Source organism: Pantoea sp. JK (genome assembly GCF_026130245.1).
GTDB classification, from domain to species: domain Bacteria; phylum Pseudomonadota; class Gammaproteobacteria; order Enterobacterales; family Enterobacteriaceae; genus Pantoea; species Pantoea trifolii.
In genome coordinates, this window is sequence record NZ_JAINFN010000007.1 from 228,701 (window position 1) to 286,371 (window position 57,671).

A 57,671-nucleotide genomic window follows, 5' to 3' on the forward strand; every position below is an offset into this window, starting at 1 on the left:
ACCACGCGCAGCATACGCACCGGATCTTCGCGATAGCGGGTTTCCGGGTCGCCAATCATGCGAATGATGCCTTCGTGCAGATCGTGCAAGCCACCGACGTAATCACGTACGGTGAAATCGGCCACGCTGTAATAGAGGCTGTTAATGGTGAGATCGCGGCGCTGGGCATCGTCTTCAATGCTGCCGAAAATGTTGTCACGCAGCAGCATGCCGTTTTGGCCGCGCTGCGAGCTGTTGCGATCTTCTTCGCTCTCTTCATGATGATGGCCACGGAAGGTGGCGACTTCGATCACTTCCGGACCGAACATCACATGCGCCAGACGAAAACGACGACCGACCAAACGGCAGTTGCGGAACAGCTTACGCATCTGTTCAGGCGTGGCGTTGGTGGTGATATCAAAGTCTTTCGGCTTGCTGCCGAGCAGCAAATCGCGCACGCCGCCGCCCACCAGGTAGGCTTCGAATCCGGCTTTGTTCAGGCGATAGAGCACTTTGAGGGCGTTTTCGCTGATATCTTTGCGTGAGATGTTGTGGCTTTCTCGTGGAATGACAGTCATCTGACCAGGACTTTCAGCTTCCACCTCTTCAGGCGCCTCCTCATCACGCTTGAGGACTCTCCGGCAAAAATTAGCGACTCGGGTAAAAATGGGACACCTCGACAGTGAGAAAAAGGGTGTTAATAAAATCAGCGGCTAATCATAGCCTGTTGAGAACCATTTAGGAATGGTGATGTCGTTTCATCCTCTTTGAGACCGTTCTGCAACGGAATCAGGCGGATATTCCACTGTGCCACCGCCTGTTTCAACAGGCTTTCCAGCGATTCATCCTGCCAGCCTGGTGAAACCGGCTGGCCAAGAAAGCGCAAGGCTTGCACCAATAGCGGCCGCGCATCACCATCGGGCAGCGCCGGCGCATGATTCTGCTTGGAAAGCTTATGGCCATCGCGATTGACCGCCAGCGGCAAATGCAGATAATCCGGCACTGGCCAGGCAAACTGCTGATACAAGGCAATCTGGCGTACCGTTGGCTCAATCAAATCCGCGCCGCGCACGATCTCCGTCACGCCCTGAAAATGGTCATCGACCACCACCGCGAGGTTGTAGGCAAACAGCCCATCACGGCGATGGATAATAAAATCTTCCTGCGCCAGCTGCGGTTCGGCCTGCAAATGGCCGCGCAGGCGATCGTTAAAGCCGTTAACCGGCGCATGTTGACGCAGGCGCAGCGCGGCGTTGTCAGGCGGCAACTGCAAATCGCGGCAGTGACCATCATAAAAGCCGCCCAGCTGCTGAATACGGCTGCGCGTGCAGGTGCAGAAGTAACTTTGACGATGCGTTTGCAACCAGCTCAGCGCGGCGCGATAGGCGTCGTGGCGCTGTGACTGCCACAAAACCTCGCCATCCCAATGCAGACCATAATGTTCCAGCTGCTGCAAAATACGCGTTGCGGCACCGGGAACTTCACGTGGGGGATCGGTATCTTCAATGCGCACCAGCCAGCGTCCCTGTTGCGCGCGCGCGCTCAGGTAACTGCCTAATGCAGCAATCAGCGAACCAAAATGGAGGTCACCCGAAGGAGAGGGAGCGAAACGCCCAATGCAGAGTGAAGGATTCATAACGAAGTGTACCGCACGTCGGGAAAACAGGGATTTCCCCGGCTGTGCGGTAGCAATTTGCTCACGGCCATTAGCCAGCCATCTGCTTCTCGCGGATTTCTGCCAGCGTTTTGCAGTCAATGCAGAGATCGGCAGTCGGACGCGCTTCAAGGCGGCGAATACCAATTTCTACACCGCAGGAGTCGCAGTAACCGAAATCGTCGTCATCCACTTTCTTGAGCGTTTTCTCAATCTTTTTAATGAGTTTGCGCTCACGATCGCGGTTACGCAATTCCAGGCTGAACTCTTCTTCCTGCGCGGCACGGTCGACCGGATCCGGGAAGTTAGCAGCTTCGTCCTGCATATGTGACACAGTGCGATCTACTTCATCCCGAAGTTGGTTGCGCCAGGCTTCCAGAATTTTACGGAAATGGCCTAGCTGGGCGTCGTTCATATACTCTTCGCCCGGTTTCACCTGATAAGGCTCAACTCCAGCGATGGCGAGGATACTCAGGGACGATGTTTTACGGTTTTGCCCTTCTTGCATGTTGTTTCTCCTGGATAACACGCACTTCCCTAAATACGTCAAGTTGCATGTGCGTTGACTGTGTGCCTACAACCCGAACGATTTAGGGCTTATCGATTCCCATAAAGGGAAAAAAACAGGCCGCTATAAATAGCAGAAGCAATCAAGGTTGGCAATTATTCCTGACCACTACTTGACAAGCCTCTGAACAATCGCGTATTCAGCGCCTCGCCCAGAACATTCCTATCACACCAAATTGCTATAAATATTACAACGCTACGTTAATCGGATGCGTCAGTAATATCTTTAACGGTGAAATTTGAGCTTGATACGCCAAAACTTCCACACCACAACGCTGCGCCTGTTCCAGTAGTTCTGCGTAGTGCACGTCGATATGGCGTGCCGGGGAAACGTCCTCAATCCCCGTATGCAAAACTGCGAACAACAAAACGGCTCGATGACCTTCTGCCACGATAGAGCTCAATTCGCGCAGATGTTTCTGTCCACGAGCCGTCACCGCATCCGGAAAATAGCCTTTACCTGCTTGTAAAAGGGTGACGGACTTGACTTCAATATAGCAGTTCGATCGGCCACCCGCTTGCAGCAGGAAATCAATTCGGCTTTTTTCCGTGCCGTATTTCACTTCAGGCTGGCAGCGGCTGTAAGCGGATAATTCCGGAATGGTATCGAGCGTCAGCGCTTCGCGCACCAGCTGATTAGCGCGCAGCGTATTGACGCAGATCCAGTGGCCTTGCTGGGTCTCGGTGAGCTCCCAGCTGTGCGGATATTTTCGCGTGGCACTGTTGGACGTCGAATACCACACGGTATCGCCTGGCGTGGCGCAGCCGGTCATCGCGCCGGTATTGGCGCAGTGAATGGTCAGCGTTTCACCTTCTGGCGTAACCACATCGGCTAAAAAGCGTTTGTAACGGGCGATCAAGCGGGCGGGTTTGAGTGGCGGATCGAACTCCATTTACTCTCCTGTGGATGATAGTAGCGGCCAGCGGGCCAGCGCCTGATAACGCGTGCGGCCGCGCGTGACGTTCGAAGCGAACAGCGCAAAATGGCGGATATCGGCGCGCCAGTGAAAGCCGCGCGGCGGTAACGCGATCTGTGGTGCCGCGTGGCGCAACAGCGTGACGTGCGGATGAAACGGTTGCGGGCTCTGCACGCAGCCATGACGCGCCGCTTGCGCACGCAGCAGGCTGGCGAGTTGCAGTAATCCGCGCGGTGCACGCTGGCAGCCGAGCCACACCACGCCGGGACGCGGCCAGTGACCGGCGTCATTCAAATCAAGGGAAAAACCCGGCTGTTCGATGCGTGAGGCCAGCAGCTGCAGCTTACGTGAGGTCTCATCGCTAACCTCGCCGAGAAACGCCAGCGTCAGATGCAGGTTGGCCGCCGCCACCGGTTTCCCGGCTTCGGCAGAAAAATTATCCGCGCGCCACTGTACCAGCTGTTGCTGGAGCGGAGCGGGCAGTTCAAGAGCAAAAAACAGACGTTGCGTTGCCAGGTTGGCCTCCGGTAATCCGCGCCTCAGAGTGCTACAATGCGCGCCATCTTAGCACAGGCATTTTGGGAGTTGAGTTTGAGTGAGTTACCGGTAAGCGAGGTGCTGCCTGCGTTGCTGGCCGCGCTGGTGCAGTCGCCGCAGGTGTTGCTGGCGGCGCCGACCGGCGCAGGTAAATCCACCTGGCTGCCGTTACAGCTGCTAAAACACGCCCAATTGTCCGGCCGCATCATCATGCTGGAGCCGCGTCGGCTGGCGGCACGCAACGTGGCGCAGCGTCTGGCGGAACTGCTTGGCGAGCAGCCGGGCGGCACCGTTGGCTATCGCATGCGCGGTGAAAACTGCTGCGGTGCCAACACGCGCCTCGAAGTGGTCACCGAAGGCATTTTGACGCGCATGTTGCAGCGCGATCCGATGTTGGAAGGCGTTTCGCTGGTGATCCTTGATGAATTCCACGAGCGCAGCCTGCAGGCCGACCTCGCGCTGGCGCTGCTGCTCGATGTGCAGCAAGGATTGCGCGACGATCTGAAAATCCTGCTAATGTCGGCAACGCTCGACAATCAACGTTTGCGTCAATTGCTGCCGGATGCGCCTTTTGTTGTCTCGGAAGGCCGCAGCTTCCCGGTCACGCGACGCTATGTCTCACTCAACACTCAACAACGTTTTGAGGAAGCGGTGGCGCGCGAGGTGGCACAACTGCTGCGCGACGAGTCAGGATCGCTGCTGCTGTTCCTGCCCGGCGTGGCAGAAATTGAAAGAGTGAAGCGCGAACTGGAAGCGCGGGTCGGTGACGAGGTGGATCTCTCTCCTTTATATGGCGCGCTGTCGCTGGAGGCGCAACGCCGCGCCATCCTGCCGTCTCCGGCGGGCCGGCGCAAAGTGGTGCTGGCGACCAACATCGCTGAAACCAGTTTGACCATCGAAGGTATCCGATTAGTGGTCGATAGTGCGCTGGAGCGCTCGGCGCAGTTTGACGTGCGCAGCGGCGTGACGCGGCTGCAAACGCAGCGCATCAGCCAGGCATCAATGACGCAGCGTGCCGGACGTGCCGGGCGATTAGAACCGGGCATCTGCCTGCATTTGCTGCCGCAAGAGCAGGCGCTGCGCGCAGCAGCGCAGAGCGAACCGGAAATTCTCCAGAGCGATTTGACCTCGCTGCAGATCGATCTGCTGCAATGGGGTTGTCAGGATGCGACGCAGCTGACCTGGCTTGATGCGCCGCCGCCGCGCAACTTGCGTGCGGCGTGCGAGCGGTTAACGCAGCTCGGCGCGCTGGAGAATCACCAACTTAACGCACGCGGTCGCAAGATGGCGGCGCTGGGCAGCGATCCGCGCCTGAGCGCGATTCTGGTGGCCGCCGGGCAAAACAACGATGCCATCGCCAGCGCCGCGCTGTTGGTGGCGATTCTGGAAGATCCTCCACGCAGTGGCAGCGTTGATTTGCGTGATGCGCTTAATCATCCGCAGTCGCACTGGCAGCGCCGTGCGCGTCAGTGGCAGAAACGCCTCAACGCCAGTGGCGGCAGCATTAATCCCGACTTGTTCCCGCAGCTGCTGGCCGCCGGTTTTGCCGATCGTCTGGCGCAGCGTCGTGGCGACAGTGCGCGTTATCAGCTGGCGAATGGCATTGGCGCGATGCTCAACGAACAAGATGGTTTGAGCCGCTATGAGTGGCTGATTGCGCCGACGCTGCTGCAGGGCGCCAGCGCCGCTGATGCGCGCATGTTGCTGGCGCTGCCGGTGGATATCGACGCGTTACGCCGAGCGTCTCCAACCTTAGTTGAGCAGCGCACCGACGTGGAGTGGGACGAGGAGAAAGGCACCATGCGCGCGTGGAAGCGCGAACTCATTGGTGCGCTGGTCCTGAAAGCACAGCCGCAGGCGCGTCCGGAAGCGGAAATATTGCATCCGGCGATGCTGCGCTGGATCCGTGAAAAAGGATTGTCGGTGCTGGGCTGGAAAGAAGACGCTGAGCAGCTACGCTTGCGGGTGCATTGTGCCACGCAGTGGTTGCCGGAAGAGGCGTGGCCGCCGCTGGACGATGAGAGCCTGCTCGATACGCTTGAAAGCTGGCTGTTGCCGGAGATGATTGCGGTGCGCGATCTGAAAGGATTGCAGAGCATCAATCTTGTCAGCGCATTATTACATTTGCTGACATGGTCACAACGTCAGCGGCTGGATACTGTGCTGCCAACTCATTACACTGTGCCGACCGGAAGCCGCCTGCCGATCCGCTACGATGCCGAGAAGCCACCCGCGCTGGCGGTGCGGATTCAGGAGATGTTTGGCGAAGCACAGAATCCGGCGGTGGCCGATGGCCGCGTACCGCTGGTATTAGAGCTGCTCTCGCCCGCGCACCGTCCGTTGCAGATCACCCGCGACCTCGCGGCGTTCTGGCGCGGTGCCTATCCCGAAGTGCAGAAAGAGATGAAAGGGCGCTATCCAAAGCATCCGTGGCCGGACGATCCGGCCAACGCCTTACCCACAAGGCGGACCAAGAAATTTTCATCGTGAAACGCTGTGGATCGAATTCAGAGGGTTCTGCCATGCGCAGCACGAGAAAGCAGTTAGAGTAACGGCCGCCGCCGTAGTAATGCCTGGAGAATAAAAGCATGTCTGGGAACGATCGCGAACCTATTGGGCGCAAAGGAAAAGCGCCAAAGCCGCCGCGCAGCACTGCGCGTCGGGGTCGCCGCAGGGAACTTGATGATGATATCGATCAGGACGATTTTGATGAAGAAGATGAGGAGAGTGGACCGGTGCCACCAAAAAGTAAAAAACGTCCGCCACGCGGCAAACGTCGCTGGTTAGGCTGGTTGATTAAACTCTTCCTGGTCTTTGTGGTAGTGATGGCCGCCTGGGGCGTCTATCTCGACTCGGAAATCCGCAGCCGCATCGACGGTAAAGTGTGGCAACTGCCGGCCGCCGTTTATGGCCGCATGGTTAACCTCGAACCGGGCATGTCGTACGACAAAAAAGAGATGATTGCGCTGCTGGAAGGCACGCAGTATCGCGAAGTGTCGCGCATCACCCGTCCGGGCGAGTTTAGCGTCAAAGGCAACACCATTGACCTGCTGCGTCGTCCGTTTGATTTCCCGGACAGCAAAGAAGGGCAGATCAACGCGCGTCTGACGTTTAGCAACGATGAGCTGAGCGAGATTAAAAACCTCGATACCGGCCGTGATTTTGGCTTCTTCCGCCTCGATCCGCGCCTGATCACCATGTTGCAGTCGCCGAACGGTGAACAGCGTCTGTTCGTGCCGCGCGCCGGTTTCCCGGATCTGCTGGTTAGCACCTTGATCGCCACCGAAGACCGTCACTTCTACGAGCACGACGGCATTAGCCCGTATTCGATTGGTCGAGCGTTCCTCGCCAACATCACCGCCGGTAAAGCGGTGCAGGGCGGCAGTACGCTGACGCAGCAGCTGGTGAAAAACCTGTTCCTCACCAACGAGCGTTCGCTGTGGCGTAAAGCACGTGAAGCCTATATGGCGGTGATCATGGATGCGCGCTACAGCAAAGATCGCATCCTCGAGCTGTATCTCAATGAGGTGTATCTCGGCCAGACCGGTAACGATCAGATCCGCGGCTTCCCGCTGGCGAGTCTGTATTACTTTGGTCGTCCGGTGGATGAGCTGAGCCTCGATCAGCAGGCGATGCTGGTTGGCATGGTGAAAGGCGCGTCGCTGTACAATCCGTGGCGTAATCCGAAACTGGCGCTGGAGCGACGTAACCTGGTGCTGCGTTTGTTGCAGCAGCAGAACGTCATCGATCAGGAACTGTATGACATGTTGTCGGCGCGTCCGCTGGGCGTGCAGCCTAAAGGCGGCGTGATCACGCCACAGCCGGCGTTTATGCAGATGGTGCGTAACGAGCTGCAGGCTAAGCTCGGCGACAAAATGAAAGATCTCTCTGGCGTGAAGATTTTCACCACGCTGGATGCGATCTCGCAGGATGCCGCTGAGAAAGCGGTGGTGGAAGGCATTCCTACGCTGAAAAAACAGCGGGGACTGAAAGATCTGGAAACCGCGATGGTGGTGGTTGACCGCTTCAGTGGTGAAGTGCGCGCCATGGTTGGCGGTGCCGATCCGCAGTTTGCCGGTTACAACCGCGCATTGCAGGCGCGTCGTTCGATTGGCTCGCTGGCAAAACCGGCGACCTATCTCACCGCGCTGAGTCAGCCGAACAGCTATCGCCTCAACAGCTGGATCGCCGATGAGCCGATTGCGCTGAAACAGCCGAATGGCACCATCTGGAAACCGATGAATGACGATCGTCGTTTCAGCGGCAAAGTGATGCTGGTGGATGCGTTGACCAACTCGATGAACGTGCCAACCGTCAACCTCGGTATGACGCTGGGACTGGATGCGGTGGTCGATACCTGGAACAAACTCGGCGTGCCGAAAGATCAGCTGCATCCGGTACCATCCATGCTGCTGGGTGCACTGAACCTAACGCCGATTGAGGTGGCGCAGGCGTTCCAGTCGATTGCCAGCGGCGGTAACCGCGCTGAGCTGTCGGCGGTGCGTTCAGTGATTGCCGAGGATGGCACGGTGCTGTATCAGAGCTATCCGCAGGCGCAGCGCGTCGAACCAGCGCAGGCCGCGTATCTCACGCTCTACACCATGCAGCAGGTCGCCGATCACGGTACCGCGCGTGCGCTGGGTGCACGATATCCGAAAGCGCATCTGGCGGGCAAAACCGGTACCACCAATGACCTGATCGACAGCTGGTTCGCCGGTGTCGATGGCAAAGAAGTGGCGATTACCTGGGTTGGTCGTGATAACAACCAAACCTCGAAACTGTACGGTGCCAGCGGTGCGATGCAGCTTTATCGTCGTTATCTCGACAACCAGGCGCCGATGCCGCTGGTGCTGACGCCGCCGGAAGATATCACGCAGATGAACGTCGATTCTGCCGGTAACTTCGTTTGCGGTAGCGGCAGCAGCACATGGCGTTCGCTGCCGGTGTGGTCGCTGGATCCGAATGCGCTGTGTCAGCAGCAGCAACAGCAGGTTCAGCAGCAGCAGTTGCAGCAGCAACAAGAGCAGCAGCAACAGCAGCAACAGCCACAGAATGAGCAGAAAGATTCTGACGGCGTCGCGGGTTGGATTAAGGATATGTTCGGCAGCAAATAACTTGCCGAAAAATACAAAGGGCGCTGCGGCGCCCTTTTTCATTGGGATAGGTGGTCAGCGGGGCTGGTTCTTGCAGTTACTTTTACGAATATCAATAACCATACCAGTGCTTTGCGTCACCAGAACTTCCAGGCTTTTTACTGCAACGTCTCGCGCATGTAACAGTGATTCTGCCGGTTCCTCGCCAAAATTAACGGTTCTCATTGGCGTTGCGGTACGCTCAGGATTAATGCAGTTCACTTTGACCTTATCCTCAATCCACTCTTCCGCCAGCGCCTGAGTCAAATTGACTACCGCAGCTTTTGCAGAGGAGTAAAGGGCATAAAAGGCCCGTCCGCGCGTATAGGAACTGGATGTAAAATTCAATAACATGCCGGAATTACTGGTTAAGCGCTCTTTTGCCGCAATCGCCACGTTTACGGCCCCGAGATAATTAATGTTAATCAGCGCCATAACTTCATGCTGAGTCAGCGTGGAGAGCGGTTTCTTAATTAATACACCTGCAGTGTTGACGATATAATCAATATTGCCATGCTCGGCAATGATGTTATTTAAATAGTTTTTAATGCTGTCGAGCTGAGTGATATCGATATCATTATGTGAACGGCTGGCAATATGCACTTTGGCCCCGCATAGCGTGGCAACTTTCATCATCTCCAGACCAATTCCACTACCGCCACCAAAAATAACCATATGCTTATCGCGCAGGAAATCGAGACTGGCAGTATTCAATGAATGTGAGCTTTTCTCCTGCAGCAATTTCTCTGCGATATAGAGGTCAAGTGGATGGGTGATTTTGATATTGTTTTCATCTCCCTCAACGGTAATAACACGCGTTTCAGGCAGCATATTACGCAGCACGCCGCAGTCGCAGGTAAACGTAAACTTACCTATGGCCGCCGCTTTCTCATAAGCCTGGCGAATTTTCTCCAGACGAAATGCTTGAGGTGTCTGGCCACGACGCATGCTGGCACGATGAGGAATATGGGCAATGCAGCCATCATCGTGTACTTCTACTAAGGTATCTGCTGAGGGGATCACCACATCTACGGCGTCAAAGGATTCCAGGGCATCTACGCATTTGCGAATGATTGCGTCGCTAATTAATGGCCGCACGGCATCATGCAGTAAGATTTTGCATTGACCGTCATAGTCGCTAAGGGTTTTCAGTGCGGAATATGTCGAGTCAAAACGTTCTTTACCGCCGTTCACCACTTTACTCACTTTATGCCACTGATTTTTAGCCACCAGTTCCCACATAAAATCGATGTGCTCATTTTGCGAGACAATAATAATCTCATCAATGTCGACCGACGTTTCAAAACGCTCGATGGTATATTCAATCACCGCACGACCCGCCAACTTAGCAAATTGTTTCGGCTTGTCGCTGCCAAAGCGGGTGCCTGTACCGCCAGAAAGTATTATGGCTACATTTTTCATTTTTTATTCCGCCGCTTGCGGTCTGAGTGATGAACAAATAATTTCAGCGATCTTCTCGCCCGCCGTTTTCTTTTCTATCTGCAGTTCCTCTTGCAGCACCTGTTCCCGGCGCATTTTCATTGCATCGCGCCCCGCGACAATGTTGTCAACAAAGGTGAAAATATCCTCTTCGCACCAGGCAACGTCGTAGGCGTCATAAATGAAATCTGCAGTGCGGTTTAAACCGTGGCAGGTTTCGTGGGTGAGATAGAGGATGGGTTTTTTCGACGGCAGATATTCCAGCAGGAAAGAGCCGGCGTCTGCGATGAGTGCATCGGAACGCGCAAAAGTATGGGTGTAATCATGCCCGTGATCCCACTCCAGATTGGCGTGCTGCTGCGCCGTGCTAAGTAATTGCTGATAAAGGCTACGTGCCGATGAGTTGGCTTCATTTATCCACTGGCTTAGCAGCGGATGAGGGCGAATGATCAGATGAATATTCTGACGCTCAATCAGCTTCAGGATCGCGCTGCCGTAAAGGTTGAAAGTGGTGTACATCTTCTGATCGCCCGGCAGCACGAAATGCGGTGTCCACAGGAAAGTGGTTACTGTGCGTGGCTGCGGCTTATCTGAAAGAGGGAAACGACGTTGATAGTGGTCAAATTTAGGATGGCCAGTAACGTGTACATGGCGATTTCCTGCCTGACATTGCAGTGCAAACTCAGCTTTATGTTTTTCTGAACGGGCAAATATCCACGTCGCCAGATTCTGACAGAGCAAATTATACTGATACACCATACTTTCAGCGCCAATTCCGGTGTCGAGCGCGTAAGGGATATAAGCGATCTTCACGCCGCGCTCATGCAAGTAGTCGCTGCGGAAGGCTTCGGGTCGCGCTTCGTCGTAAGGGTTTTGCAGGAACACCACATCCGGCTGACGCGCCTCCAACTGATAATCTTCAAACCCGATATAGTCGAGCCCTCTTTCACGCAGAATTTCACGCTGAATATCGCCATTAACATCGCTGGCCTTCCAGTTCAGGTAAGGCACCACCACGATGCGGCAATCGAAGACGGGATTGGCCTGCATCGCCTCAATTACCGATTCAAAATTTGTCCAACCCGGCGGCCACTGGAAGTAAAAATCGACCTTAATTGGACCGGTAGTGGAGGGCGTGAATTTGGCGGGCGCAACAATTTGACTCAACGGCTTTCTGAAGAGTGCGCGGTAATCTACCGTTCTATTTTCGATATCGCTTTTGTCGAGCCGTTGTGCGCCGGCGTTGGGGAACACGCCCAGCCACAGATCCTGCTGCATCAGGCTATTCCAGTGCACATCAAGGGCATATTGCGCCTGCGCGCCACCTTGCAATTGTGCCTGCAGCGCTGCGCGATAGTTTTCAATCAGCGTGGCGTAATAGCGGAGATTGGCGATATACGCGCAGGCGCACCACGCGAAGTTGGCGCGTACGATATAGTCCACGCTTTTCAACGGCGTGACGCGGCGATAATTGGCCGCCAGAAAAGCCACTTGCCAGTTGATTTGCGGCAGGGCGGCAAAGTAGCGGTTGAGATTGTCATAATTCGCCTGGTTTTCATCAAAGCTGAAGTCATCTTCCAGAATCAGCACCCGCTCCCAGCCGTTATCGCGTGCCATCTCCAGCGCGGCAATATGCGATTGCGTGCAGCCGATGTAGCCCTTTTCATGCTTGATCGCATTCAGACGAACGATTTTTTCAGCGGTTAGACCTAACTTTTTAAGCTGTTTAGTGATGCGGGTTAATCGGTCTTTGCGTTTCTTCAAATTGATGAAGATAACGCGATCAACAATGTTCCAGTTTATAGCGGCCATGACGATGTCTTTAGAAAGAGAATGCATGACATAAGCAATTAGCGGGCCAATTCTTAAATAAATGATTTTATTGATTATTTTTAATTAATGGCTCAATCGGGATGAAATGAATTTCCGCTTTGCGGCAGTGTAATTTCCCGATTGGTGGCCTGCGCTCGCTTCATCGCTAATTTATTATTCGCGATCATGAATATGCGCGATCTGGCTGTAAACGCCGCGCTAACGGCCATTAGACGTTGCGAATGTGGAGATATTTCGCCTAAAATCCGTGCGTCATAATAATCATTCTCGTTTGTATTCGCCTGCATCGACTTTTTTCGAGAGACCTCACTTATGAATACGCGAAACACCAATCCTTGTTTTTTCCGCCCGCGTTCGCTGGCTTGGCTTATTTCACTGACTCTGGGTACGTTCAGCGTGCAGGCGTTGGCAGAAGATACCGTGGTTGTCAGCGCCGATGGTGGCAGCGGCGTGGCGCAAGAGAATGCATGGGGCCCTTCGCCAACCATCGCGGCCAAACGCAGCGCCACCGGCACCAAAACCGATACGCCGATTGAGAAGAACCCGCAGTCGATCTCTGTGGTCACGCAGGAAGAGATGGCGATGAAAAACGTCACCAGCGTGAAAGGGGCTTTCAACTATACGCCTGGCGTATTGACCGGCAACCGCGGTAGCTCCAATGTCATCGATGCGCTTTCTATTCGCGGCTTCAGCGAAACCAACACCAATCAATATCTTGATGGCCTGAAACTGCAGGGCGATAACTACTCTGAGTTTGCTATCGATCCCTATTTCCTCGAGCGCGCCGAGCTGCTGCGCGGTCCGGTTTCAGTGCTGTACGGCAAGAGCAATCCGGGCGGCGTGGTGTCGCTGGTGAGTAAGCGTCCTACGCAGGAGACGCTGCGTGAAGTGCAGTTCCAGATGGGCACCAATAATCAGTTCTCCACCGGTTTCGACTTCGGCGGCTCGCTGGATGATGACGGCGTTTACAGCTATCGCCTGACCGGCCTCGCGCGCAGCGCTGATGCGCAGCAGGAGATGAACAAAGAGAAGCGTTACACCATTGCGCCATCGTTCAGCTGGCGTCCGGATGAGAATACGCGTTTTGATCTGCTGACCTATTTCCAGAACGAACCGGAAACCGGCTATTACGGCTGGTTGCCGCGTCAGGGCACCGTGGTGGGCATCACGCGTCCTGACGGCAGCAGTTACAAGCTGCCGACCAACTTTGATGAAGGCGAAGACAGCAACAAGATTTCGCGCAACACCAAGATGGTGGGTTACAACTTCGAGCACAGCTTCAACGATACCTGGACGGTGCGACAGAATCTGCGCTATGCGGATCTGAGAACGGATTATCGCAGTATTTATGGCAATGGTTTCATTCCCGCTACACAGCAAATCACCCGCGGTTCAGCGGTTTCTAATGAAAAGCTGAATCAGTTTGCGTTGGATAACCAGGTTCAAGCTAAATTTGCCACCGGTGCCGTGGATCATACTTTGCTGATGGGCGTGGATTATCAGCGTACCCGCAATGATATTGATGCTGCCTTTGGTAGCGCCGCACCGATCAGTGCAATCAATCCGCAATATGGCAATGACGCGGTTATCGGTACGCCATTCCCGTATCAATATCTAAACCGTCAGGAACAAACTGGCCTCTACTCCCAGGATCAAATGGAGTGGAACCGTTGGGTGCTGACATTAGGCGGTCGCTATGATTACGCGATGACCTCGGCATTGAACCGTAACGGTAATACAGAAGAGAAAAACCACGATCAGGCCTTCACCTGGCGCGGTGGTTTGAATTACGTATTTGATAACGGCATCGCGCCGTATTTCAGCTATAGCGAATCGTTTATTCCTACAGCGGGTACCACATCCAGCGGCCAAACATTCGATCCTTCACGCGCTAAGCAGTACGAAGCCGGTGTGAAATATGTGCCAAAAGATCGTCCGATTGTTATCACGGGTGCGGTCTATCAGCTCACGAAAACGAAGAACCTCACAGCCGATCCCAATAGTCTGCAATTCAGCGTGCAAGGTGGTGAAATTCGTTCACGCGGCGTGGAGTTAGAAGCCAAAGCGGCGATAAATGCCAATATCAACCTGACAGCCGCTTACTCTTATACCGATGCCGAATATACGCATGACACCTTACTGAAAGGCAAAACGCCGGTGCAGGTGCCGAAGCATATGGCATCGATATGGAGTGATTACACCTTCCACGAAACTGCGCTTTCAGGCGTAACGCTGGGTGCAGGTGTACGTTATGTCGGCGAAAGCAAAGGTATCTACAGCGCCAATGACCCGGCGAACGAGAACCAAAACTTTGACGTCGCCGGTTACACCACCGTTGATGCCGCGCTGAAATACGATCTCGCACGCTTTGGCATGCCGGGCTCCACCATCGGCGTTAACGTCAATAATCTGTTCGATCGTGAATATGTCGCCAGCTGCTACCGCGACTACGCCTGCTACTGGGGCGCTGAGCGTCAGATTGTCGGTACTGCGACTTTCCGCTTCTGATCACGTTACGTAGGTCGCCATTAATGGCGACCCTACCGATTAACCAGGGATTATCATGCAGCATCCGCACCACGCAGAAACCACCTTCAGGCTGGATAACGTCAGTTTTCGTGTGCCAGGCCGCACGCTGCTGCATCCGCTGTCTCTTACTTTTGCACCGGGCAAAGTCACCGCGCTGATTGGTCATAATGGTTCCGGCAAATCCACGCTGCTGAAAATGCTCGGTCGTCACCATGCGGCGAGTGAAGGGCGCGTGTTGCTGAATGAGGACGCGGTAGATAACTGGGGCAGCAAAGATTTTGCGCGTCAGGTGGCGTATTTGCCGCAGCAACTGCCCGCGGCGGAAGGCATGACGGTGCGCGAGCTGGTGGCGATTGGCCGCTATCCGTGGCACGGCGCGCTGGGCCGCTATGGTCAGGAAGATCGCGATCGGGTAGAAGAGGCGATTACGCTGGTGGGATTAAAGCCTTTTGCCGGGCGTCTGGTGGATAGCCTTTCTGGCGGCGAGCGCCAGCGTGCCTGGCTGGCGATGCTGGTGGCGCAGAACAGTCGCTGTCTGCTGCTGGACGAACCGACGTCGGCGCTGGATATCGCCCATCAGGTTGATGTGCTGGCGCTGATTCAGCGTCTCAGCCGCGAACGTGGGCTGACGGTGATTGCGGTGCTGCACGATCTCAACATGGCGGCGCGCTATTGCGATCGTTTGGTGGCGCTGCGCGGTGGCGAAGTGATTGCCGAAGGCGGCCCTGAGGTGATCATGCAGGCCGATGTGCTGGGCAACATTTACGGTATTCCGATGGGCATTTTGCCGCATCCGCTGGGCGGCGCGCCCGTCAGTTTCGTTTATTAAGGCCTCGCCATGTTCGACATTTCTCGCCGCCGCCTGCTGACGGCGCTGGCGCTTTCCCCCTTGATGTCCGCGTTGCCGCTGCGTGCCGCCGTGCCGGATGCGCAGCGCATTCTGGCGCTGGAGTGGCTGCCAGTGGAGCTGCTGATGGCGCTCGGCGTGACGCCACTCGGCGTGGCCGACATGCACAACTACAACATTTGGGTCGGCGATCCGCAGCTGCCGTCCGGCGTTATCGATCTCGGTCTGCGCACCGAACCCAATCTGGAGCTGATGACGCAGCTCGAACCTTCGCTCATTCTGCACTCCAATGGTTACGGCCCGGCGCTGGATAAGCTGCAGCGCATCGCGCCGACCATGGGTTTTGACCTTAATAGCGGCGACGGCAAACCGCTCAGCACCGCGCGTCACTCGCTGCAGGCGCTCGGCGCGCGTCTTGGCCGTGAAGCGCAGGCCGTGCAGCATCTGCAGTATGTGGATGAGCAGCTGGCGGCGGCGCGTGAACGCCTCAAGCCGTGGGCCGATCGTCCGGTGCTGCTGATGTCACTGATGGATAGCCGCCATGCGATTACCTTCGGTAAAAACAGCCTGTTTCTCGAGGTGATGGAGATCCTTGGCTTGAGCAATGCCTGGCAGGGTGAAACCAACTTCTGGGGCAGCGCGGTTGTTGGGCTGGAGCGGCTGGCGGAAGTAGGTGATGTGCAGGTGATCTGCTTCGATCACGATAACGATCGCGATATGCAGCAAGTGATGGCTACCGCGCTGTGGCAGGCGCTGCCGTTTGTGCGCGCGCAGCGTTTCCAGCGCGTGCCGGCGGTGTGGTATTACGGCGCGACCTATTCGGCGCTGAAATTTGTCCGCGTGCTGGAACACGCGCTGGAGTCGCACTGATGCGCAATCGTCTTTTTCCCGTCGCGCTGCTGAGTGCAGTCTTTCTGCTGGCGCTGGCCTTAACTTTTATCAATTTGCGTCAGGCGCTGCCAGGCGATCAGTGGTCTCAGGCGTTTTTCGCGCCTGACATCAACAACATCCAGCAAGTGGTGTTTCATCACAGCTTGCTGTCGCGTCTGGCGCTGTCGCTGCTGGTTGGCGCGGGCCTTGCCCTCGCCGGTTTGCTGTTTCAACAGGTGCTGCGTAATCCGCTGGCGGAACCCACCACGCTGGGCGTGTCGTCCGGCGCTCAGCTGGGGATTACCGTCGCGACGTTATGGCATTTGCCGGGCGGCGAGCTCACGCAGCAGTTTGCGGCGATGGGCGGCGCGGTGCTGGTCGGCATTCTGGTATTCGGCGTGGCCTGGGGCAAACGTTTGTCGCCAGTGACGCTGATTCTGGCTGGGCTGGTATTGAGTTTGTACGCCGGTTCGGTGAATCAAATCTTCGCTATCTTCAATCACGATCAGCTGCAAAACATGTTCCTGTGGAGCACCGGCGCACTCAATCAGCTGGATGGACACAACGTGGCCCAGCTGTGGCCGCGTCTGCTGCTGGCGTTTGTGGTGGCGCTGGCGCTGCTGCGCCCGCTGACGTTGATGGGGCTCGATGATGGCGTAGCGAAAAATCTCGGTCTGGCGCTGTCGGCGGCGCGTATTGCCGCGCTGGCGCTGGCGATTTTGCTTAGCGCGCAGTTGGTCAATGTTGCGGGCATCATCGGCTTTATCGGCCTGTTTGCGCCGCTGCTGGCGAAGATGCTCGGTGGACGTCGCCTGATTAGCCGCATGATGCTGGCCCCGTTGATTGGTGCGCTGCTGCTGTGGCTGGCCGATCAGTGCGTGCTGTGGCTCACCAGCCACTGGCGCGAAGTCTCGACCGGCACGGCGACCGCGCTGATCGGCGTGCCGATTCTGCTGTGGCTGTTGCCGCGCTTGCGTACCGGATCGGTGCCACCGGCGCTCAATCAGGGCGATAGCGTGCCGGCTGAGCGGCAGAACGTCTTGCGCTGGTGTCTGATTGGATTACTGGTTCTGGGCATATTCAGCTGGGTTGGCATTACCTTTGGTCGTGATGCGCAGGGCTTTACGTGGGTGGGCGGCGATATGCTGCATCAACTGCTGCCGTGGCGCGCACCGCGCGTATTGGCCGCGCTGATTGTCGGCATGATGCTCGGCGTGGCAGGTGCGCTGATCCAGCGTCTCACCGGCAATCCGATGGCGAGCCCTGAAGTGCTGGGCATCAGCTCGGGTGCGGCGTGTGGCGTGGTGGTGATGATGTTCTTTGTGCCGGGGGATGCGGTAGCCTGGCTGTTGCCTGCCGGTGCGCTGGGTGCGGCATTGACGCTGATGATTATTATGCTGGTGGCGAGTCGCGGCGGCTTCTCGCCAGAACGCATGTTGCTGGCGGGCATGGCGCTCAACAGCGCGTTCGTCACTATTTTGATGGTGCTGCTGGCCAGCGGCGATCCGCGCATGGGCGGCTTGCTGAGCTGGATTTCCGGTTCAACCTACAACATCAATATGCAGCAAGCGGTGCAAAGCGCGGTGGTGGGTTTGGTGCTGATTGCGCTGGCACCGCTGGCGAGTCGCTGGCTAACGTTGTTGCCACTCGGCAGCGCCACTGCGCGTTCAGCGGGTATGGCGTTGACCACCTCGCGCCTTAGCTTGCTGTTGCTGGCTGCGGCATTGACCGCCACGGCCACGTTAACTATTGGGCCGCTGAGCTTTATTGGGCTGATGGCGCCGCATATCGTGCGCATGCTTGGGTTCCGCCGTGCGTTACCGCAGGTGTTGATGGCCGGTTTGTTGGGCGGCGGTTTGATGATTTTCGCCGACTGGTGCGGCAGGATGCTGGCGTTCCCGGATCAAATTCCAGCCGGGTTGATGGCGACCTTCTTTGGTGCGCCGTATTTTATTTGGCTGTTGCGGCGGGCATAGCAGAAGGGCGCCATGTGGCGCCCTTCTTATTTTACAGTTTCGCGAAGCTGCGTCGTGCGGCATCGATGGTGCGCTGAATATCTTCTTTACTGTGCGCCAGCGACATAAAGCCGGCTTCGAAAGCGGATGGCGCGAGGTAAACGCCTTCTTCCAGCATCAGGTGGAAGAAACGCTTGAAGCGTTCCACATCACACTGAGTCACGTCCTGATAGCCGGTGACTTCATCGGCGTCGGTGAAGAAAATCCCGAACATGCCGCCAACGTGGTTGATCACCAGCGGAATGTTTTCGGCCTTCGCCGCGTCCAGCAAGCCTTGCGCTAACTGCGTGGTCAAATCGGTCAGCGTGCTATGCGTACCCGGCTGCGCAATCTGCGACAGACATGCAAAGCCCGCCGCCATGGCAATCGGGTTACCGGACAAGGTACCGGCCTGATAAACCGGACCGGTTGGCGCCAGCGCATCCATCACCTCGCGACGACCACCAAAAGCACCAACCGGCATGCCGCCACCGATGATTTTACCGAGGCAGGTCAGGTCTGGCGTCACGTCGTAATAGGCCTGAGCACCGCCCAGCGCGACACGGAAGCCGGTCATTACTTCGTCGATGATCAGCAGCGCGCCGAATTCGTCACACAGCGCACGCAGGCCCGGCAGGAAGTCTGGCTGCGGTGGAATGCAGTTCATGTTGCCCGCCACCGGCTCAACGATGATGCAGGCGATATCCTCAGGATATTGCTCGAAAGCCGCACGCACGGTGCTGAGATCGTTGTAGGTGCAGGTCAGCGTGTGTTTAGCGAAATCGGCCGGTACGCCCGGCGAGTTTGGCTGTCCCAGCGTCAGCGCGCCGGAACCGGCTTTTACCAGCAGGCAATCGGCATGGCCGTGATAGCAGCCCTCGAACTTGATGATTTTGTCGCGATGGGTGAAGCCGCGCGCCAGGCGAATGGCGCTCATGGTGGCTTCGGTGCCGGAGTTAACCATGCGCACCATGTCCATGCTTGGCACCAGCTCGCACACCAGCTCGGCCATTTTCACTTCCATCTCGGTCGGCGCGCCGAAGCTCAGACCGCGCGCGGCGGCTTCAATTACCGCGTTACGGATGTTGGCGTTGTTGTGACCCAGCACCATCGGGCCCCACGAACCGACATAATCGATATAGCCTTTGCCGTCGGCGTCATACAGATACGCACCGTCAGCGCGTTCGATGAACAGCGGCACACCGCCCACACCGGTAAATGCACGTACCGGGGAGTTCACACCGCCGGGGATCAGGCGTTGCGCTGCGGCATACAGGTTTTCTGACTTACTCATTGTTCTGCTCCTGCTGTTCGGGAAAAAATCTGGCGCCATTCTACGGGAATAACGGCTTGCGCTAAAGTTTAGGGTATATACTTTCCTGCGCAGGCGGCGGCACGCAGTGTCAAGCTTGAGACTTGATTGCACTGGACGGCTGGCAGATAATAGCGAAATTAAGGTCGTTTTCTGACCTCGACGTTTACCCGGAGTAAAAGATGAGTGACGACTTAGCAGCGCTGCCTTTGCAATTCACTGATGCAGCAGCAAAAAAAGTGAAAAACCTGATTTCTGATGAAGAGAACCCCGCGCTGAAATTGCGCGTCTATATTACCGGCGGCGGTTGCAGCGGTTTCCAGTATGGCTTCACCTTTGACGATCAAATGAATGACGGCGACATGACCATCGAGAAACAAGGTGTGGCGCTGGTGGTGGATCCGATGAGCCTGCAATATCTGGTGGGCGGTTCCGTGGATTACACCGAAGGCCTGGAAGGTTCACGTTTTATCGTGACCAACCCGAATGCCAAAACCACCTGCGGTTGTGGTTCTTCCTTCAGCATCTAATACTGCTCTGGCTGCCGTTCTGGTAGCCAGATTCTTACCACTCTATTGTCACTAAACGCGCGGATTCACGGCGCGTGGCATCGCGTTTTAACACACGTTCGGTAATGCGCGGCTGCGCGCTGAAGTGGCGTCCACAATCCACGGTGGGCAGAGTGTGTTCATTCTGGCGTGAGATATCGCAACGCGAGAATAACGTTAAGGTGACGGCGATAGAGCCGGTCGACGTGGCCGCACTCAGTGGTGCAGCGATCACGAGCCCTATGGCCAGCAGCAGTGCTCTGGTCATGAATAGTTCCTGGTGAAGACAAAATTGCGCTAAGCGCTAAAAATGGGCACAGAGCATACGTGGCCGCTGCGCCTTGTATTATGATTTACGACAATTTCTGCCGGATCTTTAATCTTTAATGGTGCTTTTTTTCGACGGATGTAAATCTGCACACAGCTGTTTCGCTGCCAGCAGCATGCGAGGCCCCGGACGGCTCAGCCAGTCGTCATTAATGGCGATCACCGGCACATCCAGCTGCGGCTGCCAGAATTTGGTAATGCTGGCGGCGTGTGCGGCGTTACCGCCAATCACAATCGCCTGCGGATGCCGCATCAATACCTGTTCGCGGCTCACCTGCGGCCAACTGACGCTGCTATCGGCAAAAATATTCCTGCCGCCGCACAGCTCAATCATTTGGTTTTGCATGGTGTTACGCGCAGCAGTAAACAGCGGTTGCTGACCAAACTGCAAAAACAGCGCGATCGGCGTACTTTGCTGATACTGCTTGCGCAGCGCCGCTTCCTGCGCGCGTAATGCCTGCGCCGCATCAACCGCTTGCTGCGGCTGCGGACTCCAGCGCTGTAACGCCGCCAGCGCATCGATCATTTGATCAATGGTTTGCGGATCGATCCACTCAACCTTTATCCCGAAACGCTGCAGCTGTTCGATTTGCCGCTGCGGATTACCGCCACGCCACGCCAGCACCACATCCGGTTTGAGCTGCAGAATGCGTTCCACTTTGATGCCTTGCCAGTTCGCCACCTGCTCCAGCGCGTTGGCCTGCGCGGGATAATCAGAGAAGGCGCTGACGGCCAGCGGCGTAATGCCCGCGGCGAAGGCCAGTTCGGTCAGATGGGGCGAAAGCGTAATAACGCGCGGCGCGGCGGCGAACAGGCTGTTGCACAGCAGCAACAGCCCGAGCAGCAGGATTTTAGCCACGCGCCAGCTGAACCAGCAGGTTTTCTACCATCAGCGAAGACTGTTTTGCCGCAACGCTGAGGAACTCGTCGAAGCTGATGTGTGATTCCTGATCGGCGACGTCAGAAATCGCGCGCACCACCACAAACGGCACCTTGAATTGATGGCAAACGTGACCAATCGCGGTCGCTTCCATCTCCACCGCGATCGCCTGCGGGAAGGTGGTGCGGATGCGCGTCAGCGGTGCCGCGCCGTTGATAAACGCATCGCCGCTCACGACCAAACCGCGTACCGCGTTGAGGTCGAGCTGCTTGATAACCCGCTCAGCGGCGACAATCAGCTTGTCATCTGCCACGAAAGCTGCGGGGCAACCGGCCATCTGGCCGGGCTCGTAGCCGAAGGCGGTGACGTCGGCGTCGTGATAGCGCACTTCATCGGACACCACGATATCGCCCACTTTCAGCGTTGACGCTAATCCGCCAGCGGAACCGGTGTTGATCACCACATCCGGTTTGCACAGCTCGAGCAACAAGGTGGTGCCGAGCGCGGCAGCCACTTTACCGATGCCTGATTTCAGCAGCGCCACTTCAACACCGTTCAGCGTGCCGGTGTAAATTTCGCAGCCGGCCAGCGTCAGTGTCTGGCGGTTTTCGATTTTGTCACGCAGCAGAGTAACTTCCTGCTCCATCGCGCCAATAATGCCTACTTTCATAAGAATCTCGCTAATTTAATGGATGTAACCCGCAAAAGTGAGGCATAGTCTAACATGGCTGATTGAGGAAGAATTCACGAAAAAATAAGGGGTAATTATGGCGGCGATTAATTTCAGGAAGAAGATCAGTTTCACCCGCCCTTATACCAGCCGCAAAGATCCCGAAGGGGAATACTTTATTACCCGCCACTTTGAAAGCGATCGCGGACGTATTATTAACTCCGCCGCTATTCGTCGTCTGCAACAGAAAACCCAGGTATTCCCGCTAGAGCGCAACGCGGCGGTGCGTTCGCGTTTGACGCACTCGCTGGAAGTGCAGCAAACCGGGCGATATATCACTAAAGAGATCCTGCAAGCGCTGAAAACGCAAGGCGGCGGGCTGGCGAATTATGGACTGGATGAGTTCGAAGGTGCCTTCGAAAGCCTGATAGAGATGGCCTGTTTGCTGCACGATGTTGGCAATCCGCCGTTTGGTCACTTTGGTGAGGCGGCGATCAATGACTGGTTCGATGATAATCTGCCTGCCGAGCTGGTCGATCCGCTGGTGGCGGGTGTTGCCGATGAATCAGAGCGTTCTGCTTTTGACCAGTTAAATGCAATGATTCGTCAAGATTTATGCCATTTCGAGGGCAACGCTCAGGCTATTCGCCTGGTGCATACGCTGCTACAACTCAATCTCAGCTATGCGCAGGTCGCCTGTATTTTGAAATATACCGCGCCCGCATGGTGGCAAGGCGATAAACCGGCTGAATTTAGCGTATTAATGAAAAAACCGGGTTTCTATTTATCTGAGCGTGAATATGTGGCTGAGTTACGCGAGGCAACGAATATAAAAGAGCACCATCGTTTTCCGCTCACCTGGATAATGGAAGCCGCCGACGATATCTCATATTGCATTGCCGATTTGGATGATGCTGTAGAAAAAGATATCTTCCATGTTGAAACGCTGTATAAGCATTTACTCGAAGCCTGGGGTACGGTAAAAACCGGCGATGTTTTCAGCCGCACCATCGGCGATGCCTGGAAAGAGGCTAATCAGAAAAAACGCCGCAGTATCAGCGATCAATTCTTTATGTCGCTGCGGGTTAACGTGCAAAACGTGCTGGTTAGCCATGCGGTTAAGCGTTTCATCGACAACTTGCCGGCTATTTTCGAAGGCGATTTTAATCACGCCTTACTGGAAGATGATGGCGAAGAAGGGCGCTTGCTGAAACTGTTTAAAACGGTGGCGCGTCAGCAGGTGTTTAATCATCCGGAAGTTGAACAACTGGAATTGCAGGGTTATCGGGTGATTAAAGGTCTGCTCGAAATATATCAGTCATTGCTGCTGCTGGATTACGAGCAATTTACCACCTTGATGAAGGAGGATTTTCTGGCAAAGCATCCGATTGAAACCCGGCTGTTTCATAAGCTTTCCGGTAAACATCGCAAAGCCTATCAGCAACACATGCGTTCATTAATTGTTGAGCATAAATATCAGCGCTTGTTGTGGGAACGTTATTATCGTGCGCGTTTAATTCAGGACTACATTAGCGGGATGACGGACAATTATGCCTGGGACGAATATCGTCGTTTAATGGCGGTTGAATAAACGCAGAATTGTAAAGACGAAGAACAATTTTTTACCTTTGCCTAAAACTTTATTAGGAACTTCGCGCTAAAAACTTAATCTCATCATCACGACCACAGCAATGGTCTGGCCGTAATTCTTAGAGAGACACAGATAAATGAAAAAAAACACAATTATGCTGGCGTTGGCGCTGAGTTTCGGCGCGACGGCGTTGAGCCCTGTGAGTGTATTTGCCGCAGAGACCGCTTCTTCTTCCAGCCAGCAGTTGCCAAGCCTGGCGCCGATGCTGGAAAAAGTCATGCCGTCCGTGGTGAGTATCAGCGTGGAAGGCACGACGACGGTTAAAACACCGCGCATGCCACAGCAGTTCCAGCAGTTCTTTGGTGATAATTCTCCGTTCTGTCAGGACGGTTCACCGTTCCAGAGTTCGCCAATGTGCCAAAACGGCGCGGGCGGTGACGGCGGCGGCGCAGATGGCGGTGCTAACGCGCAGAAACAGCAGTTCCGTGCGCTCGGTTCTGGCGTGGTGATTAACGCGGATAAAGGCTATGTGGTGACCAACAACCACGTGGTGGATAACGCGACCAAAATTCAGGTTCAGCTCAGCGATGGCCGTCGTTACGACGCCAAAGTCATCGGTAAAGATCCGCAGTCAGATATCGCGCTGATTCAGCTGCAGGATGCGAAAAACCTCACTGCAATCAAAATTGCCGATTCTGACAACCTGCGCGTCGGTGATTACACCGTGGCGATCGGTAACCCGTACGGCCTCGGCGAAACCGTGACCTCGGGGATTGTTTCAGCGCTGGGCCGTAGCGGTCTAAACGTTGAAAACTATGAAAACTTCATCCAGACAGATGCGGCGATCAACCGGGGTAACTCCGGCGGCGCGTTGGTTAACCTTAACGGTGAGCTGATCGGGATTAACACCGCGATTCTGGCACCGGACGGCGGTAACATCGGTATCGGCTTTGCGATCCCAAGTTCAATGGTGAAAAACCTGACCGCGCAGATGGTTGAATACGGCCAGGTGAAACGCGGCGAGCTGGGTATTATGGGCACCGAGCTTAACTCTGAGCTGGCGAAAGCGATGAAAGTCGATGCGCAGCGCGGCGCCTTTGTTAGCCAGGTGCTGCCGAACTCCGCCGCGGCGAAAGCCGGTGTGAAAGCCGGCGACGTGGTGGTTTCAATGAACGGTAAAGCGCTGACCAGCTTCGCGGCGCTGCGTGCCGAAGTCGGCTCGCTGCCGGTCGGCACCAAGCTGCAGCTGGGTCTGCTGCGCGAAGGTAAACCGGTGAATGTCACGGTTGAACTGCAACAGAGCTCGCAGGATAAAGTGCAGTCCGCCACTATTTACACCGGCATTGAAGGTGCCGATCTCAGCAATATCGATACAAATGGCCAGAAAGGCGTGCGTGTCGATAGCGTGAAGCCGGGCAGCGCAGCGGCGCGTATCGGTCTGAAGAAAGGTGACGTGATTCTCGGCGTGAACCAGCAAGCCGTGGCTAACCTTGGCGAGCTGCGTAAAGTGCTTGATACCAAACCTTCGGTGCTGGCACTGAACGTACAGCGCGGTGACAGCAGCCTGTACTTGCTGATGCAGTAAGTTTCCGATTATTGATAACAGGCGAGCTTCGGCTCGCCTTTTTTGTGTCTGTGCAAATGTCCGGTACTGAATGTGACGCTTACCGCAAATCCCGCATAATCCCCACGGCTATGTGCAACTGCACAATGTCAGCGCCGTAACGTATGCGTATTCTGTCTGTTCGTCCTTATCTCCGGAGTGTTTGATGGCCACCTATCATCTCGATGCGCGACTGGCTCAGGATATTGTTGCCCGCACCATGCAAATTATTGATAGCAATGTCAACGTGATGGATGCGCGCGGTCGCATCATCGGCAGTGGCGATCGTGAACGTATTGGCGAATTGCACGAAGGCGCGCTGCTGGTGCTGTCACAAGGCCGCGTGGTGGACATCGACGAAGCGGTGGCAAAACATCTGCACGGCGTGCGTCCCGGCATCAATTTGCCGCTGCGTATTGATGGCGACATCGTCGGCGTGATCGGTTTGACCGGCCAACCTGCAACGCTGCGTCATTACGGTGAGTTGGTGTGTATGACCGCTGAAATGATGCTGGAGCAGGCGCGTTTGCTGCATATGCTGGCGCAGGACAGCCGCTTGCGTGAAGAGCTGGTACTGAATCTGGTGCGCAGCGAAACTTTATCGCCAGCGCTGAGCGAATGGGCGCAGCGGCTCGGCATCGATCTCAATCAACCGCGCGTGGTAGCGGTGGTGGAAGTGGACAGCGGCCAGCTTGGCGTCGATAGTGCCATGTCCGAGCTGCAGCAGTTGCAAACACTGCTGACCACGCCGGAGCGTGACAACCTGATTGCGATTGTTTCACTCACCGAAATGGTGGTGCTGAAACCGGCACTGAATGCGCATGGCCGCTACGATCAGGACGATCATCGCCGCCGCGTGGATCAACTGCTGCAACGCATGAAAGAGAGCGGACAGGTGCGGATGCGTATCGCGCTCGGCAACTACTTTACCGGTCCCGGCAGCATCGCACGTTCGTACCGTACCGCGCGCACCACCATGATGGTGGGCAAACAGCGCATGCCGGAACAGCGCAGCTATTTTTATCAGGATCTGGTGCTGCCGGTGCTGCTCGACAGTTTACGCGGCGGCTGGCAGGCCAACGAACTGGCGCGCCCGCTGGCGAAGCTGAAAAGTATGGATAACAATGGCTTGCTGCGACGCACGTTGGTGGCGTGGTTCAGTCATAACGTACAACCGAGCGCTACGGCGCGCGCGCTGTTTATTCACCGCAACACGCTGGAGTATCGCCTCAATCGTATTTCCGAGCTTACCGGGCTCGATTTGGGCAACTTTGACGATCGTTTGCTGCTGTATGTGGCGCTCCAACTGGATGAGCAAAGCTAATGAGGAACCTGTGGATTACGCTGTTGTGGCTGTATAGCGCGCTAAGTGTGGCTAGCGATCCGGCTTTCCTCTCTTTAAACGATCTTCAACGGGTTAAGCAGCAGTTGGCACAACATCAGGCGGCGCCGCCCACGCTCGATGCCTGGCATCAGTTAAAGCAGCAGGCGGATAACGCGCTGAAGCACCCCAATCCCAGTGTCACTGACAAAGGAATGCTGCCACCGAGCGGCTCGAAGCAGGATTATTTAAGCCTGAGCGCCTATTGGTGGCCGGATGCCAGCAGCGCCGACGGCTTGCCGTGGCAGCGTCGCGACGGCGAAGTGAATCCCGCCAGTAAGAATGATCAAAGTGATGGCGTGCGGCTGGCGCGCTTTACCGCTGATTTTCAGGCACTGACGTTGGCCTGGTATGTCTCTGGCGATCAACGTTATGCCGATAAAGCGCTGGCGATGATGCGCCACTGGTTTATCGATCCTACCAGCCGCATGCATCCGAATCTAAACTTTGCGCAGGGTATTCCGGGCCGATCTGCAGGTCGCCATGATGGCGTGCTGGATGGACGCTACTTTGCCACGCGCGTGGTGGATGCGCTAACTTTGCTGCGTAATGCGCCCGGTTGGCAGCCAGCCGATCAGCAGGCGATGCAGTTATGGTTTAGCGAGTATCTGCACTGGCTACGGCACAATCCGTTAGCGCTGCAAGAAGCGGCGGCGGCGAATAATCATGGCAGTTGGTACTGCACGCAGGTGGCGGGAATTGCGTGGTATCTGGGCGATCCTGAGACGGTTAAAGCGATGGTGGAATTGGCGCGCAGTAAAATTGCGCTGCAAATCCGTGCCGATGGCAGCCAGCCCGCAGAGTTAGCGCGCACGCGATCCTTCCATTACAGCAACTTCAATCTGCAGGCGCTGACGGCATTGGCGCAGTTGGCCGGTAAAGCAGGATTGGGTGATTTGTGGCATAGCAGGCAACAGCAAAGCGGTTCGTTGCTGGATGCGCTGGACATGATGGCGCCGTACAGCGATGCCAGTAAAGTCTGGCCGTGGAAAAACCGCGATCGGGTGAGCCAACGCATCATTCCCTTGCTTTCAATGGCCGACAACAGTTTGCAGCAGCCGCGTTATCAGCAGTGGATCAGGCAGACGCAATGGAAAGATCAAAACAGCGGGGCGGTGATGCAGGCACAGCGTGATACCTGGCTGCTTTCGTTGCCTTATCAGTAGACATAAAAAAGGCCAGCATTCGCTGGCCTGTTTTCAAAAGCGAACCATTATTTATTGCGGGTCAGCTGATCGAGGTCTGATTCGATCTCGGCGATCTTGTTAGAGACCACGCTTTCCAGATGGCGCAGATCCGCCAGAATTTTACGCTTCAGATCCACTTCAACCTGGTCGCGCTGGCAAATCTGGTCCAGCTCATCGATCACGTAACGCAGGTTCGGGCTGATTTCCTGCACTTCTTTGTAACCCTGGCTGGTGTGATCGGCGACGACGGTTTTGCGCTGGCGTGGGTATTTGAATTTCACGCTTTTCGCGAAGAATTCACCTTTGTCTTTGCGGAAGTAGATTTTAAGAATATCGTTGTTAGCTTCCTGACGCAGGCTGTAACGGTCGATGTCTTCAGGAGAGCTGATACCTAAGCTTTTCAGGTTGTCGTACATAGCGTTTATATTCCATCTAAGAGTGGGTGAGCGCGCAGGACTATCATCATCATTCGGGATGCAGCAGAAACGCGGCAACCGGAACGCTTACGGCATACTTAATCAACTGTAGACACAAAAACCGGGATGAAAAGTGCGCGACCGGAGTTAACTTGGCGCGGATTATGAACTGTTTGAAAAATAAACGCACGTGTTAATTCGCGGCGCGAAACAGGTAATTCAGGCGGGAGTGTAAACAAATAATTACGGGCCTGTAGCCAGGCCCGTCGGGAAGATTTACAGGCAGGAAAAGCTTAGTCGATGCTGCGCAGCAATTCGTTAATGCCTGTTTTGCTAAGGGTTTTAGCGTCAACTTTCTTCACGATCACCGCGCAATACAGGCTGTAGCTACCGTCTTTTGATGGCAGGTTGCCTGAAACCACTACCGAACCCGCCGGTACGCGGCCGTAATGCACTTCGCCGGTCTCGCGGTCAAAGATTTTGGTGCTCTGGCCGATGTAAACGCCCATTGAGATCACTGAACCTTCTTCAACAATCACGCCTTCAACGATTTCTGAGCGCGCGCCGATGAAGCAGTTATCTTCGATGATGGTTGGATTGGCCTGCAGCGGCTCCAGCACGCCACCGATGCCCACGCCGCCTGACAGGTGTACGTTTTTGCCGATCTGCGCGCAAGAACCTACGGTCGCCCAGGTATCAACCATGGTGCCTTCATCAACGTAAGCGCCGATGTTGACGTAAGAAGGCATCAGCACGGTGTTACGTGCGATGAATGCGCCCTGACGCACAGCAGCCGGTGGCACTACGCGGAAACCGGCGTTTTTGAAACGTGCTTCATCCCAGCCCGCAAACTTCATTGGCACTTTGTCGTAGAAGCGGGTTTCAGAACCTTCCATGACCTGGTTGTCGTTGATGCGGAATGACAACAGCACCGCTTTCTTCAGCCACTGATGCGTTACCCACTCACCGTTGATCTTTTCAGACACGCGCAGTTCACCGCTATCCAGCAGGCCGATAACCTGGGTGATAGCATCGCGGGTCGCGCTGTCTACGCCAGATGGCGTGATGTCGGCGCGGCGCTCAAAGGCAGATTCGATAACGCTCTGTAACTGTTGCATATTTATTTCCTGATTCTGTCATAACGGATGTCCGTAAATTCGGACATGATTAATATGTCTACCCTAAATCATTCAAGCTGCAGGAAGGCGGCGACGCAGCGAGAGCCTGGGAGCATACATCAGTATGTGACCAGGTCGAGCGAGGAAAGCCAACGCCCCTGCGGTTTGAATGATGACGGGTAGATCACAGTTTATCGTTTGGATTAAGGGCCTCTGTCAACCTCTGTTGCAACACATTGCGCATTTCCACCCCAAGCGCACGCCGCTCACTATCGGCGAGGATGAAAAGATCTTCCACCCGTTCACCAATCGTACTGATGCGTGCGCCATGCAGCGACACGCCCAAATCGGCAAACACTTCACCCACGCGCGCCAGCAAGCCGGGCTGATCGAGCGCGACCAATTCCAGATAGCTGCGGCGGTCGGTGTGGGTCGGCAGGAAATTGACTTCGGTATCGACACTGAAATGCTTGAGGCGCGCGGACTGACGGCGCGTGCGCGGCGGCACCCATTCGTTTTGCGTGATGGCTTGTTCCAGCGCCTGAATGATCAGCGGATGGCGATCGGCGGCCAGCGGGCTGCCATCTGGCTCCAGCACAATAAAGGTGTCCATTGCCATGCCATCGCGGCTGGTAAAGATCTGCGCATCATGCACGCTGAGATTGCGGCGATCCAACTCGCCGGCCACCGCGGCAAACAGGTGCGGACGATCCGGGCTCCAGATAAAGATCTCGGTACCGCCGCGTGTGGCCTGCGGGCTGACCAGCACCAGCGGTTTGTTGAGATCGTGGTGAATCAAATGGCGCGCATGCCAGGCGAGCTGATTCGGCGTGTGGCGCAGGAAATAGTCGGCGCGGCAACGGCTCCAGATATGGTGCAAACGCTCTTCGTCGAGGTTTTCCATGCGCAGCAGCGCCAGTGCTTGCAAGCGATGATGACGTACGCGTTCGCGCAGATCCGGGCTGTTTTCCATGCCGCGGCGCAGCTGTTTTTCGGTGGCGAAGAACAGCTCGCGCAACAGGCTCTGCTTCCAGCTATTCCACAAGCTTTCATTGGTGGCGCAGATATCGGAAACCGTCAGGCACGCCAGATAGCGCAGACGGTTTTCGTTCTGCATCACTTCGGCGAACTGCTGAATGACAGTCGGATCCTGAATGTCGCGGCGCTGCGCGGTCACTGACATCAATAAATGATGGCGAACCAGCCAGGCAACCAGCTGGGTTTCGCGGGAGTTGAGGCCATGTAATTCGGCGAAGTCGAGCGCATCCTGCGCGCCGAGAATCGAGTGATCGCCGTTGCGGCCTTTGGCGATATCGTGCAGCAGCGCGGCCATCAGCAACAGTTCCGGTTGCGGCAGGCGCGGCCAGAGTTCAACGCACAGCGGATGCATCGGGCGCGTGGCTTCGTCGGCAAAACTCTCCAGCTTTTGCAGCACGCGAATGGTGTGCTCATCTACCGTGTAAGCGTGGAACAGATCAAACTGCATCTGGCCGACGATGTTGCCCCACAGCGGCGTATACGCCCACAACACGCTGTGACGATGCATCGGCACCAGCGCGCGCTTTACCGCACCCGGATGGCGCAGAATCGCCATAAAGGTTTCACGCGCTTCAGGAATCTGGCACAGCGGCTGTTTAAGATGGCGACGCGCATAGCGCAGCTGCCGCAGCGTGGTGGAGTAAATGCCTTTGATGTTTTCGTTACGCACCATCACGTAGAACATCCGCAGGATGGCTTGCGGCTCACGTTCAAACAGCGTGAGATCGCGCAGGTCGATCAGGTCACCACGAATCTGGAAGTCGTCATCAATGTTGCGCGGCTTTTCGGTGGTCGACAGCGCCAGAATCGCTTCATCGAACAGCTGCAGCAGCATCTGATTGAGTTCGCCGATGCGGCGCGTGACGCGGTAGAAGTCCTTCATCATGCGCTCAACCGGCTCGTTGACTTCGCCCAGATAGTTGAGGCGCTGAGCGACGGTCAGCTGGCGATCGAACAGCAGGCGGTTGTCATAACGTGTCAGCGTTAAGTGCAGCGCAAAACGAATGCGCCACAAAAATTCCTGACACTCATTGATTTCATTGCGTTCCGCTTCGGTAATAAAGCCGAATCCGACCATTTCATCCATGGTGGTGGCGCCAAAGTGACGTCGCGCCACCCATTGCAGCGTGTGAATGTCGCGCAGGCCGCCGGGGCTGCTTTTGATATCCGGTTCGAGGTTATAACTGGTGCCGTGATAACGCTGGTGGCGCTCCTGCTGCTCTTCAATTTTGGCGGCGAAGAAGCGTGACGACGGCCAGAAGCCATCACTAAAGATGTTCTTTTGCAGTTCGAGAAACAGCGCTACATCGCCGGTGAGCATGCGCGATTCGATCAGGTTGGTGGCGACCGTAAGATCGGATAAGCCTTCCAGCAGGCACTCTTCCAGCGTACGTACGCTATGACCGACTTCCAGCTTCAAATCCCACATCAGCGTTAGCAGCTCGCTGGTGCGCTGCGCGGCCGCGTCATCCAGCGGCTGGCGGCTGAGGATCAGCACATCAATATCGGAGAGCGGATGCAGTTCGCCGCGACCATAGCCGCCAACGGCAACCAGCGCGATCTCCTTCATCTGGTCGAAACCAAAGAAGCGCCACAGGCGACGCAATAAGCGGTCGATAAACAGCGTGCGCGCATCAATCAGGGATTCGATATCGGTGCCCGCATCAAATGCGATACCCAGATGCTGCTGGAATTGCTCGAGATACTGTTTGAGCTTGTCGCGCGTCAGGGCGTCATCGGGCCAGCTGGCGGGGGAATCGGTCAGGCCTTTGTGTACTGCTTCGGTCACGCTACCACTCATCAACATGCCTCTTCATTACGCACATAAAAAAGGCCAGCTATAAGCCGGCCTGGTACTGTCAGCGAGATGATTACGCGACGTTTTCGAGCACCGCTGGAATGGTGTCGTCTTCACGCAGCGTCAGAATCTCACAGCCGTTTTCTGTCACCACAATAGTATGCTCATACTGCGCGGACAAGCTGCGATCTTTGGTTTTCACGGTCCAGCCATCCTTCATGGTGCGGATGCGGTAATCACCGGCATTGACCATTGGTTCGATGGTGAAGGTCATGCCCGCTTGCAACACCACGCCGCTGTCATCCGCGTCGTAATGCAGGACCTGCGGTTCTTCATGGAAACCTTTGCCGATGCCGTGACCGCAATATTCGCGCACCACGGAGAAATCTTGCGCTTCGACATACTGCTGAATCGCGCGGCCCAGCTCACGCAGACGAATACCTGGTTTCACCAAACGTAACGCGATATAGAGACTTTCCTGGGTAACGCGACACAGGCGCTCGCCCTGAATGGTCGCTTTACCGACGATGAACATTTTTGAGGTATCGCCGTGATACTCATCTTTGATCACCGTGACATCGACGTTCACCACGTCGCCATCTTTCAGCACGCGATCGTCGCTCGGAATACCGTGACAGACCACTTCATTCACCGAAATACACACTGATTTCGGGAAGCCGTGATAGCCGAGGCAGGCAGAAATCGCCTGCTGCTTCTGCGTGATGTGTTCGTGGCAGAGACGATCCAGTTCACCGGTGGTGACGCCAGGCACCACGTGCGGTGCAATCATCTCCAGCACTTCAGCGGCAAGACGGCCCGCCACGCGCATTTTTTCGATTTCTTCAGGGGTTTTAATTGAAATAGCCATTAAATTAATCCGCAATCGTCGAAATTTTCGACAATAATGAGTTCTGTGGCAGTCATGTTAGCAGCCAGTAAAAGGGCTGCCAAATGGCGATTGTCTGCGCCTGCGGCGCTCAACTACTATTGGCGTATTCCTGCGCATTGTGGTATAAAGCGCGCCGACGATTCTCTGTCACCGACGTTTGGCTGGCAGGAAACGCATAAAACTCATTATGTGTACTAAAACACACATGTATCGACACATACGCCGGGGTGCCTTGAAAGAGGTCGGTCGTATGGGATACATGGAGGCCCAACCCCAAATCAAACTTTAGAGGTAATCATGGCAACTGTTTCAATGCGCGACATGCTCAAGGCTGGTGTTCACTTTGGTCACCAGACCCGTTACTGGAACCCGAAAATGAAGCCATTCATCTTCGGCGCACGTAACAAGGTTCACATCATCAACCTCGAGCAGACTGTGCCAATGTTCAACGACGCTCTGGCTGAGTTGAAAAAGATCTCTTCCCGTAAAGGTAAGATTCTGATCGTTGGTACTAAGCGCGCTGCTGCCGAGGCGGTAAAAGAGTCAGCTCTGAGCTGCGACCAGTTCTTCGTAAACCACCGCTGGTTGGGTGGCATGCTGACTAACTGGAAAACCGTTCGTCAGTCAATCAAACGCCTGAAAGATCTTGAGTCTCAGTCTCAGGACGGTACTTTCGACAAACTGACCAAGAAAGAAGCGCTGATGCGCACTCGCGAACTGGCCAAGCTGGAAAACAGCCTGGGCGGTATCAAAGATATGGGCGGTCTGCCGGATGCACTGTTCGTTGTTGACGCTGATCACGAGCACATCGCTATCAAAGAAGCAAACAACCTGGGTATCCCAGTATTTGCTATCGTTGATACCAACTCTGATCCAGACGGCGTTGACTTCGTTATCCCAGGTAACGACGATGCGATCCGTGCTGTAAGCCTGTACCTGACTGCCGTTGCCACTACCGTGCGCGAAGGCCGTTCACAGGATCTGGCTGAGCAGGCTGAAGAAGCTGCTGAAGCTTAATAAGGTTCGCTCTTTCTAAGAGCCCTTAGACATCAGATGTTATCTGTTAAGGGGGCCGTTCAGGCCCCTTTATTTTATCTAAGTCTGTCACGCTCACTGCAAGGCGAGCGGGGCAGAGTAAATTTTCCGCAACAAGTTTCTGACAGTGTGTGAGCACACAGAGACGAATCGAGGATTCTGGAATGGCTGATATTACCGCTGCATTGGTAAAAGAACTGCGTGAGCGTACTGGCGCAGGCATGATGGACTGCAAAAAAGCGCTGACCGAAGCGAACGGCGACATCGAGCTGGCGATTGAGAACATGCGCAAATCTGGCGCAATCAAAGCCGCTAAGAAAGCAGGCAACGTTGCTGCTGATGGCGTGATCAAAACCAAAATCGCTGACGGCTTCGCGGCGATCCTGGAAGTAAACTGCCAGACCGACTTCGTTGCTAAAGATGGCGGTTTCCTGGCGTTTGTTGAAAAGGTTCTGGATGCAGCTGTCGCTGGCAAAGTTACCGATGTGGAAGTTCTGAAAGCGCAGTTCGAAGAAGAACGCGTAGCGCTGGTTGCGAAAATCGGTGAGAACATCAACATCCGTCGTGTTGCTATCCTGGAAGGCGCTGAGCTGAACAGCTATCAGCATGGCGCACGTATCGGTGTGGTTGTTTCTACCACCGGTGCTGACGAAGAACTGAGCAAGCAAGTTGCTATGCACATCGCTGCAAGCAAGCCAGAATTCGTTAAGCCAGAAAACGTGTCTGCAGACGTGGTTGAGAAAGAGTACCAGGTTCAGCTGGACATCGCCATGCAGTCTGGCAAGCCAAAAGAAATCGCAGAGAAAATGGTTGAAGGCCGCATGAAGAAATTCACCGGCGAAGTTTCTCTGACCGGTCAGGCTTTCGTTATCGATCCAAGCAAAACCGTTGGCCAGGCGTTGAAAGAGAAAAACGCTGACGTCATCAACTTCATCCGCTTCGAAGTGGGTGAAGGCATTGAGAAAGTTGAAGCTGACTTCGCAGCAGAAGTTGCTGCAATGTCCAAACAGTCTTAATGGTCCGAAAGAACCGCCACAAGGCGGTTCTTTTTTGTCTGCGATTTAGTGCAGCACTTTCAGTCTCATCCCAATAGCTTTTCTCGCGGGCTTTGCGGATGATCGACCAGATTTTACTTCTCCTTTTCATCATATCTTCCAGGAAGAACTGACCATGGCGACCAACGCAAAACCTGTATATCAACGTATCCTGCTAAAACTGAGTGGCGAAGCACTGCAAGGTGCCGAAGGTTTTGGCATCGACGCGAGCGTGCTTGACCGCATGGCGCAAGAGGTTAAAGAGCTGGTTGAATTGGGCATTCAGGTGGGTGTGGTTATTGGTGGCGGTAACTTGTTCCGCGGCGCAGGTCTGGCCCAGGCGGGCATGAACCGTGTGGTCGGCGACCATATGGGCATGCTGGCAACAGTAATGAATGGCCTGGCAATGCGTGATGCGCTGCACCGTGCGTATGTCAATGCGCGCCTGATGTCAGCGATTCCGCTGAACGGCGTGTGTGATAACTACAGCTGGGCAGAAGCGATCAGTCTGCTGCGCAATAACCGCGTCGTGATCTTCGCGGCCGGTACCGGCAACCCGTTCTTTACCACTGACTCTGCAGCTTGCCTGCGCGGCATCGAAATCGAAGCCGACGTGGTACTGAAAGCCACCAAAGTAGACGGCGTCTACTCTGAAGATCCGGTGAAAAACCCGGATGCCACGCTGTATGACCAACTGAGCTATGCAGAAGTGTTGGATAAAGAGCTCAAAGTGATGGATCTCGCCGCCTTTACGCTGGCGCGTGACCATAAACTGCCTATCCGCGTCTTCAACATGAACAAGCCAGGCGCATTGCGTCGCGTCGTGATGGGTGAAAAAGAAGGCACCCTGATTACGCATTAATACCCGACGCACGTTAAAATAAGGTATATTCTTTTGCCGCGATGCTCTGGCATCGCGCAGCAATTAGGATGATCGATGTTTATCGATACCGCTTCCGGTTAGCCCGGAAATGGCCAGGTCAACCGAATTCAAGGGTTTCAACGTGATTAACGACATTAAAAAAGATGCAGACACGCGCATGGAAAAATGTGTGGATGCATTTAAAAACAACATCAGCAAAATCCGCACCGGCCGTGCTTCGCCTTCACTGCTCGACGGCATTGTGGTTCCTTATTACGGTACACCTACGCCGCTGCGTCAGTTGGCTAGCGTGACGGTAGAGGATTCACGTACGTTGAAAATCAACGTATTTGATCGCTCGCTGAGCGCTGCTGTTGAGAAAGCGATTATGACGTCTGATTTGGGTCTGAACCCAAGCTCAGCCGGTAGCGATATTCGTGTACCGCTGCCAGCGCTGACCGAAGAGCGTCGTAAAGATCTGATCAAGATCGTACGTGGCGAAGCTGAACAGGGCCGTGTCTCTGTACGTAACGTCCGCCGTGATGCGAACGACAAGATCAAAGCGCTGCTGAAAGACAAAGAGATCAGCGAAGACGACGAACGTCGTACGCAGGATGAGATCCAGAAAATGACCGATGCGCACATCAAGAGTGTTGATGCGGCATTGGCCGATAAAGAAAAGGAACTGATGGACTTCTAATTCCATCAACTGCTTTTCAAAACGCCGTTCAGAGACGTGTTCGACTCTGGCGGCGTTTTACATTGTGTCCGGCGCTGTTGCGGGCACCCTCCACGACTTCACAGGGATAGCATGATGAAGCGATTAACTCTGCTGGGTTCGACCGGCTCCATTGGTACCAGCACGCTGGCGGTGATTGCCGCAAATCCTGAACTTTATCAGGTGACCGCGCTAGTGGCCGGCCAGAATGTGGCGTTGATGGCCGAGCAATGCCTGCAATTCCAGCCGCGCTATGCTGCGATGTCCGACGAGAAATCTGCCCAAGCGCTGCGTGAGCGACTGAAAGCACTCAACGTTAATACCGAAGTGCTCTCCGGCGTTCAGGCTGCCTGCGAACTGGCCGCGCTGGATGATGTGGATCAGGTGATGGCGGCGATTGTTGGCGCCTCAGGTTTACAGCCTACCATGGCCGCCATTCGTGCCGGCAAAACCGTGCTGCTGGCCAACAAAGAATCGCTTGTCACATGCGGCCGTCTGTTTATGGAGGCGGTACGCCAACATCAGGTGCAATTGCTACCCGTCGATAGTGAGCACAACGCCATTTTTCAGAGTTTACCCGCTTCCATACAGCATCAGTTGGGGTACGCTGATCTACGGGGGAACGGCATCGAGTCGATTCTCCTTACGGGATCGGGTGGTCCTTTTCGTGACACGCCATTAGCCGATTTAGCCGGTATGTCGCCGGATCAGGCCTGTGCGCATCCGAACTGGTCAATGGGGCGTAAAATCTCCGTTGATTCGGCCACCATGATGAATAAAGGTCTTGAATACATTGAAGCCCGCTGGCTGTTTAATGCGACTGACGCGCAGATGGAGGTGATCCTGCATCCGCAGTCGGTTATCCATTCGATGGTGCGTTATTGCGACGGCAGCGTGCTGGCGCAACTGGGCTCTCCGGATATGCGGACGCCTATCGCGCACAGCATGGCATGGCCAGCACGTATCTCTGCGGGCGTAACGCCGCTCGACTTCACTCGCATGAAGTCGTTGACGTTTGCCGAGCCGGACTACGAGCGCTATCCCTGCCTGAAGCTTGCGATTGATGCCTGTGCCACAGGTCAGGCCGCGACGACCTCGCTGAACGCAGCGAATGAAGTGGCGGTGGCAGCTTTTCTGCAGCACCAGATTCGCTTTACCGATATCGCTGCCATCAACAGCGAAGTGCTGGCGTCCCTGAGCTGTCAGGAGCCGGGCAGCATTGACGAGGTGATGGAGATTGATCGGTTAGCGCGCGTGCGTGCCAATGAATTGTTGCCGCGCTTTCGTTTAGCAGGTTGATAGTTCCCGCTATTTGTTCGCTCTGGGTGAAAATGGTATAGTCGCTCGCTCGCGTTTCACAGCCCGACATTGTTTCGATGTCATCTGGCGTGTTTGCCGGAGTTTGCTGCAGGCGCAATGTATTCAGAAACCACAGCATTTCTGATGAAAGGAATTATTACGCGTTATGTCGTCCAACAATCACAACACAATCGATGACGAGTCGTACTGCACGCCACGTCACGTGGCCATCATTATGGATGGTAATGGTCGCTGGGCAAAAAATCAGGGCAAACTGCGTATTTCAGGCCACAAAGCCGGGGTAAAATCAGTACGCCGGGCTGTCAGCTTTGCGGTTAGCCATAAACTGGAAGCGCTCACGCTTTATGCGTTCAGCAGTGAAAACTGGAGCCGTCCGATTCAGGAAGTGACAGCATTAATGGAGTTGTTTGTCTGGGCGCTCGACAGCGAAGTCAAAAGCCTGCACAAGCACAATGTGCGTCTGCGCATTATTGGTGATATCAGTCGTTTCAATAACCGTATTCAGGAACGTATTCGCCGCGCCGAGGAACTGACTCAGCAAAATAATGGACTGACCCTTAACATTGCTGCCAACTATGGCGGCCGTTGGGATATTATCCAGGGTGCCAGAAAATTGGCCGAACAGGTTCAGGAAGGTTTACTGCGTCCTGACCAGATTACCGAAGAAAGCCTGGCTCCGTATCTGTGTATGCAGGAGCTGGCGCCAGTGGATTTAGTGATAAGGACCGGGGGAGAGCATCGGATTAGCAACTTCCTGCTGTGGCAAATCGCCTATGCTGAGTTTTGGTTTACCGATGTTCTTTGGCCTGATTTTGATGAAAACGTTTTTGAAGGTGCACTGAATGCATTCTCTACGCGGGAGCGACGCTATGGCGGTACTGCACCAGGCGGCGCCTAAGCAATTTGGGGGTAACCTTTGCTGAAGTCTCGTCTGATTACCGCGTTAATTTTGATTCCGCTGGTGATCGCTGCACTGTTCTGGTTACCCCTGTCCGGTTTTGCGATTATCACTATCATCATCTGCATGCTTGCCGCCTGGGAATGGGGGCAGTTTGCCGGCATGAAAACGCGTCAGCAACGTATCTGGCTCGCCGTGCTATGCGGTCTGTTGCTGTCCGCGATGCTTTTTACTCTTGAACCCTATCAACGCAATCTGCACCAATTTCAGATGGAAGGCTCGCTCTGGGCATCGCTGGTGTGGTGGATTGCCGCGCTCATCTTAGTACTGTTCTATCCTGCCTCTGCTGCCTTGTGGCGTCATTCGCGTGCGCTGCGCCTGCTGTTTGGCCTGCTCACCTTGATTCCCTTCTTCTGGGGGATGATGGCGCTGCGTCAGTATCATTACGATACCGATCATTTCGCCGGCGCATGGTGGCTGCTGTTCGTGATGTTCCTCGTCTGGGGCGCAGATTCTGGTGCTTACATGTTTGGCCGTCTGTTTGGCAAACATAAGCTGGCTCCGAAAGTCTCTCCGGGTAAAACCTGGGAAGGTTTCTTCGGCGGCCTGTTGTCATCTGCCATCATCGCCTGGCTGTTTGCCCTGCTGGCACCGCTTTCGGTTGCGCCGGGCACGCTAATTATCTGCGCGGTGATTGCCACGCTGGCATCGGTATTGGGCGACCTGACAGAAAGTATGTTCAAGCGTGAAGCGGGCATTAAAGACAGCGGTAACTTGATTCCGGGGCACGGTGGTATTCTCGATCGTATTGATAGCCTGACTGCTGCGGTGCCGGTGTTTGCCTGCCTGCTGCTGTTGGTGTTCCGCACCCTCTGAGGATAGCCGACGATGTTGAGTATACTCTGGAGTTTTGCCGCCTTTATCGTGGCGCTTGGCGTGCTGATTACCGTGCACGAGTTTGGCCATTTCTGGGTGGCGCGCCGCTGCGGTGTCAAAGTTGAACGTTTCTCGATTGGCTTTGGTAAAGCGCTGTGGCGTCGCAGCGATCGTCAGGGCACCGAATATGTCATCGCGCTGATTCCGCTCGGCGGCTACGTCAAAATGCTCGACGAACGCGTTGAGAGCATTCCCGCCGAACTGCGTCACCAAGCCTTCAATAATAAAACCGTGCTGCAACGTGCGTCGATTATCGCAGCCGGTCCTATCGCTAATTTCATCTTCGCCATCTTTGCTTATTGGGCCGTGTTTATTCACGGCGTGCCAGGTGTGCGCCCCGTAGTTGGTGAAATTCTGAACGGTTCCGTCGCTGCTGAAGCGCAAATTAGCTCCGGCATGGAACTTAAAGCGGTAGATGGTATCGAAACGCCTGATTGGGATGCTGTGCGTATGGCGCTGATCGGTAAAATCGGCGACAGCGATGCCACGCTTACCGTCTCGCAATTTGGCGAAGAAGCTACGCAGCAAAAGCAATTAAATTTGCGCGATTGGCAATTTGAGCCTGATAAACAGGATCCGGTGGTCGCTTTAGGTATTCGTCCACGTGGGCCGCAGATTGAAACGACCTTAGCTGAAGTTCAGGCAAACTCACCGGCAAGCAATGCTGGTTTGCAAGCGGGCGATAGGATCGTTAAAGTCGATGGTCAGCCATTGTCACAGTGGCAGGCTTTTGCGGCACAGGTGCGGGATAATCCGGGCAAAAACATGGCGCTAGACATCGAGCGCAACGGCGAACCTGTGGCGTTGACACTAACGCCGGAAGCGAAACCGGGCAAGGAAGCGGAAGGCTTTGCGGGTGTCATTCCGCGTGTGATTCCGCTGCCTGATGAGTACAAAACGGTAAGGCAGTATGGGCCTTTTGCGGCGATCGGCGAAGCCAGTGTAAAAACCTGGCAGCTGATGAAGCTAACGGTGTCCATGCTGGGCAAGTTGATAATCGGGGATGTGAAGCTGAATAACCTGAGCGGGCCGATTTCGATCGCGCAGGGTGCCGGGTTATCAGCAGAGTACGGGGTGATTTATTACCTGATGTTCCTGGCGCTTATCAGCGTCAACCTGGGCATCATTAACCTGTTCCCTCTGCCGGTTTTAGATGGTGGTCATCTGCTCTTTCTGGCGATCGAAAAGATCAAAGGTGGACCGGTGTCCGAGCGAGTTCAGGACTTTAGTTATCGCATTGGCTCAATCTTGCTAGTGCTGTTAATGGGGCTTGCACTTTTCAATGATTTCTCTCGTTTGTAATAGCTGGAACGCATACAGACGCGGGATGTGTTAGGAAAACGCATAACAACGATGGCGATGAAAAAGTTGCTCATAGCGTCGCTGCTGTTTAGCAGCGCCACCGTTTACGGTGCAGACGATTTCGTAGTGAAGGACATTCATTTCGAAGGTCTCCAGCGAGTCGCCGTCGGCGCGGCTCTGCTCAGCATGCCGGTTCGTGTCGGTGATACGGTGAATGACGATGACGTCAGAAACACCATTCGCTCACTGTTCGCCACCGGTAACTTTGAAGATGTGCAGGTTCTGCGTGACGGTACCACCCTGATTGTTCAGGTGAAAGAGCGTCCGACCATTGCCAACATCACTTTCTCCGGCAACAAAGCGGTGAAAGAAGATCAGCTGAAACAGAACCTCGAAGCGTCTGGCGTGCGCGTTGGCGAAGCGCTGGACCGCACCACGCTCTCTTCAATCGAGAAGGGCCTGGAAGACTTCTATTACAGCGTCGGTAAATACACCGCCAGCGTCAAAGCCATTGCTACGCCGCTGCCGCGCAACCGTGTGGATCTGAAATTCGTCTTCCAGGAAGGCGTTTCAGCACAGATCCAGCAGATCAACATCGTCGGCAATAAAGCATTTAGCTCTGACGAACTGATCTCGCGCTTCTCACTGCGTGATGAAGTGCCATGGTGGAACGTGGTGGGCGATCGCAAATACCAGAAGCAAAAGTTAGCGGGCGATCTCGAAACCCTGCGCAGCTTCTATCTGGATCGCGGTTATGCGCGTTTCAACATCGATTCTACGCAGGTGAGCCTGACGCCAGATAAGAAAGGCATCTACATCACCGTGAACATCAACGAAGGCGATCAGTACAAGATTGCCGGCGTGATCGTGAACGGCAGCATGGCGGGCCATTCTGCTGAAATCGAAAAGATGACCAGAATTCCAGCGGGTGAGCTGTATAACGGCACCAAAGTCACCCAAATGGAAGATGACATCAAGAAATTGCTGGGCCGCTACGGTTACGCCTATCCGCGGGTAATGACCCAGCCAGAAATTAATGATGCTGACAAAACCGTCAAGCTGCATATCAACGTGGATGCGGGCAACCGTTACTACGTGCGTAAAGTGCGCTTTGAAGGAAACGACACCTCAAAAGATTCAGTGCTGCGTCGTGAAATGCGCCAGATGGAAGGTGCCTGGTTGGGCAGCGACCTCGTCGATCAGGGTAAAGAGCGTCTGAATCGTACCGGTTACTTCGAAACCGTGGATGTGGATACGCAACGCGTTCCAGGTGCACCAGACCAGGTTGATGTGGTCTACAAGGTGAAAGAGCGTAACACTGGTACCTTCAACTTTGGTGTCGGTTACGGTACTGAAAGTGGCGTGAGCTTCCAGGTGGGTGTGACCCAGGAAAACTGGCTCGGCACCGGCAACACCGTTGGCATTAGCGGCACTAAAAACGATTACCAGACCTATGCTGAGTTCTCATTGACCGATCCGTACTTCACGGTCGACGGTGTGAGCCTTGGCGGTCGTTTGTTCTATAACGACTTTAAAGCCGATGACGCGGATCTGTCTGACTATACCAACAAAAGTTATGGTCTTGACGGTACGCTTGGCTTCCCGGTCAACGAAAACAACACCCTGCGTGTTGGTTTAGGTTACGTGCATAACGACCTCTCCAACATGCGTCCACAGGTGGCGATGTGGCGTTATCTGGATTCAGTCGGTCGTCATCAAGGCTTGAATGATGATGGTGATTTCTCTGCAGATGATTTCACCTTCAACTACGGTTGGACCTATAACACCTTAGACCGCGGCTTCTTCCCAACGCGCGGTAACCGTACCAACCTGAACGGTAAAGTGACGATTCCAGGCTCTGATAACGCGTTCTACAAAGCGACATTGGATAGCCAGCAATATGTGCCGCTGAACCGCGACGGTACATGGGTAGTATTAGGCCGTGGCCGTGTTGGATATGGTGACGGACTTAATGGTAAAGAGATGCCGTTCTATGAGAACTTCTACGGCGGTGGCTCGAGCACAGTGCGTGGCTTCCAGTCCAATACCATTGGTCCTAAAGCTGCGTATCTGAACGATGGCTCATCAACCTGTAATCTCTCAGATCCAAACGGCGTCTGTAAGTCGGATGATGCGGTTGGTGGTAACGCCATGGCGATTGCCAGCCTTGAGCTGATCACGCCAACGCCGTTCCTGAGCGAGAAGTATGCGAATTCCGTGCGTACTTCGGTGTTTATGGATGCCGGTACCGTTTGGGATACCAAATGGCAGAACACCGCGGAAACACGCGCGGCGGGTGTGCCAGATTACAGCGATCCTAATAACATTCGCGTCTCTGCCGGTGTGGCACTGCAGTGGATGTCACCGTTAGGACCGCTGGTATTCTCATACGCCCAGCCGATGAAGAAAGTCGAGGGAGACAAGTCAGAGCAATTCCAGTTTAACATTGGTAAAACCTGGTAAGGCTCTGAGCAGGGAAGTGAAAATACCGTCTTGCACGCGTGCTGCCTGATAATGCGGCACGCTGCAAACACACACGTTGAGGTAAGGAGTTTATAGTGAAAAAGTTGTTCTGTGCTGCTGCTCTGGGTGTTGCGTTAGCTGCTTCTGCGGGTGCCCAAGCGGCTGATAAAGTTGCCGTCGTGAACCTGAGCCAGGTTTTCCAGCAGTCTCCGCAGCGTGCTGCTGTTGCTAAACAGCTTGAAGGTGAATTCCAGAGCCGCGCCTCTGATCTCCAGTCTCAGCAGCAGAAGATCCAGCAAGAAATTCAGGATCTGCAGCGTAATGCATCGACCATGAAAGCGAGCGACCGCACCAAGAAAGAGAAGCAAATCTCTTCTGAGCGTGCTGCCTTTGAACAAAAAGCACAGGCTTTTGACAAAGACAACCAAACTCGTCAGATGCAGGAGCGTAACAAGCTGCTGGCTAAAATCCAGACCGCTGTTCAGTCTGTAGCGAAAAGCGAAGGTTACGATCTGGTTCTGGACTCTCAGGCCGTGCTGTACTCTTCTTCTGATGCTAAAGACATCACTGCTGACGTTGTAAAACAGGTTAAATAATTGATGTCATCAATTCGACTGGCTGATTTAGCCCAGCAGTTGGATGCAGAATTGCACGGAGATGGCGATATCGTCATCTCCGGCATTGCTTCTATGCAATCCGCCACAACTGGCCAAATCACTTTTCTTGCAAACAGCCGCTACCGCGAGCAGCTCGCTACTATCCAGGCTTCAGCCGTGGTGCTGACGGAAGCGGATCTGGAGTGGTGTAAAACGGCCGCCCTGGTGGTGAAAAATCCTTACTTAACTTATGCCCGCATGGCACAACTGCTGGACACCACGCCGCAGCCCGCGCAGAATATCGCGCCCAGTGCGGTGATCGATGCAACGGCTAAGCTGGGTAAGAATGTTTCGGTAGGCGCAAATGCGGTGATCGAGTCCGGCGTAGAGCTGGGTGACGACGTCGTTATTGGCGCAGGATGTTTTGTTGGTAAGCAGACGCGTATCGGTCGCGGCTCACGTTTGTGGGCTAACGTCACGATTTATCACGAAATTCAGATTGGTCAGGATTGTCTGATTCAGTCGGGCACCGTTATTGGTGCTGATGGTTTCGGCTATGCTAACGATCGCGGCAATTGGGTGAAAATCCCACAACTGGGTACCGTAGTGATTGGTAATCGGGTAGAAATTGGTGCCTGTACCACCATCGATCGCGGCGCGCTGGATAACACTCTGATCGGCAATGGTGTTATCATAGACAACCAGTGTCAGATTGCGCACAACGTCGTGATTGGTGATAACACCGCAGTTGCGGGTGGTGTGATCATGGCGGGTAGTCTGAAGATTGGACGTTACTGTATGATTGGCGGCGCCAGCGTCATTAACGGCCATATGGAAATCTGTGACAAAGTGACCGTAACGGGCATGGGCATGGTAATGCGCCCCATCACAGAGCCAGGCGTGTATTCGTCGGGTATTCCACTGCAACCCAACAAAACCTGGCGTAAAACAGCAGCGCTGGTGATGAACATCGATGAAATAAGCAAACGCTTAAAAGCCATCGAACGTAAGGTCGGCAAAGACGACTAAACGCATCCCACGCTACTCGCTTTCATAACAAGAAGTGTACTTTCTGCCACCTTCGGCTAACCCGAGAATGGCACCAGGTATCGTAAGAAAGCGAAACGCCCCGAACTAATTTGCGGCCTGCGGAAGATCATTTTGATCGGTGCAGGCCGTGTTATTGTTGCCATCAGATTTTTTAGGACAGGAAGAGTATTTTGACTACTGAAACGCATACTCTGAAAATTGAAGAGATTTTAGAACTGCTGCCACACCGCTATCCTTTCTTGCTGGTTGATCGCGTGCTGGATTTTGAAGAGCATAAATATCTGCGCGCGGTGAAGAACGTTTCTGTTAACGAACCGTTTTTCCAGGGACATTTCCCTGGTAAGCCGATTTTCCCAGGCGTTCTGATTCTGGAAGCGATGGCGCAAGCGACCGGCATTCTGGCGTTCAAAAGCGTTGGAAAACTGGAACCAGGCGAACTCTATTACTTCGCTGGTATCGATGAAGCCCGTTTCAAACGTCCGGTTGTGCCGGGCGATCAGATGATCATGGAAGTGACCTTCGAGAAAACCCGTCGTGGCCTGACGCGCTTTAAAGGCGTGGCGACCGTGGACGGCAAAATTGTCTGTGAAGCGACCATGATGTGTGCCCGTAGCCGGGAGGCATAATAAGTGATTGATTCAACCACCAATATCCATCCCAGTTCTGTCATTGAAGAGGGTGCCGTGATCGGCGCCAATGTTCACATCGGTCCGTTCTGCTTTATCGGTGCCAATGTGGAAATTGGTGAAGGAACGGTACTCAAATCGCACGTGGTGGTGAACGGCCATACGCGTATCGGCAAAGACAATCAGATCTACCAGTTCGCTTCCATTGGTGAAGTGAACCAGGACCTGAAATATGCGGGCGAACCAACGCGCGTTGAAATTGGCGATCGCAACCGCATCCGCGAGAGCGTCACCATTCATCGAGGCACCACGCAGGGCGGCAATGTGACCAAAGTCGGCAGCGATAACCTGCTGATGGTGAATGCTCACATCGCGCATGACTGCGTGATCGGCAATCGCTGCATCTTTGCTAACAATGCCACGCTGGGCGGTCACGTCACCGTTGATGATTTTGCCATTATCGGCGGCATGACGGCAGTACATCAGTGGTGCACCATTGGTGCTCACGTGATGGTTGGTGGTTGTTCAGGCGTTGCGCAGGATGTGCCGCCTTATGTCATTGCGCAGGGTAACCACGCAACGCCATACGGTATCAACATCGAAGGTCTGAAGCGTCGCGGCTTTAGCAAAGAAGCGCTGCATGCCATTCGCAACGCGTACAAACTGCTGTACCGCAGCGGAAAAACGCTGGATGAAGTGAAACCAGAGATTGAAGAGCTGGCGAAACAACACAGCGAAGTGCAGCCTTTCTATGACTTCTTTGCCCGTTCTACGCGTGGATTGATTCGTTAATCCATGTCAGCGCGTCCCCTAACGATTGCCCTGGTCGCCGGAGAAACCTCCGGCGATATTCTTGGTGCAGGTCTCATTCGGGCGTTAAAAGCGCGCCATCCCAATGCGCGCTTTGTGGGCGTGGCCGGTCCGCTGATGCAGGCCGAAGGCTGCGAAGCCTGGTATGAGATGGAAGAGCTGGCGGTGATGGGCATCGTCGAAGTGCTGGGACGCCTGCGGCGTCTGCTGAAGATTCGTCGTGACCTGACGCAGCGCTTCACCGAACTTAAGCCGGATGTGTTTGTGGGCATTGATGCGCCGGATTTCAACATCACGTTGGAAGGAAGCCTCAAGCGCACGGGCATTCGCACCATTCATTACGTTAGCCCTTCCGTTTGGGCGTGGCGTCAAAAACGCGTTTTCAAAATCGGACGCAACACCAATCTGGTGCTGGCATTCCTGCCGTTTGAAAAAGCGTTTTACGATCGTTTTAACGTGCCGTGCCGCTTTATCGGCCACACCATGGCTGATGCGATGCCGCTGCAGCCCGATAAGCTGGCGGCGCGCCGCGAGTTAGGCATTGCTGAAGAAGCGATTTGTCTTGGCTTGTTGCCAGGCAGTCGTGGTGCAGAAGTCGAAATGCTCAGCGCCGATTTCCTGCGCGCCGCGCAGCTGCTGCGTCAGCGCTATCCAACGTTGGAAATCGTGGTGCCGCTGGTGAATGCCAAACGCCGCGAGCAGTTTGAGCAGATCAAAGCGCAAGTCGCGCCTGAACTGCCAATGCATTTGCTGGATGGCAAAGGCCGTCAGGCGATGCTGGCCAGCGATGCCGCTATTCTTGCATCTGGTACCGCCGCGCTGGAGTGCATGCTGGCGAAATGCCCGATGGTGGTCGGTTATCGCATGAAGCCGTCGACCTTCTGGCTGGCAAAACGTTTGGTAAAAACGCCGTACGTTTCCCTGCCAAATCTGTTAGCCGGTCGCGAGCTGGTGAAAGAGTTGCTGCAGGACGAGTGTCAGCCTGAAGCATTAGCCGCAGCGCTAGAGCCGCTACTGCATGCGGGCCCTGAGCGCGACGCGCTGCTGAAAACCTTCACCGAACTGCATCAACAGATTCGCTGGAATGCCGATGAGCAGGCGGCGGATGCGGTACTGGAGATCATCAATGGCTGAATTTATCTATCCCAACGCGCAGCTGATTGCTGGCGTTGATGAGGTCGGACGCGGTCCGCTGGTTGGCGCAGTGGTGACGGCGGCGGTGATCCTTGATCCCGCCAACCCGATTGTCGGACTGGCCGACTCGAAAAAGCTCTCCGAGAAGCGTCGTCTGGCGCTGTATGACGAGATCAAAGAGAAGGCGCTGGCCTGGAGTCTTGGTCGAGCCGAGCCAGAAGAGATCGATCAGCTCAATATTCTGCACGCCACCATGCTGGCGATGCAGCGCGCGGTCGCGGGTCTGCACATTGCGCCGGACTTCGTCCTGATCGATGGTAACCGTTGTCCCTCGCTGCCGATGCCCTCGCAGGCGGTGGTAAAGGGCGATAGCCTGGTGAAAGAGATCAGTGCTGCTTCGATCATTGCCAAAGTCACGCGCGATCGTGAAATGGCCGAACTGGATCTGCTGTTCCCGCAATATGGTTTTGCGCAGCACAAAGGTTATCCAACCGCGCTGCACATGGAAAAGCTGACGCAGCACGGCGCCACACCTCATCATCGTCGCAGCTTTGCGCCGGTGCGTAACGCCTTGATTGATGCTGACGTGCTGGCAGCCCGCCAGCCAACTACGCTTTAATAGCCTGACACTGTTTTAACCGGAAACTGATATGGCTGAACCTCGTTTTATACATCTGCGCGTCCACAGTGATTACTCCATGGTTGATGGTCTGGCGAAAACCGGACCTTTAGTCAAGAAGGCGGCTGCGCTGGGCATGCCGGCGATCGCCATTACCGACTACATCAACCTGTGCGGGCTGGTGCGTTTTTACGGTAGTGCGCACGGCGCGGGGATCAAGCCGATTGTCGGTGCTGATTTTCAGGTTGCCAGTGAATTAATGGGCGATGAGCTGACGCAGTTAACACTGCTGGCGGCCAATAACACCGGTTATCAAAACCTGACCTTGCTGATTTCTCGTGCGTATCAGCGTGGTTACGGCATTGCAGGCCCCATCATCGATCGTGACTGGCTGCTGGAGCTGGGCGAAGGCCTGATTCTGCTGTCGGGCGGACGTCGTGGCGATGTGGGCCGCAGTCTGCTGCGCGGCAATAGCGCGATGGTCGCGCAGTGTTTGAGCTTCTATCAGGAACACTTCCCGAATCGCTATTACCTCGAATTGATGCGCACCGGTCGCGCCGATGAAGAAGCCTATCTGCATGCCGCCGTCGAGCTGGCAATTGCCGAAGGTATTCCCGTTGTTGCCACCAACGAAGTGTGCTTCCTCAATGAAGAAGATTTTGATGCGCATGAAATCCGTGTGGCGATTCATGACGGCTACACGCTGGACGATCCCAAGCGTCCGCGCAATTACAGTCCTCAGCAATATATGCGCAGTGAAGAGGAGATGTGCGAGCTGTTCTCGGACATTCCGGAAGCGCTGGAAAATAGCGTAGAGATTGCTAAGCGCTGTAACGTGACAGTGCGCCTCGGCGAGTACTTCCTGCCGCAATTCCCCACCGGTGATATGAGCACCGAAGACTTCCTCGTGGCGAAGTCGCGCGAAGGTCTGGAAGAGCGTATGGAATTCCTCTTCCCGGATGCGGCGGTGCGCGCTGAAAAACGCGTGGAATATGATGAACGTCTGGAGATTGAACTCACCGTTATCAACCAGATGGGCTTTCCCGGCTACTTCCTGATCGTGATGGAGTTTATCCAGTGGTCGAAGGACAACGGCATTCCCGTCGGTCCAGGCCGTGGTTCGGGTGCCGGTTCATTAGTGGCATATGCGCTAAAAATTACCGATATCGATCCGCTGGAATTTGACCTGCTGTTTGAACGTTTCCTGAACCCGGAACGTGTCTCGATGCCTGATTTCGACGTCGACTTCTGCATGGAGAAACGCGATCAGGTGATCGATCACGTGGCCGATATGTATGGACGTGATGCGGTATCGCAGATCATTACGTTCGGTACCATGGCAGCGAAAGCGGTTATTCGCGATGTGGGACGTGTACTCGGCCATCCGTACGGTTTTGTTGATCGTATCTCTAAGCTGATCCCGCCGGATCCAGGCATGACGCTGGAGAAAGCCTTCCTGGCTGAACCGCAGCTGCCGGAGATCTACGAGGCAGATGAAGAGGTGAAAGCGCTGATCGACATGGCGCGGAAACTGGAAGGTGTCACGCGTAACGCCGGTAAACACGCCGGTGGTGTGGTGATCTCGCCGACCAAAATCACCGATTTTGCGCCGCTGTACTGTGATGAGAACGGGCAGTTCCCGGTTACCCAGTTTGATAAGAATGACGTGGAATATGCCGGATTGGTGAAGTTTGACTTCCTTGGCCTGCGTACGCTCACCATCATCGACTGGGCGCTGAAGATGATTAACCCGCGCCGTGAAAAGCAGGGTTTGCCACCCATTGATATCGCCGCTATCCCGCTTGACGACAAAAAAAGTTTCGACATGCTACAGCGCTCGGAAACCACTGCGGTGTTCCAGCTTGAATCGCGCGGCATGAAAGATTTGATCAAACGTCTGAAGCCTGACTGCTTCGAAGATATGATCGCACTGGTGGCGCTGTTCCGTCCGGGACCGCTGCAATCGGGCATGGTAGATAACTTCATCGACCGTAAGCACGGCCGCGAAGAGATTTCTTATCCGGATATTCAGTGGCAGCACGAAACCCTGAAACCGGTGCTGGAGCCGACCTACGGCATCATTCTGTATCAGGAACAGGTGATGCAGATCGCGCAGGTGCTGTCGGGCTACACGCTGGGCGGCGCGGACATGTTGCGTCGTGCGATGGGTAAAAAGAAACCCGAAGAGATGGCGAAGCAGCGTTCGGTGTTCCAGGACGGTGCAGAGAAGATGGGTGTCGACGGCGAACTGTCGATGAAAATCTTCGATCTGGTAGAAAAATTCGCCGGCTATGGCTTTAACAAGTCACACTCCGCTGCTTACGCATTGGTTTCCTATCAAACGCTGTGGCTGAAAGCGCACTATCCGGCAGAGTTCATGGCGGCCGTAATGACCGCTGATATGGATAACACCGAGAAAGTGGTTGGCTTGGTCGACGAATGCTGGCGTATGGGCCTCAAAGTGCTGCCGCCAGATATCAACTCAGGTTTGTATCCGTTCCATGTCAATGACGATGGCGAGATCGTTTACGGCATCGGCGCGATCAAAGGCGTGGGTGAAGGCCCGATCGAAGCGATCCTGGAAGCGCGTAACGAAGGCGGTTACTTCAAAGAGCTGTTTGATCTCTGCGCGCGCACCGACACCAAAAAGATCAACCGTCGCGTGATGGAAAAACTGATCATGTCAGGCGCGTTCGATCGTCTCGGCCCGCATCGTGCGGCCTTGATGAGTGCACTTGGCGACGCCTTAAAAGCGGCCGATCAGCATGCCAAAGCCGAAGCCATCGGCCAGGCCGATATGTTTGGCGTGCTGGCGGAAGAGCCGGAGCAGGTGGAGAAATCCTACGCCAGCATCACGCCGTGGCCGGAACAAATTCAACTGGATGGCGAACGTGAGACCTTAGGTCTCTATCTTACCGGCCATCCAATTAATCAGTATTTGAAAGAAATTGAGCGTTACGTCGGCGGCATGCGCCTGAAAGACATGCATCCGACAGATCGTGGTAAAGTAACCGTCGCGGCGGGGCTGGTGATTGCCGCCCGCGTGATGGTCACTAAACGCGGCAACCGAATTGGTATTTGTACGATTGACGATCGTTCTGGTCGTCTTGAAGTGATGTTATTTACCGATGCGTTAGATAAATACCAGCAGTTGCTGGAGAAGGACCGTATCCTGATCGTCAGTGGACAGGTCAGCTTTGATGACTTTAGCGGTGGCCTTAAAATGACCGCTCGGGAAGTTATGGACATCGACGAAGCGCGGGAAAAATACGCGCGCGGACTTGCTATCTCGCTGACGGACAGGCAAATTGATGACCAGCTTTTAAACCGTCTCCGCCAGTCTCTGGAGCCTCATCGCTCCGGGACCATTCCGGTGCATCTCTACTATCAGAGAGCCGATGCGCGAGCGAAGCTACGCTTTGGTGCAGCGTGGCGTATTTCGCCCAGCGATCGTTTACTCAACGATTTGCGGTCGTTAGTAGGATCGGAGCAGGTGGAACTGGAGTTTGACTAAAACAGGAACATTATGAGTCTTAATTACCTGGATTTTGAACAGCCAATCGCAGAGCTTGAAGCGAAAATCGACTCGTTGAAATCGATTGGCCGTTCGGATGAGAAACACGATATTAATTTGGATGAGGAAGTGCAGCGTCTGCGCGAAAAAAGCGTCGAGCTGACCCGTAAAATCTTCTCCGATTTAGGCGCATGGCAAGTGGCGCAACTCGCGCGTCATCCGCTGCGTCCTTATACACTGGACTATATCCGCAACGCGTTTGATGATTTCGACGAACTGGCGGGCGATCGTGCTTATGCCGATGATAAAGCGATTGTCGGCGGTATTGCCCGTCTCGACGGTCGTCCAGTGATGATCATTGGTCATCAGAAAGGTCGCGAAACCAAAGAGAAAATCCGTCGTAACTTCGGTATGCCGGCACCAGAAGGCTACCGCAAAGCGCTGCGTCTGATGGAAATGGCTGAACGCTTTAAGATGCCGCTGATCACCTTCATCGACACGCCGGGTGCTTATCCGGGCGTGGGTGCAGAAGAGCGCGGTCAGTCTGAAGCGATCGCCCGCAACCTGCGTGAAATGTCTGGCCTGAAAATTCCGGTGATTTGTACCGTAATCGGCGAAGGCGGTTCCGGTGGCGCGCTGGCTATTGGCGTGGGTGACAAAGTAAACATGCTGCAGTACAGCACCTATTCGGTGATTTCACCGGAAGGTTGTGCATCAATCCTGTGGAAAAGCGCCGACAAAGCACCGTTGGCGGCGGAAGCGATGGGTATCACCGCTGAGCGTCTGAAAGAGCTGAAGCTGATCGATTCCATCATTCCTGAACCGTTGGGCGGCGCGCATCGTCAACCGGTAGATATGGCGGCTTCTCTTAAGCAGCAACTGCTGGCGGATCTGGCCGATCTCGATGTGCTGAGCACCGAAGAGTTGCTCAACCGTCGCTATCAGCGCCTGATGAACTACGGCTACGCTTGATACATCAAACTGAAGCAAGAAGCGGACCTCGGTCCGCTTTTTTTACGCCTGCTAATCGGTAATTTCGCATTGGTCGCCATAAATGGCGACCCTACAAAACCGCATCGTTTTCCGTAGGGTCGCCATTCATGGCGACCTTTTCTGGCCTAAGCACCCAACCCAAAGCGCGATGAACCTCAACAGCAGAGCATTCCAGGTTTATCCGCGCGCGCTTTTCGCTATCCTTATTCAGTGCCACAACACCACAGGAGGTGAGCATTGAATATTATTGCGATCATGGGACCGCACGGCGCTTTCTACAAAGATGAGCCTATTCGCGAACTGGATGCTGCCCTTAAGCTGCAAGGCTTCCAAACCGTTTACCCCAATAATGCCAGCGACCTGCTGAAGTTGATTGAACACAATCCGCGTATCTGCGGAGTGATTTTTGACTGGGACGATTACAGTCTGGCGCTGTGTAGCGACATCAATCAGCTCAATGAATATCTGCCGCTGTATGCCTTCATCAACACCCATTCGCAAATGGATGTCAGCATCAACGAGATGCGCATGGCGCTGCACTTCTTCGAATATGCCTTGAGCGCCGCCGATGACATCGCGCTGCATATTCGTCAGTACACCGATGAGTACATCGACAATATCACGCCGCCGCTGACCAAGGCGTTGTTCACCTACGTCAAAGAGGGCAAGTACACCTTCTGTACGCCGGGTCACATGGGCGGCAGCGCTTTCCAGAAAAGCCCGGTGGGCAGCTTGTTTTATGACTTCTTCGGCTCTAACACCTTAAAAGCGGATGTCTCGATCTCGGTAACGGAATTGGGTTCATTGCTCGATCACACCGGCCCGCATCTGGAAGCGGAGGAGTACGTCGCGCGCACCTTTGGGGCTGAGCAAAGCTACATGGTGACCAACGGCACCTCGACCTCGAACAAAATCGTCGGCATGTATGCTGCGCCAGCGGGCAGCACCGTGCTGATTGACCGCAACTGCCATAAATCGCTGACCCATTTGCTGATGATGAGCGACATCATCCCGATCTGGCTCAAACCGACGCGCAACGCGTTGGGCATTCTGGGCGGCATTCCGCAGCGCGAGTTTACGCGTGACAGCATCCAACTAAAGGTCAACGCCACGCCGCGCGCTAGCTGGCCGGTGCATGCGGTGATCACCAACTCAACCTACGATGGCCTGCTATATAACACGCAATTCATCAAACAGACGCTGGATGTGCCATCGATCCACTTCGATTCTGCGTGGGTGCCGTACACCAATTTCCATCCGATTTATGCCGGCAAAAGCGGCATGAGCGGCGATCGTATTCCCGGCAAAGTGATCTATGAAACGCAATCGACACACAAACTGCTGGCGGCGTTCTCACAGGCTTCGCTGATTCACATCAAAGGCGATTACGACGAGCACACCTTCAACGAAGCCTACATGATGCACACCACCACCTCGCCGAGCTACGCGATTGTCTCGTCGATTGAAACCGCGGCGGCGATGCTGCGCGGCAATCCGGGTAAGCGACTGATCAACCGCTCGGTTGAACGTGCGCTGCATTTCCGTCGTGAGATTCAGCGCTTGCGTGAAGAGTGCGACGGCTGGTTCTTTGATATCTGGCAGCCGGAACAGGTCGATCAAGCCGAATGCTGGCCGATCCAGCCGGGCGAAGAGGATTGGCACGGTTTCACTCATGCCGACCGCGATCATATGTATCTCGATCCGATCAAAGTCACCATTCTGACGCCGGGCATGAGCGAGCTGGGCAAGATGGCGGAAGAGGGCATTCCAGCCGCGCTGGTGGCTAAGTTCCTCGATCAGCGCGGTATCGTGGTGGAGAAAACCGGGCCGTACAATTTGCTGTTCCTGTTCAGCATCGGCATTGATAAAACCAAAGCGATGAGCGTGCTGCGTGGACTGACGGAGTTTAAGCGCGCATACGATCTCAACCTGCGGGTGAAAAACATGCTGCCGGATCTTTACGCTGAAGATCCCGATTTTTACCGCAACATGCGCATACAAACGCTGGCGCAGGGCATTCATCAGTTGATCCTGCAACACGATCTGCCGCGCCTGATGTTGAAAGCGTTCGATGTTCTGCCGGAGATGAAGATGACGCCGCATCAGGCGTTTCAGCGCCAGGTGAAAGGTCAGGTGGAAACGGTGGACATTCGCGAGCTGGTGGGGCGCATTTCGGCCAACATGATTCTGCCGTACCCACCAGGCGTGCCGGTGGTAATGCCGGGCGAGATGATTACGGAAGAGAGCCGTTCCGTGCTCGATTTTCTGCTGATGCTTTGCACTATTGGTCGACACTATCCCGGCTTCGAAACCGATATTCACGGTGCAACACTGACGGAAGAGGGACGTTATCTGGTGCGCGTATTGCGTGAAGATGACGAAGGCTAACTTAGGACAATCACCTCTTTCCAACGCCGCTTGTGCCACGTAGGGTAAGCGGCTTATGTCAAAACCGGAGTCGCTATGCTGCAAATAAAACAGATCCACCACATCGCCATTATTGCTACCGATTATCAGCGCAGTAAGGCGTTTTATTGTGATGTGCTGGGCTTTGAATTGTTGGGTGAATATTACCGCGCCGAGCGCGACTCGTGGAAAGGCGATCTGGGTCTGAACGGGGTTTACACCATCGAGCTGTTCTCTTTTCCCTCGCCGCCGCCACGCGTCAGTGGCCCGGAAGCCTGCGGCCTGCGCCATCTGGCGTTTTGCGTTGAGGATGTTGAGCAATCAATTGCGGCGCTGGCGGAGAAGGGCGTGACGTGCGAGCCGATACGTATTGATGCGTTAACCGGTAAAGCCTGCACCTTCTTCCCCGATCCGGACGGTTTGCCGCTGGAGCTGTATCAGGCGTAAACTAGCGTCCGCCGCGAGCCGCAATTCGGTGGCTCGCCCGGACGGAACGCGCTCATGTCTTTATCTCATCTTGCTTCGCTGCTGACACCCGACGCTGGCTATGTGCTGGCGTTCAGCGGCGGACTCGATTCCACCGTGCTGCTGCATCAATTGGTCTGCTGGCAACGTCAGCAGCCAGCGCTGCGCGTGCGCGCGTTACACGTCCATCATGGTCTCAGCCCGAATGCCGATAGCTGGGCGCTGCATTGCCAGCACCTTTGCCAGCAGTGGCAGATTCCCTGTGAAGTGCTGCATGTGCAGGTTGATGGTCGCGCCAACGGCATTGAAGCGGCCGCCCGCGAGGCGCGCTATCAGGCGCTGTTTCAGCAGCTGCAACCCGGTGAGCACTTACTTACCGCTCAGCACCTTGACGACCAGGCGGAAACGCTGCTGCTGGCGTTAAAACGCGGCAGCGGACCGGCCGGTTTGGCCGCGATGCCGCCGCAGCGCAGCGTTGGTGAACATCGGCATCTGCGTCCCTTGCTCGACGTTAGCCGTCAGCAGCTGGAAAACTATGCTGCCGACCACCAGCTGCGCTGGATTGAAGATGAAAGCAACGCTGATAGCCGCTATGACCGCAACTTCCTGCGTCAGCAGGTTCTACCGTTGCTGCAGGCGCGCTGGCCACACTTCAGCGCCGCCAGCGCTCGCAGCGCCGCGCTGTGTGGTGAGCAAGAGCAACTGCTCGACGAGTTGCTGGCTGAACAGCTAGGGCAGCTTAGCGATGCGCAGGGCGCGCTACACTTCCCGCCGTTGATGAACATGAGCGAAGCACGGCGTCATGCCCTGTTACGCCGCTGGATCGCCCAACAGGGCGGCGCGATGCCTTCGCGCGAGGCGCTGAAGCGCATCACCGATGAAGTCATTAACAGCCGTGAAGATGCCAAACCCTGTTTGCGCTTTGGCGCTTTTGAGCTGCGCCGCTATCGCCAGCAACTCTATTGGTTAACGCCGCAGCCATCACTTAGTCAGCACTCGCTAACCTGGCAAGACCGCACGCAGCCGCTCGATTTACCGGCCGGTTTAGGTTCGCTGCACGCTAATGCGTGGATCGCCGAGCTGCGTCTGCCTGCAACGGATGAAGCGGTCACGGTCCGCTTCCATGCGCAGGGTTATTATCACTTACAGGGGCGCGCAGGTGGCCGCGAGATGAAGAAGCTATGGCAAGAGTTGGGCGTTGCGCCCTGGCTGCGCGAACGTATCCCGTTGATTTACTTTAACCAGACGCTAATTAGCGCGCCGGGGCTGTTTATTACCCGTGAAGGCGCAGCCAGCAATGAGCAAGGCTGGCAGGCGATCTGGTTACCACAACAATAAAATGGAGAGCAATGATGAAACTTTGGATGGCAGCGACGTTATTCGCTGCGGCGCTGCCGGCGTTGGCCGACGGCGATGTCAATGCAGGCGCGCAAAAAGCGGCAAGCTGCATGGCGTGTCACGGTGCCGAGGGCAAAAGTGCGGTGCCGCTCTATCCCAATCTGGCCGGGCAACATGCGCCTTATCTGCTGCATTCACTGCAAGCCTATAAAAAAGGCGAGCGTAGCGGCGGCCAGGCGGAAGTGATGAAAGCGTTTGTGGCAGGATTGAGCGATCAGGATATGGCAGATTTATCGGCGTATTACAGTTCGTTAAAGCCTTAAACGAGGTGGGCGGGATGTGATTCCCGCCCGAGAGAGGTTTTACTCGTCTTCGCTAACGACGACGGTGCCCAGCTCCGGATGGGTGAAGCTGGCGATGTGGTCGAGCCGCACTTCGCGGGTCTCGCCTGAGAGATCGACGGCAAGGTACTCAACGTTTTTACGTGAGACCATG

At 55.0% G+C, this 57,671-nt stretch carries 48 protein-coding genes (2 of these 48 running past the window's edge); 32 read left to right on the plus strand and 16 right to left on the minus strand.

Annotated features, from left to right (window positions below):
- From pcnB to thpR, 5 genes are all read right to left on the minus strand, one after another.
- Positions 1-647: the start of a polynucleotide adenylyltransferase PcnB gene (pcnB, locus tag PanJK_RS16625; RefSeq protein WP_217646662.1), read on the minus strand. 766 nt of this gene lie to the left of the window's left edge; only the first 647 of its 1,413 coding nucleotides appear in the window; it begins with the start codon at positions 645-647; its stop codon lies beyond the left edge, outside the window.
- A 38-nt stretch (positions 648-685) separates the two neighbouring features.
- Complete coding sequence (gluQRS, locus tag PanJK_RS16630) at positions 686-1,615, minus strand: tRNA glutamyl-Q(34) synthetase GluQRS (protein WP_265301251.1); 930 nt, start codon at positions 1,613-1,615, stop codon at positions 686-688.
- 70 nt (positions 1,616-1,685) lie between these two features.
- Positions 1,686-2,141, minus strand: coding sequence for an RNA polymerase-binding protein DksA (dksA, locus tag PanJK_RS16635; protein WP_007888770.1), 456 nt, complete (start codon positions 2,139-2,141; stop codon positions 1,686-1,688).
- 247 nt (positions 2,142-2,388) lie between these two features.
- Positions 2,389-3,093, minus strand: coding sequence for a DNA/RNA nuclease SfsA (sfsA, locus tag PanJK_RS16640; protein ID WP_265301253.1), 705 nt, complete (start codon positions 3,091-3,093; stop codon positions 2,389-2,391).
- Positions 3,094-3,633: an RNA 2',3'-cyclic phosphodiesterase gene (gene thpR / locus PanJK_RS16645; RefSeq protein ID WP_265301349.1), complete on the minus strand. Its 540-nt coding sequence runs from the start codon at positions 3,631-3,633 to the stop codon at positions 3,094-3,096.
- A gap of 36 nt (positions 3,634-3,669) precedes the next feature.
- On the opposite strand from thpR, the gene hrpB reads away from it, so the two are divergent.
- Together hrpB and mrcB are read left to right on the plus strand one after the other, a co-directional pair.
- Positions 3,670-6,144 carry an ATP-dependent helicase HrpB gene (gene hrpB, locus PanJK_RS16650; protein WP_265301255.1) on the plus strand — a complete coding sequence of 825 codons (2,475 nt, stop codon included), beginning with the start codon at positions 3,670-3,672 and terminating at the stop codon, positions 6,142-6,144.
- A 98-nt stretch (positions 6,145-6,242) separates the two neighbouring features.
- Positions 6,243-8,768 (plus strand): bifunctional glycosyl transferase/transpeptidase, encoded by a 2,526-nt coding sequence (gene mrcB / locus PanJK_RS16655; RefSeq protein WP_265301257.1) that lies wholly within the window; start codon positions 6,243-6,245, stop codon positions 8,766-8,768.
- 54 nt (positions 8,769-8,822) lie between these two features.
- Here the strand turns inward: mrcB and PanJK_RS16660 are convergent, their stop codons facing one another.
- Both PanJK_RS16660 and PanJK_RS16665 read right to left on the minus strand, forming a co-directional pair.
- Complete coding sequence (locus PanJK_RS16660; protein ID WP_265301259.1) at positions 8,823-10,208, minus strand: bifunctional cytidylyltransferase/SDR family oxidoreductase; 1,386 nt, start codon at positions 10,206-10,208, stop codon at positions 8,823-8,825.
- A gap of 3 nt (positions 10,209-10,211) precedes the next feature.
- Positions 10,212-12,038, minus strand: coding sequence for a glycosyltransferase family 25 protein (locus PanJK_RS16665; RefSeq protein WP_265301261.1), 1,827 nt, complete (start codon positions 12,036-12,038; stop codon positions 10,212-10,214).
- Positions 12,039-12,371: 333 nt separating this feature from the next.
- On the opposite strand from PanJK_RS16665, the gene fhuA reads away from it, so the two are divergent.
- The 4 genes from fhuA to fhuB are packed head-to-tail and all read left to right on the plus strand — an operon-like array spanning position 12,372 to position 18,281.
- Entirely contained in the window at positions 12,372-14,567 is a 2,196-nt protein-coding gene (gene fhuA, locus PanJK_RS16670) for a ferrichrome porin FhuA (protein ID WP_265301262.1), read from the plus strand.
- Between the two features lie 55 nt (positions 14,568-14,622).
- Entirely contained in the window at positions 14,623-15,417 is a 795-nt protein-coding gene (gene fhuC, locus PanJK_RS16675; RefSeq protein WP_007888799.1) for a Fe3+-hydroxamate ABC transporter ATP-binding protein FhuC, read from the plus strand.
- A gap of 9 nt (positions 15,418-15,426) precedes the next feature.
- Entirely contained in the window at positions 15,427-16,305 is an 879-nt protein-coding gene (gene fhuD / locus PanJK_RS16680) for a Fe(3+)-hydroxamate ABC transporter substrate-binding protein FhuD (protein ID WP_265301265.1), read from the plus strand.
- A complete protein-coding gene (fhuB, locus tag PanJK_RS16685) occupies positions 16,305-18,281 on the plus strand; it encodes a Fe(3+)-hydroxamate ABC transporter permease FhuB (protein WP_265301267.1) in 1,977 nt (658 codons plus the stop codon). The genes fhuD and fhuB overlap by 1 nt, the downstream gene beginning before the upstream one ends.
- Positions 18,282-18,312: 31 nt before the next feature.
- On the opposite strand, the gene hemL is transcribed toward fhuB, so the two are convergent.
- Positions 18,313-19,593 carry a glutamate-1-semialdehyde 2,1-aminomutase gene (hemL, locus tag PanJK_RS16690; protein ID WP_265301269.1) on the minus strand — a complete coding sequence of 427 codons (1,281 nt, stop codon included), beginning with the start codon at positions 19,591-19,593 and terminating at the stop codon, positions 18,313-18,315.
- Positions 19,594-19,793: 200 nt separating this feature from the next.
- On the opposite strand from hemL, the gene erpA reads away from it, so the two are divergent.
- Positions 19,794-20,141: an iron-sulfur cluster insertion protein ErpA gene (gene erpA / locus PanJK_RS16695; RefSeq protein WP_256695652.1), complete on the plus strand. Its 348-nt coding sequence runs from the start codon at positions 19,794-19,796 to the stop codon at positions 20,139-20,141.
- Positions 20,142-20,175: 34 nt separating this feature from the next.
- On the opposite strand, the gene PanJK_RS16700 is transcribed toward erpA, so the two are convergent.
- The 3 genes from PanJK_RS16700 to mtnN all read right to left on the minus strand — a co-directional run bounded on the left by PanJK_RS16700 (position 20,176) and on the right by mtnN (position 22,036).
- Entirely contained in the window at positions 20,176-20,427 is a 252-nt protein-coding gene (locus PanJK_RS16700; protein WP_008108497.1) for a hypothetical protein, read from the minus strand.
- Between the two features lie 108 nt (positions 20,428-20,535).
- Positions 20,536-21,345, minus strand: a complete 810-nt coding sequence (gene btuF, locus PanJK_RS16705) for a vitamin B12 ABC transporter substrate-binding protein BtuF (protein ID WP_256695653.1) — start codon at positions 21,343-21,345, stop codon at positions 20,536-20,538.
- Entirely contained in the window at positions 21,338-22,036 is a 699-nt protein-coding gene (gene mtnN / locus PanJK_RS16710) for a 5'-methylthioadenosine/S-adenosylhomocysteine nucleosidase (RefSeq protein ID WP_265301273.1), read from the minus strand. The genes btuF and mtnN overlap by 8 nt, the downstream gene beginning before the upstream one ends.
- A 97-nt stretch (positions 22,037-22,133) precedes the next feature.
- Here mtnN and dgt point away from each other — a divergent pair, with 97 nt between their 5' ends.
- The 4 genes from dgt (at position 22,134) to PanJK_RS16730 (ending at position 27,777) form a co-directional block, all read left to right on the plus strand.
- Positions 22,134-23,627 carry a dGTPase gene (dgt, locus tag PanJK_RS16715; protein WP_265301275.1) on the plus strand — a complete coding sequence of 498 codons (1,494 nt, stop codon included), beginning with the start codon at positions 22,134-22,136 and terminating at the stop codon, positions 23,625-23,627.
- A 136-nt stretch (positions 23,628-23,763) separates the two neighbouring features.
- The gene (degP, locus tag PanJK_RS16720; protein ID WP_008108493.1) at positions 23,764-25,212 is read left to right on the plus strand and encodes a serine endoprotease DegP; all 1,449 of its coding nucleotides are present in this window, start codon (positions 23,764-23,766) and stop codon (positions 25,210-25,212) included.
- A gap of 184 nt (positions 25,213-25,396) precedes the next feature.
- Positions 25,397-26,554 (plus strand): CdaR family transcriptional regulator, encoded by a 1,158-nt coding sequence (locus PanJK_RS16725; protein WP_061718082.1) that lies wholly within the window; start codon positions 25,397-25,399, stop codon positions 26,552-26,554.
- Positions 26,554-27,777: an alginate lyase family protein gene (locus tag PanJK_RS16730; RefSeq protein WP_265301278.1), complete on the plus strand. Its 1,224-nt coding sequence runs from the start codon at positions 26,554-26,556 to the stop codon at positions 27,775-27,777. Before PanJK_RS16725 ends, PanJK_RS16730 begins: the two co-directional genes overlap by 1 nt.
- A gap of 47 nt (positions 27,778-27,824) precedes the next feature.
- On the opposite strand, the gene PanJK_RS16735 is transcribed toward PanJK_RS16730, so the two are convergent.
- The 4 genes from PanJK_RS16735 to map form a co-directional block, all read right to left on the minus strand.
- Entirely contained in the window at positions 27,825-28,214 is a 390-nt protein-coding gene (locus PanJK_RS16735; protein WP_008108490.1) for a DUF3461 family protein, read from the minus strand.
- 293 nt (positions 28,215-28,507) lie between these two features.
- Positions 28,508-29,332 (minus strand): 2,3,4,5-tetrahydropyridine-2,6-dicarboxylate N-succinyltransferase, encoded by an 825-nt coding sequence (gene dapD / locus PanJK_RS16740; RefSeq protein WP_256695661.1) that lies wholly within the window; start codon positions 29,330-29,332, stop codon positions 28,508-28,510.
- A gap of 184 nt (positions 29,333-29,516) precedes the next feature.
- The gene (gene glnD, locus PanJK_RS16745) at positions 29,517-32,171 is read right to left on the minus strand and encodes a bifunctional uridylyltransferase/uridylyl-removing protein GlnD (RefSeq protein WP_008108488.1); all 2,655 of its coding nucleotides are present in this window, start codon (positions 32,169-32,171) and stop codon (positions 29,517-29,519) included.
- A gap of 70 nt (positions 32,172-32,241) precedes the next feature.
- Positions 32,242-33,036 (minus strand): type I methionyl aminopeptidase, encoded by a 795-nt coding sequence (map, locus tag PanJK_RS16750; protein ID WP_008108487.1) that lies wholly within the window; start codon positions 33,034-33,036, stop codon positions 32,242-32,244.
- Between the two features lie 318 nt (positions 33,037-33,354).
- Between map and rpsB the strand changes: the two genes are divergently transcribed.
- From rpsB to PanJK_RS16855, 21 genes are all read left to right on the plus strand, one after another.
- Positions 33,355-34,074: a 30S ribosomal protein S2 gene (gene rpsB, locus PanJK_RS16755; protein ID WP_007893898.1), complete on the plus strand. Its 720-nt coding sequence runs from the start codon at positions 33,355-33,357 to the stop codon at positions 34,072-34,074.
- A gap of 182 nt (positions 34,075-34,256) precedes the next feature.
- Positions 34,257-35,108: a translation elongation factor Ts gene (gene tsf, locus PanJK_RS16760; RefSeq protein ID WP_256695662.1), complete on the plus strand. Its 852-nt coding sequence runs from the start codon at positions 34,257-34,259 to the stop codon at positions 35,106-35,108.
- Positions 35,109-35,262: 154 nt separating this feature from the next.
- Positions 35,263-35,988, plus strand: coding sequence for a UMP kinase (gene pyrH, locus PanJK_RS16765; RefSeq protein ID WP_007893903.1), 726 nt, complete (start codon positions 35,263-35,265; stop codon positions 35,986-35,988).
- 142 nt (positions 35,989-36,130) lie between these two features.
- Positions 36,131-36,688, plus strand: coding sequence for a ribosome recycling factor (gene frr / locus PanJK_RS16770; protein ID WP_036649587.1), 558 nt, complete (start codon positions 36,131-36,133; stop codon positions 36,686-36,688).
- 114 nt (positions 36,689-36,802) lie between these two features.
- Complete coding sequence (gene ispC, locus PanJK_RS16775) at positions 36,803-38,005, plus strand: 1-deoxy-D-xylulose-5-phosphate reductoisomerase (protein ID WP_196761366.1); 1,203 nt, start codon at positions 36,803-36,805, stop codon at positions 38,003-38,005.
- Positions 38,006-38,171: 166 nt separating this feature from the next.
- Positions 38,172-38,924 carry a (2E,6E)-farnesyl-diphosphate-specific ditrans,polycis-undecaprenyl-diphosphate synthase gene (gene ispU / locus PanJK_RS16780; RefSeq protein WP_007893909.1) on the plus strand — a complete coding sequence of 251 codons (753 nt, stop codon included), beginning with the start codon at positions 38,172-38,174 and terminating at the stop codon, positions 38,922-38,924.
- An 18-nt stretch (positions 38,925-38,942) separates the two neighbouring features.
- A complete protein-coding gene (gene cdsA, locus PanJK_RS16785; protein WP_154154075.1) occupies positions 38,943-39,800 on the plus strand; it encodes a phosphatidate cytidylyltransferase in 858 nt (285 codons plus the stop codon).
- 12 nt (positions 39,801-39,812) lie between these two features.
- Positions 39,813-41,162 (plus strand): sigma E protease regulator RseP, encoded by a 1,350-nt coding sequence (gene rseP, locus PanJK_RS16790; protein ID WP_265301288.1) that lies wholly within the window; start codon positions 39,813-39,815, stop codon positions 41,160-41,162.
- 51 nt (positions 41,163-41,213) lie between these two features.
- Positions 41,214-43,625: an outer membrane protein assembly factor BamA gene (gene bamA, locus PanJK_RS16795; protein ID WP_008108479.1), complete on the plus strand. Its 2,412-nt coding sequence runs from the start codon at positions 41,214-41,216 to the stop codon at positions 43,623-43,625.
- Positions 43,626-43,720: 95 nt separating this feature from the next.
- On the plus strand, positions 43,721-44,221 hold the full coding sequence (locus PanJK_RS16800; protein WP_007893920.1) for an OmpH family outer membrane protein: 501 nt from the start codon (positions 43,721-43,723) through the stop codon (positions 44,219-44,221).
- A 3-nt stretch (positions 44,222-44,224) separates the two neighbouring features.
- A complete protein-coding gene (gene lpxD / locus PanJK_RS16805; protein WP_265301292.1) occupies positions 44,225-45,250 on the plus strand; it encodes a UDP-3-O-(3-hydroxymyristoyl)glucosamine N-acyltransferase in 1,026 nt (341 codons plus the stop codon).
- A gap of 191 nt (positions 45,251-45,441) precedes the next feature.
- Positions 45,442-45,897 carry a 3-hydroxyacyl-ACP dehydratase FabZ gene (fabZ, locus tag PanJK_RS16810; protein ID WP_007893924.1) on the plus strand — a complete coding sequence of 152 codons (456 nt, stop codon included), beginning with the start codon at positions 45,442-45,444 and terminating at the stop codon, positions 45,895-45,897.
- A gap of 3 nt (positions 45,898-45,900) precedes the next feature.
- Positions 45,901-46,689, plus strand: coding sequence for an acyl-ACP--UDP-N-acetylglucosamine O-acyltransferase (gene lpxA, locus PanJK_RS16815; RefSeq protein ID WP_265301301.1), 789 nt, complete (start codon positions 45,901-45,903; stop codon positions 46,687-46,689).
- Between the two features lie 3 nt (positions 46,690-46,692).
- Complete coding sequence (lpxB, locus tag PanJK_RS16820) at positions 46,693-47,841, plus strand: lipid-A-disaccharide synthase (RefSeq protein ID WP_256695666.1); 1,149 nt, start codon at positions 46,693-46,695, stop codon at positions 47,839-47,841.
- Positions 47,834-48,460 carry a ribonuclease HII gene (rnhB, locus tag PanJK_RS16825; RefSeq protein WP_265301304.1) on the plus strand — a complete coding sequence of 209 codons (627 nt, stop codon included), beginning with the start codon at positions 47,834-47,836 and terminating at the stop codon, positions 48,458-48,460. Before lpxB ends, rnhB begins: the two co-directional genes overlap by 8 nt.
- Before the next feature lie 31 nt (positions 48,461-48,491).
- Complete coding sequence (dnaE, locus tag PanJK_RS16830) at positions 48,492-51,974, plus strand: DNA polymerase III subunit alpha (protein WP_265301306.1); 3,483 nt, start codon at positions 48,492-48,494, stop codon at positions 51,972-51,974.
- 12 nt (positions 51,975-51,986) lie between these two features.
- A complete protein-coding gene (accA, locus tag PanJK_RS16835; protein ID WP_101762038.1) occupies positions 51,987-52,946 on the plus strand; it encodes an acetyl-CoA carboxylase carboxyl transferase subunit alpha in 960 nt (319 codons plus the stop codon).
- Between the two features lie 258 nt (positions 52,947-53,204).
- Positions 53,205-55,355, plus strand: a complete 2,151-nt coding sequence (locus PanJK_RS16840) for a lysine decarboxylase LdcC (RefSeq protein ID WP_265301308.1) — start codon at positions 53,205-53,207, stop codon at positions 55,353-55,355.
- Between the two features lie 75 nt (positions 55,356-55,430).
- Positions 55,431-55,820 carry a VOC family protein gene (locus PanJK_RS16845; protein WP_008108470.1) on the plus strand — a complete coding sequence of 130 codons (390 nt, stop codon included), beginning with the start codon at positions 55,431-55,433 and terminating at the stop codon, positions 55,818-55,820.
- Positions 55,821-55,874: 54 nt separating this feature from the next.
- Entirely contained in the window at positions 55,875-57,176 is a 1,302-nt protein-coding gene (gene tilS, locus PanJK_RS16850) for a tRNA lysidine(34) synthetase TilS (protein ID WP_265301310.1), read from the plus strand.
- A 14-nt stretch (positions 57,177-57,190) separates the two neighbouring features.
- The gene (locus tag PanJK_RS16855; RefSeq protein WP_154154817.1) at positions 57,191-57,499 is read left to right on the plus strand and encodes a c-type cytochrome; all 309 of its coding nucleotides are present in this window, start codon (positions 57,191-57,193) and stop codon (positions 57,497-57,499) included.
- A gap of 39 nt (positions 57,500-57,538) precedes the next feature.
- Here PanJK_RS16855 and rof read toward each other — a convergent pair whose 3' ends face one another.
- Positions 57,539-57,671 carry the 3' portion of a Rho-binding antiterminator gene (gene rof / locus PanJK_RS16860; RefSeq protein WP_008108461.1) on the minus strand. It continues 131 nt past the right edge of the window, so the window shows 133 of its 264 coding nt (coding positions 132-264); the start codon falls outside the window, past its right edge; it ends in the stop codon at positions 57,539-57,541.

Bases quoted from the DNA above. Each gene is read 5' to 3' on its own strand.
- gluQRS (WP_265301251.1), bottom strand. From the start codon at position 1,615: ATGAATCCTTCACTCTGCATTGGGCGTTTCGCTCCCTCTCCTTCGGGT.
- dksA (WP_007888770.1), bottom strand. From the start codon at position 2,141: ATGCAAGAAGGGCAAAACCGTAAAACATCGTCCCTGAGTATCCTCGCC.
- sfsA (WP_265301253.1), bottom strand. From the start codon at position 3,093: ATGGAGTTCGATCCGCCACTCAAACCCGCCCGCTTGATCGCCCGTTAC.
- hrpB (WP_265301255.1), top strand. From the start codon at position 3,670: ATGCGCGCCATCTTAGCACAGGCATTTTGGGAGTTGAGTTTGAGTGAG.
- mrcB (WP_265301257.1), top strand. From the start codon at position 6,243: ATGTCTGGGAACGATCGCGAACCTATTGGGCGCAAAGGAAAAGCGCCA.
- PanJK_RS16660 (WP_265301259.1), bottom strand. From the start codon at position 10,208: ATGAAAAATGTAGCCATAATACTTTCTGGCGGTACAGGCACCCGCTTT.
- PanJK_RS16665 (WP_265301261.1), bottom strand. From the start codon at position 12,038: ATGGCCGCTATAAACTGGAACATTGTTGATCGCGTTATCTTCATCAAT.
- fhuA (WP_265301262.1), top strand. From the start codon at position 12,372: ATGAATACGCGAAACACCAATCCTTGTTTTTTCCGCCCGCGTTCGCTG.
- fhuC (WP_007888799.1), top strand. From the start codon at position 14,623: ATGCAGCATCCGCACCACGCAGAAACCACCTTCAGGCTGGATAACGTC.
- fhuD (WP_265301265.1), top strand. From the start codon at position 15,427: ATGTTCGACATTTCTCGCCGCCGCCTGCTGACGGCGCTGGCGCTTTCC.
- fhuB (WP_265301267.1), top strand. From the start codon at position 16,305: ATGCGCAATCGTCTTTTTCCCGTCGCGCTGCTGAGTGCAGTCTTTCTG.
- hemL (WP_265301269.1), bottom strand. From the start codon at position 19,593: ATGAGTAAGTCAGAAAACCTGTATGCCGCAGCGCAACGCCTGATCCCC.
- erpA (WP_256695652.1), top strand. From the start codon at position 19,794: ATGAGTGACGACTTAGCAGCGCTGCCTTTGCAATTCACTGATGCAGCA.
- PanJK_RS16700 (WP_008108497.1), bottom strand. From the start codon at position 20,427: ATGACCAGAGCACTGCTGCTGGCCATAGGGCTCGTGATCGCTGCACCA.
- mtnN (WP_265301273.1), bottom strand. From the start codon at position 22,036: ATGAAAGTAGGCATTATTGGCGCGATGGAGCAGGAAGTTACTCTGCTG.
- dgt (WP_265301275.1), top strand. From the start codon at position 22,134: ATGGCGGCGATTAATTTCAGGAAGAAGATCAGTTTCACCCGCCCTTAT.
- degP (WP_008108493.1), top strand. From the start codon at position 23,764: ATGAAAAAAAACACAATTATGCTGGCGTTGGCGCTGAGTTTCGGCGCG.
- PanJK_RS16725 (WP_061718082.1), top strand. From the start codon at position 25,397: ATGGCCACCTATCATCTCGATGCGCGACTGGCTCAGGATATTGTTGCC.
- PanJK_RS16730 (WP_265301278.1), top strand. From the start codon at position 26,554: ATGAGGAACCTGTGGATTACGCTGTTGTGGCTGTATAGCGCGCTAAGT.
- PanJK_RS16735 (WP_008108490.1), bottom strand. From the start codon at position 28,214: ATGTACGACAACCTGAAAAGCTTAGGTATCAGCTCTCCTGAAGACATC.
- dapD (WP_256695661.1), bottom strand. From the start codon at position 29,332: ATGCAACAGTTACAGAGCGTTATCGAATCTGCCTTTGAGCGCCGCGCC.
- glnD (WP_008108488.1), bottom strand. From the start codon at position 32,171: ATGAGTGGTAGCGTGACCGAAGCAGTACACAAAGGCCTGACCGATTCC.
- map (WP_008108487.1), bottom strand. From the start codon at position 33,036: ATGGCTATTTCAATTAAAACCCCTGAAGAAATCGAAAAAATGCGCGTG.
- rpsB (WP_007893898.1), top strand. From the start codon at position 33,355: ATGGCAACTGTTTCAATGCGCGACATGCTCAAGGCTGGTGTTCACTTT.
- tsf (WP_256695662.1), top strand. From the start codon at position 34,257: ATGGCTGATATTACCGCTGCATTGGTAAAAGAACTGCGTGAGCGTACT.
- pyrH (WP_007893903.1), top strand. From the start codon at position 35,263: ATGGCGACCAACGCAAAACCTGTATATCAACGTATCCTGCTAAAACTG.
- ispC (WP_196761366.1), top strand. From the start codon at position 36,803: ATGAAGCGATTAACTCTGCTGGGTTCGACCGGCTCCATTGGTACCAGC.
- ispU (WP_007893909.1), top strand. From the start codon at position 38,172: ATGTCGTCCAACAATCACAACACAATCGATGACGAGTCGTACTGCACG.
- rseP (WP_265301288.1), top strand. From the start codon at position 39,813: ATGTTGAGTATACTCTGGAGTTTTGCCGCCTTTATCGTGGCGCTTGGC.
- bamA (WP_008108479.1), top strand. From the start codon at position 41,214: ATGGCGATGAAAAAGTTGCTCATAGCGTCGCTGCTGTTTAGCAGCGCC.
- lpxD (WP_265301292.1), top strand. From the start codon at position 44,225: ATGTCATCAATTCGACTGGCTGATTTAGCCCAGCAGTTGGATGCAGAA.
- lpxB (WP_256695666.1), top strand. From the start codon at position 46,693: ATGTCAGCGCGTCCCCTAACGATTGCCCTGGTCGCCGGAGAAACCTCC.
- rnhB (WP_265301304.1), top strand. From the start codon at position 47,834: ATGGCTGAATTTATCTATCCCAACGCGCAGCTGATTGCTGGCGTTGAT.
- dnaE (WP_265301306.1), top strand. From the start codon at position 48,492: ATGGCTGAACCTCGTTTTATACATCTGCGCGTCCACAGTGATTACTCC.
- accA (WP_101762038.1), top strand. From the start codon at position 51,987: ATGAGTCTTAATTACCTGGATTTTGAACAGCCAATCGCAGAGCTTGAA.
- PanJK_RS16845 (WP_008108470.1), top strand. From the start codon at position 55,431: ATGCTGCAAATAAAACAGATCCACCACATCGCCATTATTGCTACCGAT.
- tilS (WP_265301310.1), top strand. From the start codon at position 55,875: ATGTCTTTATCTCATCTTGCTTCGCTGCTGACACCCGACGCTGGCTAT.
- PanJK_RS16855 (WP_154154817.1), top strand. From the start codon at position 57,191: ATGAAACTTTGGATGGCAGCGACGTTATTCGCTGCGGCGCTGCCGGCG.